General features: G+C 60.3%; 53 protein-coding genes (2 of these 53 cut by a window edge). 23 read left to right on the top strand and 30 right to left on the bottom strand.

What is annotated here, in order from left to right; all coding sequences use genetic code 11:
* Positions 1-948 carry the 5' portion of an argininosuccinate synthase gene (locus tag F8N66_RS22475; protein ID WP_007938916.1) on the bottom strand. 270 nt of this gene lie to the left of the window's left edge, so 948 of the gene's 1,218 nt are visible here — the first part of the coding sequence; the start codon lies at positions 946-948; the stop codon falls past the left edge of the window.
* A 129-nt stretch (positions 949-1,077) separates the two neighbouring features.
* Entirely contained in the window at positions 1,078-1,983 is a 906-nt protein-coding gene (locus tag F8N66_RS22470; RefSeq protein WP_150772262.1) for a flagellar protein MotY, read from the bottom strand.
* 159 nt (positions 1,984-2,142) lie between these two features.
* On the opposite strand from F8N66_RS22470, the gene pyrC reads away from it, so the two are divergent.
* On the top strand, positions 2,143-3,189 hold the full coding sequence (gene pyrC / locus F8N66_RS22465; protein WP_150772261.1) for a dihydroorotase: 1,047 nt from the start codon (positions 2,143-2,145) through the stop codon (positions 3,187-3,189).
* On the top strand, positions 3,186-3,863 hold the full coding sequence (rnt, locus tag F8N66_RS22460; RefSeq protein WP_150772260.1) for a ribonuclease T: 678 nt from the start codon (positions 3,186-3,188) through the stop codon (positions 3,861-3,863). The genes pyrC and rnt overlap by 4 nt, the downstream gene beginning before the upstream one ends.
* 70 nt (positions 3,864-3,933) lie before the next feature.
* Here rnt and F8N66_RS22455 read toward each other — a convergent pair whose 3' ends face one another.
* Positions 3,934-4,536 (bottom strand): peroxiredoxin, encoded by a 603-nt coding sequence (locus tag F8N66_RS22455; RefSeq protein WP_008057532.1) that lies wholly within the window; start codon positions 4,534-4,536, stop codon positions 3,934-3,936.
* Positions 4,537-4,841: 305 nt separating this feature from the next.
* Between F8N66_RS22455 and F8N66_RS22450 the strand changes: the two genes are divergently transcribed.
* Both F8N66_RS22450 and bfr read left to right on the top strand, forming a co-directional pair.
* Positions 4,842-5,060, top strand: a complete 219-nt coding sequence (locus F8N66_RS22450; RefSeq protein ID WP_090324905.1) for a bacterioferritin-associated ferredoxin — start codon at positions 4,842-4,844, stop codon at positions 5,058-5,060.
* Positions 5,061-5,258: 198 nt separating this feature from the next.
* On the top strand, positions 5,259-5,735 hold the full coding sequence (gene bfr, locus F8N66_RS22445) for a bacterioferritin (RefSeq protein WP_150772259.1): 477 nt from the start codon (positions 5,259-5,261) through the stop codon (positions 5,733-5,735).
* 181 nt (positions 5,736-5,916) lie between these two features.
* Here the strand turns inward: bfr and grxD are convergent, their stop codons facing one another.
* The 3 genes from grxD to F8N66_RS22430 form a co-directional block, all read right to left on the bottom strand.
* Positions 5,917-6,258 (bottom strand): Grx4 family monothiol glutaredoxin, encoded by a 342-nt coding sequence (gene grxD, locus F8N66_RS22440; RefSeq protein WP_034149018.1) that lies wholly within the window; start codon positions 6,256-6,258, stop codon positions 5,917-5,919.
* A gap of 97 nt (positions 6,259-6,355) precedes the next feature.
* A complete protein-coding gene (locus tag F8N66_RS22435) occupies positions 6,356-8,464 on the bottom strand; it encodes a molybdopterin oxidoreductase family protein (RefSeq protein WP_150772258.1) in 2,109 nt (702 codons plus the stop codon).
* 134 nt (positions 8,465-8,598) lie between these two features.
* Positions 8,599-8,889, bottom strand: coding sequence for a hypothetical protein (locus tag F8N66_RS22430; RefSeq protein WP_150772257.1), 291 nt, complete (start codon positions 8,887-8,889; stop codon positions 8,599-8,601).
* Between the two features lie 408 nt (positions 8,890-9,297).
* Here F8N66_RS22430 and argF point away from each other — a divergent pair, with 408 nt between their 5' ends.
* A complete protein-coding gene (gene argF / locus F8N66_RS22425; protein WP_150772256.1) occupies positions 9,298-10,218 on the top strand; it encodes an ornithine carbamoyltransferase in 921 nt (306 codons plus the stop codon).
* Positions 10,215-11,324 (top strand): ABC transporter ATP-binding protein, encoded by a 1,110-nt coding sequence (locus F8N66_RS22420; protein ID WP_150772255.1) that lies wholly within the window; start codon positions 10,215-10,217, stop codon positions 11,322-11,324. The genes argF and F8N66_RS22420 overlap by 4 nt, the downstream gene beginning before the upstream one ends.
* 134 nt (positions 11,325-11,458) lie before the next feature.
* Here F8N66_RS22420 and ybaK read toward each other — a convergent pair whose 3' ends face one another.
* A complete protein-coding gene (gene ybaK / locus F8N66_RS22410; RefSeq protein WP_150772254.1) occupies positions 11,459-11,929 on the bottom strand; it encodes a Cys-tRNA(Pro) deacylase in 471 nt (156 codons plus the stop codon).
* 279 nt (positions 11,930-12,208) lie between these two features.
* Here ybaK and glpK point away from each other — a divergent pair, with 279 nt between their 5' ends.
* The 3 genes from glpK (at position 12,209) to glpD (ending at position 16,425) form a co-directional block, all read left to right on the top strand.
* Positions 12,209-13,714, top strand: a complete 1,506-nt coding sequence (glpK, locus tag F8N66_RS22405; protein WP_150772253.1) for a glycerol kinase GlpK — start codon at positions 12,209-12,211, stop codon at positions 13,712-13,714.
* A 96-nt stretch (positions 13,715-13,810) separates the two neighbouring features.
* Positions 13,811-14,566: a DeoR/GlpR family transcriptional regulator gene (locus F8N66_RS22400; RefSeq protein ID WP_007971301.1), complete on the top strand. Its 756-nt coding sequence runs from the start codon at positions 13,811-13,813 to the stop codon at positions 14,564-14,566.
* 320 nt (positions 14,567-14,886) lie between these two features.
* On the top strand, positions 14,887-16,425 hold the full coding sequence (glpD, locus tag F8N66_RS22395; protein ID WP_150772252.1) for a glycerol-3-phosphate dehydrogenase: 1,539 nt from the start codon (positions 14,887-14,889) through the stop codon (positions 16,423-16,425).
* A gap of 173 nt (positions 16,426-16,598) precedes the next feature.
* On the opposite strand, the gene F8N66_RS22390 is transcribed toward glpD, so the two are convergent.
* The 3 genes from F8N66_RS22390 to F8N66_RS22380 all read right to left on the bottom strand — a co-directional run bounded on the left by F8N66_RS22390 (position 16,599) and on the right by F8N66_RS22380 (position 20,279).
* Entirely contained in the window at positions 16,599-17,705 is a 1,107-nt protein-coding gene (locus tag F8N66_RS22390; RefSeq protein WP_150772251.1) for an NADH:flavin oxidoreductase/NADH oxidase, read from the bottom strand.
* 255 nt (positions 17,706-17,960) lie between these two features.
* A complete protein-coding gene (gene recJ / locus F8N66_RS22385) occupies positions 17,961-19,670 on the bottom strand; it encodes a single-stranded-DNA-specific exonuclease RecJ (RefSeq protein ID WP_150772250.1) in 1,710 nt (569 codons plus the stop codon).
* Between the two features lie 66 nt (positions 19,671-19,736).
* Positions 19,737-20,279, bottom strand: coding sequence for a YaeQ family protein (locus F8N66_RS22380; RefSeq protein WP_007971297.1), 543 nt, complete (start codon positions 20,277-20,279; stop codon positions 19,737-19,739).
* 148 nt (positions 20,280-20,427) lie between these two features.
* Here F8N66_RS22380 and F8N66_RS22375 point away from each other — a divergent pair, with 148 nt between their 5' ends.
* Positions 20,428-21,627 carry a CaiB/BaiF CoA transferase family protein gene (locus F8N66_RS22375; RefSeq protein ID WP_150772249.1) on the top strand — a complete coding sequence of 400 codons (1,200 nt, stop codon included), beginning with the start codon at positions 20,428-20,430 and terminating at the stop codon, positions 21,625-21,627.
* Entirely contained in the window at positions 21,581-22,549 is a 969-nt protein-coding gene (locus F8N66_RS22370) for a TIGR02285 family protein (RefSeq protein WP_150772248.1), read from the top strand. The genes F8N66_RS22375 and F8N66_RS22370 overlap by 47 nt, the downstream gene beginning before the upstream one ends.
* 169 nt (positions 22,550-22,718) lie before the next feature.
* Here the strand turns inward: F8N66_RS22370 and F8N66_RS22365 are convergent, their stop codons facing one another.
* From F8N66_RS22365 to xerD, 5 genes are all read right to left on the bottom strand, one after another.
* Positions 22,719-23,006, bottom strand: a complete 288-nt coding sequence (locus F8N66_RS22365; RefSeq protein WP_150772247.1) for a DUF3509 domain-containing protein — start codon at positions 23,004-23,006, stop codon at positions 22,719-22,721.
* A gap of 299 nt (positions 23,007-23,305) precedes the next feature.
* On the bottom strand, positions 23,306-24,715 hold the full coding sequence (thrC, locus tag F8N66_RS22360) for a threonine synthase (protein WP_150772246.1): 1,410 nt from the start codon (positions 24,713-24,715) through the stop codon (positions 23,306-23,308).
* A gap of 66 nt (positions 24,716-24,781) precedes the next feature.
* A complete protein-coding gene (locus F8N66_RS22355; RefSeq protein ID WP_150772245.1) occupies positions 24,782-26,086 on the bottom strand; it encodes a homoserine dehydrogenase in 1,305 nt (434 codons plus the stop codon).
* A 132-nt stretch (positions 26,087-26,218) separates the two neighbouring features.
* Positions 26,219-26,950 carry a bifunctional protein-disulfide isomerase/oxidoreductase DsbC gene (gene dsbC, locus F8N66_RS22350; protein WP_150772244.1) on the bottom strand — a complete coding sequence of 244 codons (732 nt, stop codon included), beginning with the start codon at positions 26,948-26,950 and terminating at the stop codon, positions 26,219-26,221.
* 252 nt (positions 26,951-27,202) lie between these two features.
* Complete coding sequence (gene xerD, locus F8N66_RS22345) at positions 27,203-28,099, bottom strand: site-specific tyrosine recombinase XerD (RefSeq protein WP_150772243.1); 897 nt, start codon at positions 28,097-28,099, stop codon at positions 27,203-27,205.
* 109 nt (positions 28,100-28,208) lie between these two features.
* On the opposite strand from xerD, the gene F8N66_RS22340 reads away from it, so the two are divergent.
* Positions 28,209-30,017 (top strand): cation:proton antiporter, encoded by a 1,809-nt coding sequence (locus tag F8N66_RS22340; protein WP_150772242.1) that lies wholly within the window; start codon positions 28,209-28,211, stop codon positions 30,015-30,017.
* A gap of 155 nt (positions 30,018-30,172) precedes the next feature.
* On the opposite strand, the gene rplS is transcribed toward F8N66_RS22340, so the two are convergent.
* From rplS to ffh, 5 genes are all read right to left on the bottom strand, one after another.
* Positions 30,173-30,523, bottom strand: a complete 351-nt coding sequence (gene rplS / locus F8N66_RS22335) for a 50S ribosomal protein L19 (protein ID WP_003175895.1) — start codon at positions 30,521-30,523, stop codon at positions 30,173-30,175.
* Positions 30,524-30,568: 45 nt separating this feature from the next.
* Positions 30,569-31,321 carry a tRNA (guanosine(37)-N1)-methyltransferase TrmD gene (gene trmD, locus F8N66_RS22330; protein ID WP_150772241.1) on the bottom strand — a complete coding sequence of 251 codons (753 nt, stop codon included), beginning with the start codon at positions 31,319-31,321 and terminating at the stop codon, positions 30,569-30,571.
* A 2-nt stretch (positions 31,322-31,323) separates the two neighbouring features.
* On the bottom strand, positions 31,324-31,860 hold the full coding sequence (gene rimM / locus F8N66_RS22325) for a ribosome maturation factor RimM (RefSeq protein WP_007972729.1): 537 nt from the start codon (positions 31,858-31,860) through the stop codon (positions 31,324-31,326).
* Positions 31,861-31,865: 5 nt separating this feature from the next.
* The gene (gene rpsP / locus F8N66_RS22320) at positions 31,866-32,117 is read right to left on the bottom strand and encodes a 30S ribosomal protein S16 (RefSeq protein WP_003198088.1); all 252 of its coding nucleotides are present in this window, start codon (positions 32,115-32,117) and stop codon (positions 31,866-31,868) included.
* A 249-nt stretch (positions 32,118-32,366) separates the two neighbouring features.
* A complete protein-coding gene (gene ffh, locus F8N66_RS22315; RefSeq protein ID WP_046041990.1) occupies positions 32,367-33,743 on the bottom strand; it encodes a signal recognition particle protein in 1,377 nt (458 codons plus the stop codon).
* 210 nt (positions 33,744-33,953) lie between these two features.
* Between ffh and F8N66_RS22310 the strand changes: the two genes are divergently transcribed.
* From F8N66_RS22310 to rlmF, 5 genes are all read left to right on the top strand, one after another.
* Entirely contained in the window at positions 33,954-34,766 is an 813-nt protein-coding gene (locus tag F8N66_RS22310) for an inner membrane protein YpjD (protein WP_150772240.1), read from the top strand.
* 12 nt (positions 34,767-34,778) lie between these two features.
* On the top strand, positions 34,779-36,023 hold the full coding sequence (locus F8N66_RS22305; RefSeq protein WP_150772239.1) for an HlyC/CorC family transporter: 1,245 nt from the start codon (positions 34,779-34,781) through the stop codon (positions 36,021-36,023).
* Positions 36,024-36,263: 240 nt separating this feature from the next.
* On the top strand, positions 36,264-37,580 hold the full coding sequence (locus tag F8N66_RS22300) for an MFS transporter (RefSeq protein WP_150772238.1): 1,317 nt from the start codon (positions 36,264-36,266) through the stop codon (positions 37,578-37,580).
* A 213-nt stretch (positions 37,581-37,793) separates the two neighbouring features.
* Entirely contained in the window at positions 37,794-40,640 is a 2,847-nt protein-coding gene (locus tag F8N66_RS22295; protein ID WP_150772237.1) for a valine--tRNA ligase, read from the top strand.
* A gap of 245 nt (positions 40,641-40,885) precedes the next feature.
* On the top strand, positions 40,886-41,911 hold the full coding sequence (rlmF, locus tag F8N66_RS22290) for a 23S rRNA (adenine(1618)-N(6))-methyltransferase RlmF (protein WP_150772236.1): 1,026 nt from the start codon (positions 40,886-40,888) through the stop codon (positions 41,909-41,911).
* Positions 41,912-42,033: 122 nt separating this feature from the next.
* Here the strand turns inward: rlmF and F8N66_RS22285 are convergent, their stop codons facing one another.
* Positions 42,034-42,315: an HU family DNA-binding protein gene (locus tag F8N66_RS22285; RefSeq protein ID WP_003221909.1), complete on the bottom strand. Its 282-nt coding sequence runs from the start codon at positions 42,313-42,315 to the stop codon at positions 42,034-42,036.
* Positions 42,316-42,709: 394 nt separating this feature from the next.
* Here F8N66_RS22285 and yejK point away from each other — a divergent pair, with 394 nt between their 5' ends.
* Positions 42,710-43,714 (top strand): nucleoid-associated protein YejK, encoded by a 1,005-nt coding sequence (yejK, locus tag F8N66_RS22280; protein WP_150772235.1) that lies wholly within the window; start codon positions 42,710-42,712, stop codon positions 43,712-43,714.
* Entirely contained in the window at positions 43,714-44,064 is a 351-nt protein-coding gene (locus F8N66_RS22275; protein WP_150772234.1) for a glutaredoxin family protein, read from the top strand. The genes yejK and F8N66_RS22275 overlap by 1 nt, the downstream gene beginning before the upstream one ends.
* A gap of 110 nt (positions 44,065-44,174) precedes the next feature.
* Here F8N66_RS22275 and F8N66_RS22270 read toward each other — a convergent pair whose 3' ends face one another.
* The 4 genes from F8N66_RS22270 to F8N66_RS22255 all read right to left on the bottom strand — a co-directional run bounded on the left by F8N66_RS22270 (position 44,175) and on the right by F8N66_RS22255 (position 46,957).
* A complete protein-coding gene (locus F8N66_RS22270; RefSeq protein WP_150772233.1) occupies positions 44,175-45,110 on the bottom strand; it encodes a glutathione S-transferase family protein in 936 nt (311 codons plus the stop codon).
* An 88-nt stretch (positions 45,111-45,198) separates the two neighbouring features.
* Positions 45,199-45,510 (bottom strand): GIY-YIG nuclease family protein, encoded by a 312-nt coding sequence (locus tag F8N66_RS22265; RefSeq protein WP_150772232.1) that lies wholly within the window; start codon positions 45,508-45,510, stop codon positions 45,199-45,201.
* 40 nt (positions 45,511-45,550) lie between these two features.
* On the bottom strand, positions 45,551-46,021 hold the full coding sequence (locus tag F8N66_RS22260) for a nuclear transport factor 2 family protein (RefSeq protein WP_150772231.1): 471 nt from the start codon (positions 46,019-46,021) through the stop codon (positions 45,551-45,553).
* Positions 46,022-46,324: 303 nt separating this feature from the next.
* Positions 46,325-46,957, bottom strand: coding sequence for a response regulator transcription factor (locus F8N66_RS22255; protein WP_150772230.1), 633 nt, complete (start codon positions 46,955-46,957; stop codon positions 46,325-46,327).
* Positions 46,958-47,307: 350 nt separating this feature from the next.
* On the opposite strand from F8N66_RS22255, the gene F8N66_RS22250 reads away from it, so the two are divergent.
* From F8N66_RS22250 to F8N66_RS22235, 4 genes are all read left to right on the top strand, one after another.
* A complete protein-coding gene (locus F8N66_RS22250; RefSeq protein ID WP_224790513.1) occupies positions 47,308-48,060 on the top strand; it encodes a fimbria/pilus chaperone family protein in 753 nt (250 codons plus the stop codon).
* Between the two features lie 117 nt (positions 48,061-48,177).
* On the top strand, positions 48,178-50,643 hold the full coding sequence (locus F8N66_RS22245) for a fimbria/pilus outer membrane usher protein (RefSeq protein ID WP_150772229.1): 2,466 nt from the start codon (positions 48,178-48,180) through the stop codon (positions 50,641-50,643).
* Positions 50,644-50,653: 10 nt separating this feature from the next.
* A complete protein-coding gene (locus F8N66_RS22240; protein WP_150772228.1) occupies positions 50,654-51,796 on the top strand; it encodes a DUF1120 domain-containing protein in 1,143 nt (380 codons plus the stop codon).
* A gap of 83 nt (positions 51,797-51,879) precedes the next feature.
* On the top strand, positions 51,880-52,494 hold the full coding sequence (locus F8N66_RS22235; RefSeq protein ID WP_150772227.1) for a DUF1120 domain-containing protein: 615 nt from the start codon (positions 51,880-51,882) through the stop codon (positions 52,492-52,494).
* A gap of 121 nt (positions 52,495-52,615) precedes the next feature.
* Here F8N66_RS22235 and F8N66_RS22230 read toward each other — a convergent pair whose 3' ends face one another.
* The 5 genes from F8N66_RS22230 to F8N66_RS22210 all read right to left on the bottom strand — a co-directional run.
* Positions 52,616-53,917 carry a CynX/NimT family MFS transporter gene (locus F8N66_RS22230; protein WP_150772226.1) on the bottom strand — a complete coding sequence of 434 codons (1,302 nt, stop codon included), beginning with the start codon at positions 53,915-53,917 and terminating at the stop codon, positions 52,616-52,618.
* Positions 53,907-54,566 carry a FadR/GntR family transcriptional regulator gene (locus tag F8N66_RS22225; protein ID WP_150772225.1) on the bottom strand — a complete coding sequence of 220 codons (660 nt, stop codon included), beginning with the start codon at positions 54,564-54,566 and terminating at the stop codon, positions 53,907-53,909. The genes F8N66_RS22230 and F8N66_RS22225 overlap by 11 nt, the downstream gene beginning before the upstream one ends.
* Positions 54,567-54,810: 244 nt before the next feature.
* Positions 54,811-55,575, bottom strand: coding sequence for an amino acid ABC transporter ATP-binding protein (locus F8N66_RS22220; protein WP_150772224.1), 765 nt, complete (start codon positions 55,573-55,575; stop codon positions 54,811-54,813).
* A gap of 27 nt (positions 55,576-55,602) precedes the next feature.
* Complete coding sequence (locus tag F8N66_RS22215; protein ID WP_150772223.1) at positions 55,603-56,700, bottom strand: amino acid ABC transporter permease; 1,098 nt, start codon at positions 56,698-56,700, stop codon at positions 55,603-55,605.
* Between the two features lie 10 nt (positions 56,701-56,710).
* On the bottom strand, positions 56,711-56,732 hold the 3' end of the coding sequence (locus F8N66_RS22210; protein ID WP_150772222.1) for an amino acid ABC transporter permease. The gene runs 1,160 nt beyond the window's last position; only the last 22 of its 1,182 coding nucleotides appear in the window; its start codon lies beyond the right edge, outside the window; its stop codon occupies positions 56,711-56,713.

Raw genomic sequence — 56,732 nt, 5'->3', positions numbered from 1 at the left:
GTAGATCAGGCTGGCATACTTGGGCATCAGTTCGTCTTTGAGGTGAGCCACTTCGCGGTCCAGGGTGATCGATTCGATCGCACGGTGGGCGCGCAGCATGATGGTGCCACCTGGGGTCTCGTAGCAGCCACGGGACTTCATGCCCACGTAACGGTTCTCGACGATGTCCAGACGACCGATACCGTGTTCGCCACCGATACGGTTCAACGTCGCCAGCACGGTAGCCGGGGTCATTTCGACGCCATCCAGTGCCACGATGTCGCCGTTGCGGTAGGTCAGTTCCAGATACTGCGGCTTGTCGGGAGCGTTCTCCGGGGAGACGGTCCAGCGCCACATGTCTTCTTCGTGCTCGGTCCAGGTGTCTTCCAGCACGCCGCCTTCATAGGAGATGTGCAGCAGGTTGGCATCCATCGAGTACGGGGACTTTTTCTTGCCGTGACGCTCGATCGGGATCGCGTGCTTTTCAGCGTAATCCATCAGCTTTTCACGGGACAGCAGGTCCCATTCGCGCCACGGAGCGATCACTTTCACACCCGGTTTCAAGGCGTAGGCACCCAGTTCGAAACGAACCTGGTCGTTACCCTTGCCGGTGGCGCCGTGGGAAATGGCGTCAGCGCCTGTTTCGTTGGCGATTTCGATCAGGCGTTTGGCAATCAACGGACGAGCGATGGAAGTACCCAGCAGGTACTCGCCTTCGTAAACGGTGTTGGCGCGGAACATCGGAAAAACGAAATCGCGAACGAACTCTTCGCGCAAGTCGTCGATGTAGATCTCTTTTACGCCCATGGCCTGAGCCTTGGCGCGTGCAGGTTCGACCTCTTCGCCCTGACCCAGGTCAGCGGTGAAGGTCACGACTTCACAGTTATAAGTATCCTGCAGCCACTTGAGGATCACCGAAGTGTCCAGGCCGCCGGAATACGCCAGAACGACCTTGTTTACGTCCGCCATGCCATCACTCCACGGGGTTCTACGGAAAGCCGTGAAGTCTACCGCTCATACAGAATAATTTACAGTGGCGCGACAGCTTATGACGACGAAGCGACAGATTATGTCAAAGGCGCGACGATGACCGTCGAGTCAGGAAGTTGCCGATGTGCCCGGTTTCGTGGCCTGGGGCGCCACTTGCTCCGTCGGCGCGCCTCGCTCCAGGCGCACGGCGACCCGACGATTTTTCGAGCGGTTGGCGTTGTTGATATTGGGCGCCAACGGATAACTCTCGCCATGGAAGCGTACGGTGATCTGCGATTCCTGTATGCCGTTGGCCTTGAAGAACTCCATCACCGCCAAGGCCCGACGGCGTGACAGGTCACGGTTGGTCAGGCGATTGCCGCTGTTGTCGGAATGGCCGTCGAGTTCGATGCGATTGACCGTCGGATCGGCTTTCATGAACTCGAGCATCACCTGCAACCTGGCTTTGGCGGCCGCATCCAGATCGATGCCGCCGCCAGGGAAACCGATCTGGGACTGCTTCACCTGATCGAAATTCTGCGGCAACAGCTTCGCCACGCACCCCTGGTAGTCGGCAAACGCCTTATTGAACCTGACCGGCAACAGGCGCACTTCCGACACCCGGCCGTCGCCCGAAGAATGCCGGACCACGGGGCTGCGCCCATCCATCAGGCCGCTGATCAAACGCCCGGCCTGGGCCTGCGAACTGTTGAACAATACATTGCCGCTGCCGATTCTCACCGTACCCAGATTAATGTCGCCCCGCCCTGGCTGCCAAGGCGCAGCCGCCGCCAGCAAAGTCGCCGAGCCACCGCCCATCATGGCGTTGTAGGCGTTGAGCCGGAACGTCGCCTGCTCGCCGGCACGACGCACGAACTGCCCCGAGCCGAAATCGCTGATCGGCTGTGTCAGGCGGCACTCGAACTTGTCGCCCTCGACCGTCCACTCGATGCTCTCCAGACGCGTCTGGAAAGTGAGCGCCATCGCGGGAAGGCTGGCAAACACACTGAGCAAGGCTAAATAACGCTGGCGCACGGGAGGCTCCACTGGCTTCTACAACAAAAAGACCGACACACAGATGTTTACGGCATACCTGTTGGATATCGGAAGCTTCCCGCAAAACTTGATAGCGAGTGCCTGCAAGAGTCTTTTCCGGTAGCATTCCCCTCAGTTTGACCCGCCTGGAATCCCCTCATGTCCGACCGCCTGACCCTGCTGCGTCCCGACGACTGGCATATTCATCTTCGCGATGGTGCTGTGTTGACCAATACCGTCGCGGATGTCGCGCGCACCTTTGGTCGCGCCATCATCATGCCCAACCTGGTGCCGCCCGTGCGCAATGCGGCTGAAGCCGACGGCTACCGCCAGCGGATCCTCGCTGCGCGCCCGGCCGGCAGCCAGTTCCAACCGCTGATGGTCCTGTACCTGACCGACCGCACCCAGCCCGAGGAAATTCGCGAGGCCAAGGCCAGCGGTTTCGTTTACGCCGCCAAGCTGTACCCGGCTGGCGCGACCACCAACTCGGACTCGGGCGTCACCAGCATCGACAAGATCTTCCCCGCGCTCGAGGCCATGGCCGAAGTGGGAATGCCCTTGCTGATCCACGGTGAAGTCACCCGCGGCGATGTTGATGTGTTCGACCGCGAGAAAATCTTCATCGATGAGCACATGCGCCGTGTGGTCGAGCGTTTCCCGACCCTCAAAGTGGTGTTCGAACACATCACCACCGCTGACGCCGTGCAGTTCGTCAACTCGGCTTCGGCCAACGTGGGCGCGACCATCACCGCGCATCACCTGTTGTACAACCGCAACCACATGTTGGTGGGCGGGATTCGGCCGCACTTCTATTGCCTGCCGATCCTCAAGCGCAACACCCATCAGGAAGCGCTGCTCGATGCCGCCACCAGCGGCAGCGACAAGTTCTTCCTTGGCACCGATTCGGCACCCCACGCCCAGCATGCCAAGGAAGCCGCCTGCGGTTGCGCCGGCTGCTACACCGCTTTTGCGGCCATCGAGATGTATGCCGAGGCGTTCGAACAGCGCAACGCGCTGGACAAGCTTGAAGCCTTCGCCAGCCTCAACGGCCCGCGCTTCTATGGCCTGCCGGCGAACACCGATCGCATCACCCTGGTTCGCGAAGAATGGACCGCCCCAACCAGCCTGCCGTTCGGCGAGCTGACCGTTATCCCGCTGCGCGCCGGTGAAAAACTGCGCTGGCGCCTGCTGGAGGAACACGCGTGAGTGAAGACCATTTCGACGACGAACAGGAAGGTCAAGGCAGCGGAGGTGGTTCGCGCCATCCCATGGCCGCCAGGTTTCGTGGTTACCTGCCCGTTGTCGTCGACGTAGAAACCGGTGGCTTCAATTCGGCCACCGACGCCCTGCTGGAAATCGCCGCGACCACCATCGCCATGGATGAAAAGGGGTTTGTCTACCCGGACCACACCTACTTCTTCCGGGTCGAGCCTTTCGAAGGCGCGAACGTCGAGGCGGCAGCCCTGGAGTTCACCGGGATCAAGCTCGATCACCCGCTGCGCATGGCCGTGAGTGAAGAGACAGCCCTGAACGATATCTTCCGTGGCGTGCGCAAGGCGCTCAAGGCCAACGGTTGCAAACGGGCGATCCTGGTCGGGCACAACAGCAGCTTCGACCTGGGCTTCCTTAACGCCGCGGTCGCGCGCCTGGACATGAAACGCAACCCGTTTCACCCGTTCTCCAGTTTCGACACCGCGACCCTCGCCGGCCTGGCGTATGGTCAAACAGTGCTGGCCAAGGCCTGCCAGGCAGCCGATATCGACTTCGACGGTCGCGAGGCCCACTCGGCTCGCTACGACACCGAGAAGACCGCCGAGCTGTTCTGCGGCATCGTCAATCGCTGGAAACAAATGGGCGGCTGGGAAGACTTCGACGATTGATTCGTCGCTGCCATCGCGCACATAAAAAAACCGGCCTCGAGGGCCGGTTTTTTTATGCTTCGAACGCGCCTTACAGAGCAGCAGCGTGCTCGGTCAGGTAGGCAGCAACGCCTTCTGGCGAAGCGTTCATGCCTTTGTCGCCTTTTTTCCAGTTGGCAGGGCAAACTTCGCCGTGCTCTTCGTGGAATTGCAGAGCGTCGACCAGACGCAGCAGCTCTTCCATGTTACGACCCAGTGGCAGGTCGTTGATGATCTGCGAACGGACAACGCCTTTGTCGTCGATCAGGAATGCGCCACGGAAAGCAACGCCGTCAGCGGACTGAACGTCGTAGGCCTTCATGATTTCCTGCTTGATGTCGGCAGCCATGGTGTAACGAACTGCGCCGATACCGCCATCGTTTACCGGGGTGTTGCGCCAGGCGTTGTGGGTGAAATGCGAGTCGATCGAAACGGCAACCACTTCGACGTTGCGTGCCTTGAACTCAGACATGCGGTTGTCCAGAGCGATCAGCTCGGACGGGCAAACGAAGGTGAAGTCCAGTGGGTAGAAGAACACCAGGCCGTATTTGCCTTTGATGGCCGACGACAGGGTGAAGCTGTCTACGATTTCGCCATTGCCGAGTACGGCCGGTACGGTGAAGTCTGGGGCTTGTTTGCCTACGAGTACGCTCATTGGATATCTCCTGGTGTAGAAACGTGAAAAACGAGGTTTGCGCCAGCCTGCCACCCTCAGGCGACAGCCCTGTGACACAAACCCGTTCCGCAAAGACCGGCCATCATACACTGCGTTTTTCGCGTGTCCTTAACGGTTTTTCCTGAAGGGATGAAAAACGCGGGTCCTGATTTCGTTTCTCGCCCCCTCTGGAAAACACCGTTCGTCAGCCCTTCAAAAACCCTCCCGAAAGCACTTTGACAATCATTCTCGTTAACATTAAGATCCATCGCATTCGAGACATAAACCAGCGACGGTCTTCACTTATGTATGTTTGCCTCTGCACTGGCGTCACCGACGGCCAAATCCGCGATGCGATCTATGAAGGATGCTGCAGCTACAAGGAAGTCCGCCAGGCCACCGGCGTTGCCAGTCAATGTGGTAAATGTGCCTGCCTGGCCAAGGAAGTGGTCCGCGAGACCCTGACAAAATTGCAGACGGCCCAGGCCGCGATTCCTTTTCCCGCTGAATTTACAGCCGCTTAAATACCTCTTTTCAAAGAACCGGACTGATGTCCGGTTTTTTTATGTCTGAAAATCAATTGCTTAGGCGCTAGACGCGGAACACAAACATTCTTATTCCGATTAATTTTCACTTAAGTTTCAATAACTTAGGTTTGACACTATTAATTGTGCGGCTCAAACTCTGCCTTATAGACAGTTAATACAGGGCAGGACCCCATCATGAAAGGCGACGTTACAGTCATCCAGCATCTCAACAAGATCCTTGCCAATGAGCTGGTCGCGATCAATCAATACTTCCTGCATGCGCGCATGTATGAAGATTGGGGTCTGAACAAGCTCGGCAAACACGAGTACAAAGAATCCATCGACGAGATGAAGCACGCGGACAAACTGATCAAGCGGATTCTGTTCCTTGAAGGCCTGCCAAACGTCCAGGACCTGGGCAAGCTGCACATCGGCGAGCACACCAAGGAAATGATCGAGTGCGACCTGCGTATCGAGCGCACCGGCCATGCCGACCTGAAAGTAGCCATCGCGCATTGCGAAACCGTTGGCGACTTCGGTAGCCGTGAACTGCTTGAAGATATCCTTGAGTCGGAAGAAGAACATATCGACTGGCTGGAAACCCAACTTGGCCTGATCGACAAGATCGGTATCGAGAACTATCTGCAATCGCAGATGGGCGAAGACGAATAACTTCCAGGCAATAAAAAGCCCCGCTCTCTTTAAAGAGGCGGGGCTTTTTTATGCACCGGTTTTAGGGTCACCCTAAAACAAATGTGGGAGCGGGCTTACTCGCGAAAGCGGTAGATTAGTCAACATAATTGTTGAATGTCACCCCGCATTCGCGAGCAAGCCCGCTCCCACACACAGCAAATCAGGCTTCGGACTTGTTCGCGGCAGCGGCTTCGACAGCAGCCTTGATGGTGGTTTGCAACGAACCGTCTGCAGCCATCTCGGTCATGATGTCGCTACCGCCAACCAGCTCGCCACCGACCCACAGTTGCGGGAAGGTTGGCCAGTTGGCGTATTTTGGCAGGTTGGCGCGGATTTCCGGGTTCTGCAGGATGTCCACGTACGCAAACTTTTCGCCACACGCCATCACAGCCTGTGCGGCTTTCGCGGAGAAGCCACACTGCGGGGCATTCGGCGAACCTTTCATGTAAAGCAGAATGGTGTTGTTGGCAATCTGCTCTTTAATCGTTTCGATGATATCCATGGAGCACCTCGGCTGAACTTTCCGACTCATGGGTCGGCACGGTGGCGCATTGTAACGGAAAGCCGACGCCCATGCTCGGTCTCTCCGTCAGATACGATCAAGCCGCCGCCACGGTCACCGGCACGCCATTGAGCGCCGCATTCCCCGACAGCTCATCAAGCTGACACTCATCCGTCAGGTCATTGGCACTGGACCCCGGTTGGCTGCTGGCAATGGTCATCTGCACACCCGGTCGCGCATGTCCCCAACCGTGCGGCAGGCTGACCACACCTTTCATCATATCCAGGCTGCCCAGCACTTCAACTTCAATCACCCCGACCCGTGAGCTGACCCGAACGCGCTGCCCGTCGCTCAATCCTCTACTGGCCAGGTCCTCCGGGTGCATCAACAATTGGTGGCGCGGCTTGCCCTTCACCAGGCGGTGATAGTTATGCATCCATGAATTGTTACTGCGCACATGCCGTCGGCCAATCATCAACAGCTCATCGGCGGTTGGAGCCTGCAATGCCGCAAAGCGCGCCAGGTCGGCGAGGATCACGGCAGGCGCCGCCTGGACACGCTGATTGGCGGTTTTCAGGCGTGGCGCCAGATTGGGCTTGAGCGGCCCCAGGTCAACGCCATGGGGATGATCGAACAGCGTCGTCAACGACAGCTGATGCTCCGACGCATCGCCATACAACCCCATGCGCAAACCACGATCGATCATTTGAGCCGGGGCCATCGTGGGCTTCAGATCCTTGCCGGCTTTCGTGGCGAATGCCTTGGCCAGCCCGACGAAAATCTCCCAGTCATGCAGCGCGCCTCGCGGCTTGGCCAGGATCGCCCGGTTGAAGCGGCTGACGTTGCGCACCGCAAACATGTTGAACGTGGTGTCGTAGTGATCGTTTTCCAGCGCCGATGTCGACGGCAGGATCAGGTCGGCGTAACGCGTGGTCTCGTTGATATACAAGTCGACGCTGACCATGAACTCAAGCCCGTCGAGTGCCTGTTCCAGCTGACGGCCATTGGGCGTGGAGAGTACCGGGTTGCCTGCCACGGTGATCAGCGCGCGGACCTGCCCTTCCCCTTCGGTCAGCATCTCCTCGGCCAGCGCCGACACCGGCAACTCGCCAGCGTATTCCGGGCGTCCGGAAACCCGGCTTTGCCACAGATTGAAATGCCCGCCGGAGGTCGAAGCCACCAGGTCCACCGCCGGCTCGGTGCACAACGCACCGCCCACGCGGTCGAGGTTACCGGTAACCAGGTTGATCAGCTGCACCAGCCAGTGGCACAGCGTGCCGAACGCCTGAGTCGAGACGCCCATGCGACCGTAGCAAACGGCGCTCGGCGCTGCGGCGAAATCCCGCGCCAATTGGCGGATCTGTCCGGCAGGAATCGCACACAACGGGCTCATGGCTTCGGCCGTGAAGCTGGCAACGGCCGCACGCACTTCATCCAGGCCATCGACCGGCAAATGTGTGTCGCGTGCCAGGCCTTCAGCAAACAAGGTGTTGAGCAGGCCAAACAACAACGCCGCGTCGCCACCCGGGCGTACGAACAGATGCTGATCGGCGATGGCCGCCGTTTCGCTGCGACGCGGGTCGACCACCACGACTTTGCCGCCACGGGCCTGAATCGCTTTCAGGCGTTTTTCCACATCCGGCACGGTCATGATGCTGCCGTTGGAGGCGAGCGGGTTGCCGCCCAGGATCAGCATGAAGTCGGTATGATCGATGTCCGGGATCGGCAGCAACAAACCGTGGCCGTACATCAAATGACTGGTCAGGTGATGGGGCAGTTGATCGACCGATGTCGCGGAAAACCGGTTACGGGTTTTCAGCAGGCCGAGAAAATAATTGCTGTGGGTCATCAGCCCGTAGTTGTGCACGCTGGGATTGCCTTGATAGACCGCCACCGCGTTTTGCCCGTGACGCTCCTGAATCGCCGCCAGGCGCTCGGCGACAAGGTTGAAGGCATCTTCCCACTCGATGGGTTGCCATTCGCTGCCCACCCGCCGCATCGGCTGGTGCAGGCGATCCGGATCGTTCTGGATGTCTTGCAGGGCGACAGCCTTGGGGCAGATGTGCCCACGACTGAAGGTATCCAGCGGATCGCCCTTGATCGAGGTGATTTGCACGTTGCCGGCATCGACCTCGGTGGTTTCGATGGTCAGGCCGCAGATGGCTTCGCACAGGTGGCAGGCACGGTGATGGAGAGTCTTGGTCATGGCCAGTCTCTGTCTTGTTCTGGGCGGGCACTGTTGGCCGCGGAAACAAAACTATGGCGCCAGTCCCGCCACCGCGCCAGCGTCGTCAGTCTTGTGAATTGCTGGCCATCAGGCCAGCCGATGGCCCCGGATGATCAGCTCGATGGCAGCCCGGGCGGCGCCTGCAGCTGAATCTCCTCGACGGTTTCGATCTGCTCGTGGGCAAGGTGCACCCCGGTCAGTTCACCGATCAACCGCCAATGCTCGTCGAGCCCGGTGCTGATGGTGGCCATGCGGTCGATCATGCGGCGGCCGGCATCCCGGGTCACTGGATCGTGGCTGCGCAGCAGTTCGAAAGACATCGACGTCATGGAGGCGGTCAGGTGGGTCAGGGAGCGGGCCGTGAGGCCGAGCAATTCCATTAGCTGCTGTTCTTTCGATTCCATTGCGGAGGCTTCCTGCATCGCGGGTGATTTATTTATAACCCAGCACTTTGCATTAGCAAATGTTTCAGATGGAACGCGCCGTTTAACCAAGTCCGCCAGCGACTGGCCTGAAACCGACCATCAATACGCCACCACCGCCCCGTTTGATTGCCAAGCTGCGCGGGCGCGGTGTACAAATGCCTGGCTGCTGTCAGGAAACAGGCTTCAAAAGCGCGACTGCGGATATTCCGTAGCCCCTCTGAAATCCCCTAAAAACCGTAGCCCTATTGGTAAGACGCGACATTTAATTATAAGATCGCGCCTTCCCCTATTTCGTCGCCCCGTGCGGCTTACGCCGCAGGTCTCGCCCGTTGTTCCGTTAAACAAGGCTTTGAGCATCTGCGGTTTGTAGCAAAAAGGTAGTCAATGATGAGCGCAAGGCACTTTCTCTCCCTGATGGATTGCACGCCCGAAGAGCTGGTCAGCGTGATCCGTCGAGGCGTTGAGCTCAAGGACCTGCGTAACCGCGGCGTACTGTTCGAGCCCCTGAAAAACCGCGTGCTCGGGATGATTTTCGAGAAGTCCTCGACCCGCACGCGCATTTCGTTCGAAGCCGGCATGATCCAGCTGGGCGGCCAGGCCATTTTCCTGTCGCCGCGTGACACCCAGCTCGGCCGGGGCGAGCCGATCAGCGATGCCGCCATCGTCATGTCGAGCATGCTTGATGCGGTGATGATCCGTACCTTTTCCCACAGCACCCTGACCGAATTCGCCGCCAACTCGCGCGTCCCGCTGATCAACGGCCTGTCCGATGACCTGCACCCGTGCCAGCTGCTGGCCGACATGCAGACTTTCCTCGAACACCGCGGCTCCATCCAGGGCAAGACCGTGGCCTGGATCGGCGACGGCAACAACATGTGCAACAGCTATATAGAAGCGGCGATCCAGTTCGACTTCCAGTTGCGCGTTGCCTGCCCTGAAGGATACGAACCGAACCCTGAATTCATGGCCAAGGCCGGTGACCGCGTGACCATCGTCCGCGACCCGAAGGACGCCGTGCGCGGCGCCCATCTGGTGAGCACCGACGTCTGGACCTCCATGGGCCAGGAAGAAGAAACCGCCAAGCGCCTTGAGCTGTTCGCCCCGTACCAGGTCAACCGCGCCCTGCTCGACCTCGCCGCCCCGGACGTGCTGTTCATGCATTGCCTGCCGGCGCACCGTGGCGAAGAGATCAGCGTCGACCTGCTCGACGACCCGCGCTCGGTGGCCTGGGACCAGGCGGAAAACCGTCTTCACGCACAAAAGGCCCTGCTCGAGTTTCTGGTCGAGCCGGCGTACCACCACGCATGAGCCAGCCATTACTGCTGAACCTGCGCAACCTCGCCTGCGGCTATCAGGACCAGCGCGTGGTGCAGAACCTCAACCTGCATCTGAACGCGGGCGACATCGGTTGTCTGCTGGGCTCTTCGGGCTGCGGCAAGACCACCACCCTGCGCGCCATTGCCGGTTTCGAACCGGTGCACGAAGGTGATATCCAGCTGGCCGGAGAGACGATCTCCAGCGCCGGTTTCACCCTCGCGCCGGAGAAACGGCGCATCGGCATGGTGTTCCAGGACTACGCACTGTTTCCGCATTTGAGCGTGGCCGACAACATTGCCTTCGGCATTCGCAAGCATCCGCAAAAGGATCGCGTGGTCGAAGAGTTGCTGGAACTGGTCAACCTGAAAAACCTCGGCAAGCGCTATCCCCATGAGCTTTCCGGTGGCCAGCAGCAACGCGTGGCCCTGGCCCGGGCCCTGGCGCCGGAACCGCAACTGCTGTTGCTCGACGAACCCTTTTCCAACCTCGATGGCGAATTGCGCCGCAAGCTCAGCCACGAGGTGCGCGACATTCTCAAGGCCCGGGGTACCAGCGCGATCCTGGTGACCCACGACCAGGAAGAAGCCTTCGCCGTCAGCGATCACGTGGGGGTATTCAAGGAAGGTCGGCTGGAACAGTGGGACACGCCCTACAACCTGTACCACGAACCGCTGACCCCGTACGTGGCCAGTTTCATCGGCCAGGGTTACTTCATTCGCGGTCAGTTGAGCAGCCCGGAATCGGTGCAGACCGAACTGGGTGAGTTGCGCGGCAACCGGGCCTACACCTGGCCGGTCGGTGGTGCGGTGGATGTGCTGCTGCGTCCGGACGATATCGTCTATGCGCCCGACAGCGCATTGAAGGCGCGGATCGTTGGCAAGTCGTTCCAGGGCGCGTCGACGCTATATCGCCTGCAAATGCCGACCGGCGCGCAACTGGAATCGATCTTCCCGAGTCATGTCGATCATCAGGTCGGCGCAGTGGTTGGCATTCGGGTCGCGGCGGAACACCTGGTGCTGTTCCAGGCCTCCGGCAGCATGGCGGCGCAGATCCCCGCCGTGGAATCCGGCGTACGGCGCTTCAGCACCGCCCACTGAAACACACTGGTCACATGTGGGAGCGGGCTTGCTCGCGAAGGCATTCTGTCAGTCGATATCATTGTTGACTGACACTCCGCTTTCGCGAGCAAGCCCGCTCCCACATTGGTTTTGCTCCTACAGAGGTTCAGCGTTCAGGGACGGCCGATATCGGCGAACTTCGCCTGGGTATGTTCAGCCAGCACAGCGGGTGCCAACTCGACTTCAAGGCCGCGTCGCCCCGCACTGACAAATACGTTGGCAAAAGGCTGGGCGGAATTATCGATAAAGGTGCGCAAACGCTTTTTTTGCCCCAGCGGGCTGATCCCGCCCAACAGATAGCCTGTCGAACGCTGAGCCGCCGCCGGATCGGCCATTTCAACCTTTTTCACCCCGGCCGCGTGAGCCAGGGCCTTCAAGTCCAGGGTTCCGCCAACCGGTACCACGGCCACCAGCAACTCGCCTTTTTCACTGGCCGCCAGCAAGGTCTTGAACACCTGCGCCGGGTCCAGTCCGAGCTTCTCAGCCGCTTCCAATCCATAGGACGCCGCCTTCGGGTCATGCTCGTAGCTGTGTACTCGGTGTTCGGCGCGAACCTTTTTCAGCAAATCCAATGCGGGTGTCATGACAACTCCAGACCTGGCGGCAGTAGAAAAATACTGCGCCGGATTCTAGGGCATTGATCCGCAAAAGGCTCTCATGTTGCAGGCTGCTTAGGGTGGGATCTTTCACTTTCGACCTTTGACAGCCCCGTTTCCGGTCTATATTTTTCGTTTATGAATTTTAACGAACCCAACAGCTGACACTGACGGCAACCCCTCATTTCTTGATACCGTTGGCGCATGACTACGCCTACAGGATCACGCGCCAGCCCTCACCCCCTTATTACGTCCAAGGCAATCGACATGACCGACACTCAGAATAAGAACTACATCATTGCCCTCGACCAGGGTACGACCAGCTCGCGCGCAATCATCTTCGACCGTGACGCCAACGTGGTCTGCACCGCCCAGCGCGAATTCGCCCAGCATTACCCGCAGGCCGGCTGGGTCGAACATGACCCGATGGAAATCTTCGCCACCCAGAGCGCCGTGATGGTCGAGGCCCTGGCGCAAGCCGGCCTGCATCACGACCAGGTCGCGGCCATCGGCATCACCAACCAGCGTGAAACCACGGTGGTCTGGGACAAGAACACCGGCCGTCCGATCTACAACGCCATCGTCTGGCAATGCCGGCGCAGCACCGAGATCTGCCAGCAGCTCAAACGCGACGGCCACGAGCAGTACATCAGCGAGACCACCGGCCTGGTGACCGACCCTTACTTCTCCGGCACCAAGCTCAAGTGGATCCTCGACAACGTTGAAGGCAGCCGCGAACGCGCGCGCAACGGCGAGCTGCTGTTCGGCACCGTCGACAGCTGGCTGATCTGGAAATTTACCGGCGGCAAGGTGCACGTCACCGACTACACCAACGCCTCGCGCACGATGCTCTTCAACATCCACACCCTGGAGTGGGACGCGAAGATGCTGGAGCTGCTGGATATCCCGCGGGAAATGCTGCCGCAAGTGAAAGCCTCCTCGGAAATCTACGGCCGCACCAAAAGCGGCATTGCCATTGGCGGGATCGCCGGTGACCAACAAGCGGCGCTGTTCGGCCAGATGTGCGTGGAGGCCGGCCAGGCTAAAAACACCTACGGCACCGGCTGCTTCCTGCTGATGAACACCGGCAACAAAGCCGTCAAGTCCAATCACGGCATGCTCACCACCATTGCCTGCGGCCCTCGCGGCGAAGTGGCCTACGCGCTGGAAGGTGCGGTCTTCAACGGCGGCTCCACCGTGCAGTGGTTGCGCGACGAGCTGAAAATCATCAACGACGCCCACGACACCGAGTATTTTGCCAACAAGGTCAAGGACAGCAACGGCGTGTACCTGGTACCGGCCTTCACCGGCCTCGGCGCGCCGTACTGGGACCCGTATGCCCGTGGCGCGCTGTTCGGCCTGACCCGTGGCGTACGCGTGGACCACATCATCCGTGCTGCGCTGGAGTCGATTGCCTACCAGACTCGCGACGTGCTCGACGCCATGCAACAGGACGCCGGCGAACGCCTCAAGGCCCTGCGCGTGGATGGTGGCGCGGTAGCGAACAACTTTCTCATGCAGTTCCAGGCCGACATCCTCGGCACTCAGGTCGAGCGCCCGCAGATGCGCGAAACCACGGCACTGGGCGCGGCCTACCTGGCGGGCCTGGCCTGTGGGTTCTGGGGCAGCCTGGAAGAGTTGCGCGGCAAGGCGGTGATCGAGCGCAAATTCGAACCGACGCTGGACGAAGCGGCGAAGGAAAAACTCTACGCCGGCTGGAAAAAAGCCGTCAGCCGCACCCGCGATTGGGAGCCACAGGAAGGGGCTGAATAAGCCGGCACCCAAGGCTCGTATCTGTATGTAACTGGCAGGGAGCAGATTCCTCCGGCATCATGGGCAAATTTTGCACGGCAGCCCAAAGGACGCCCCATGAATCTGCCTCCCCGTCAGCAGCAAATCCTCGAACTGGTCCGCGAGCGCGGCTACGTCAGTATCGAGGAAATGGCCACGCTGTTCGTTGTTACCCCGCAGACCATCCGCCGCGATATCAATCAGCTGGCGGAAGCCAATTTGCTGCGTCGTTACCATGGCGGCGCGGCTTACGATTCCAGTGTCGAGAACACCGCCTACGCCATGCGCGCCGATCAGATGCGCGATGAAAAGCAGCGTATCGGCGAAGCCATTGCGGCGCAGATCCCGGATCACGCCTCGCTGTTCATCAACATCGGCACCACCACCGAATCCATCGCCCGTGCCCTGCTCAACCACAGTCACCTGAAGATCATCACCAACAACCTGCACGTGGCGTCGATGCTCAGCGCCAAGGACGATTTCGATGTGCTGCTGACGGGCGGCAACGTGCGGCGTGACGGTGGCGTGGTGGGTCAGGCCAGTGTCGATTTCATCAACCAGTTCAAGGTCGACTTCGCCCTGGTCGGCATCAGCGGCATCGATGAAGACGGCAGCCTGCTGGATTTCGATTATCAGGAAGTGCGGGTGTCCCAGGCGATCATCGCCAACGCCCGCCAAGTGATCCTCGCCGCCGACTCCAGCAAGTTCGGGCGCAACGCCATGATTCGCCTGGGGCCGATCAGCCTGGTCGATTGCCTGGTGACCGATCAGCAGCCATCGCCTGCGCTGGCGCAGTTGCTCAATCAGCATAAGGTCCGACTGGAAGTCGTTTAAGCACACCCTTCTGCGGCGCCTGTATTGGCGCTTTCGCGAGCAAGCCCGCTCCCACAGGAATTGAGGCGGTCACACATTTTGTGTACGCCATCGTTACTGTGGGAGCGGGCTTGCCCGCGAAGGCGTCAGCTCAGACAGCATCCCCCCAGCGCCCTACCGCGCATTAAATGTTCGAATATTTTCCTTTCACGCCTCTTCGATCAGTTTTTTCAATCGAAGTCAGCTGGCTGCGCGCGTCTTTATGGGCTAGTATTTTCGCAAATGAACATTAATGTTCGAATTCAAATACAGAAAATCAAAGAATTCCGAGGCCTTAGCCGATGCCCACCTCTTCCTTGCCTACGCCCCCTCTCGCCGAGGTCTACGACATTGCCGTCATCGGTGGCGGCATCAATGGCGTGGGGATCGCAGCAGATGCCGCCGGTCGCGGCCTCTCGGTGTTCCTTTGCGAAAAGGACGACCTGGCCAGCCACACCTCGTCGGCCAGCAGCAAGCTGATCCACGGCGGCCTGCGCTATCTCGAACATTACGAATTCCGCCTGGTGCGAGAAGCCCTGGCCGAACGCGAAGTGTTGCTCACCAAGGCACCGCACATCGTCAAGCAAATGCGCTTTGTGCTGCCGCATCGCCCGCACCTGCGCCCGGCCTGGATGATTCGCGCCGGTCTGTTTCTGTACGACAACCTCGGCAAGCGGGAACAACTCAAAGGTTCGAAAAGCCTGAGGTTCGGGCCCGACAGCGCCCTGAAAAGCGAAATCACCAAAGGCTTCGAATACTCCGACTGCTGGGTCGACGATGCGCGCCTGGTGGTCTTGAACGCCATGGCCGCCCGGGAAAAAGGCGCCCACGTCCACACCCAGACCCGCTGCGTCAGCGCGCGTCGCACCAAGGGCTTGTGGCACCTGCACCTGGAACGCGCCGATGGCAGCCTGCTTTCGATCCGCGCCAAGGCACTGGTGAACGCGGCGGGTCCGTGGGTCGCCAAGTTCATTCGCGACGATCTGAAAATGGAATCGCCGTACGGCATCCGCCTGATCCAGGGCAGCCACCTGATCGTGCCGAAATTGTACGAAGGCGAACACGCGCACATTCTGCAAAACGAAGATCAGCGCATCGTGTTCACCATTCCGTACCTGAACCACTTCACCCTGATCGGCACGACGGATCGCGAGTACACCGGCGACCCGGCGAAGGTGGCGATCACTGAAGGCGAAACCGATTACCTGCTGAACGTGGTCAACGCCCACTTCAAGAAACAGATCAGCCGCGACGACATCCTGCACAGCTACTCCGGTGTGCGTCCGTTGTGCAACGACGAATCGGACAACCCGTCGGCCGTCACCCGCGACTACACCCTGGCGCTGTCGGGCAGCAACGAAGAAGCACCGCTGCTGTCCGTGTTCGGTGGCAAGCTGACCACCTACCGCAAGCTGGCCGAATCGGCGCTGGCGCAGCTGGCGCCCTATTTCCAGCACATCCAGCCGAGCTGGACGGCCAATGAAACCCTGCCGGGTGGCGAGGACATGACCACCCCGCAAGCGTTGAGCTCGCTGATCCGCGACAAGTTCGACTGGGTTCCCACCGAGATTTCACGCCGCTGGGCCACCACCTACGGCAGCCGCACCTGGCGCATGCTCGAAGGCGTGCAAGACTTGAACGATCTGGGCGAACACATCGGCGGCGGGCTTTACACCCGCGAAGTCGATTACCTGTGCCGCGAAGAGTGGGCCACCACCGCCCACGACATCCTGTGGCGGCGCAGCAAGCTGGGCTTGTTCACCACCGCCGCGGAACAGGACAAGCTCCAGGATTACCTGAACAGTGTCGAGCAGAACCGCAGCAAGATCGAAGCGGCCTGATCAACGACCTGAAAAACGAAAGCCCCTAAATCTCACGATTCAGGGGCTTTTTCACGCAGATCGATACTGTAGGAGCTGCCGCAGGCTGGGATCTTTTGATCTTGCTATTAAACGATTAAAAGATCGCAGCCTCGTTGCACTCGGCAGCTCCTACTGGGGCACTATCACTGCGCTCAGTCACGCAGATCCGATTCATGAATGGGCTGGTCACGATGGGTCGCCCGCTGATACTGCGCCGGCCAGGTGGCTTTGCGTCCGCCCAGGTCGTCGTCCGCATGCAGCGGCCAATAGGGATCGCGCAACAGTTCGCGAGCCAGGAAAATGATGTCCGCCTGACAGGTGCGCAGAATGTGCTCGGCCTGCGCCGGTTCGGTAATCATGCCGACGGTGCCGGTAGCGATTTCCGCTTCCTTGCGCACCCGCTCGGCGAAGCGCGTCTGGTAGCCGGGCCCTGTCGGAATTTCCGCGTTGACCGCCGTACCGCCCGACGAGACATCAATCAGGTCCACGCCAAGGGCCTTGAGGCGTCGCGCCAGTTCGACGGTCTCGTCGGGGTTCCAGCCGTCCTCCACCCAGTCAGTGGCCGAGACCCGGACAAACAGCGGCAATTCTTCAGGCCACACTGCCCGCACCGCCTCGGTGACCTGCAACACCAGGCGAATGCGGTTTTCGAATGAGCCACCGTACAGATCCCGGCGCTGATTACTCAGGGGCGACAGAAACTGGTGCAGCAGATAACCGTGCGCAGCATGCACTTCCACGACTTTGAAGCCGGCGGACAGCGCGCGTTTGGCTGCTTCGACGAACGCCTGAATGATTTCGTCGATTTCGCGCTCGTCGAGCTGTTTGGGTTTGGTGTGTTCTGGATCGAAGGCAATCGGTGACGGCCCCACCGGAAGCCAGCCGCCGTCATCGACCTTGACGCTGCCATGCTTGCCGAGCCACGGCCGATACGTGCTGGCCTTCCGTCCGGCATGGGCCAGCTGGATGCCAGCCACGCCGCCCTGAGCGGTGATGAAACGGGTGATGCGTTGCAAGGGTTCGATCTGCTCATCGTTCCACAAACCAAGGTCCTGCGGGGTAATGCGCCCGTCGGCGGTGACCGCCGTGGCTTCGGTAAACACCAGCCCCGCCCCGCCGATGGCGCGGCTGCCGAGGTGGACCAGATGCCAGTCATTGGCCAGGCCATCGACGCTGGAATACTGGCACATCGGCGATACCGCGATGCGGTTGAGCAAGGTCAGTTGGCGAAGGGTATAGGGTTCAAGCAGCAGACTCATGGGGCACCTCTCGAATCAGTGGTCCGGCTCCAGGGTTCTGTTTGAAAGTCGACGAGTGACAGGAAAAAGTACGGCACCCGCCCCCGCGGGCAAAGAAATTCGACAAGACGTCACAAGGAAAATCAAGCAGTGCTTAGAGCCTAGTCGACATCGGGGGACAGTGGAGGGTTCAAGAAAAGATCGCAGCCTCCGGCAGCTCCTGCAGGTGAACGTCGATCCCTGTAGGAGCTGCCGAAGGCTGCGATCTTTTGATGTTCAGCGCGGTTCGATGTGGGCAATCATCAGCTGGACGGTCTCATTGCCGCGAAACTCGTTAACGTCCAGCTTGTAAGCCAGTTCCACCCATTTGATGGTCGGATTGGGCCAGATGTCACGATCGATGCCAAAGGCAATGCCATCGAGTTTCACCGAGCCACACTCGCTCTTGAGCACCACTTTGAGGTGCCGTTCGCCGACCACACGCTGTTCGACCAGTTGAAACACCCCGTGGAACAGCGGCTCCGGGAAGTGCTGGCCCCAGGGGCCGGCGTGGCGCAGCGCGCGGGCCAGTTCCAGGTGAAACTCCTCGACCGCCAGGGTGCCGTCCGACAGCAGGCGCCCGGTCAGGTCTTCTTCACGCAATTGCCGGCGCACTTCGGCATCGAAGGCTTCGGCAAACAGCGGGAAATTCGCTTCCGGCAAGGTCAGGCCGGCCGCCATGGCATGGCCACCGTACTTGGTGATCAGGTTCGGATGCTGGGCCGCCACCACGCTCAGGGCATCGCGAATATGAAAGCCCTGGACCGAACGGCCCGAGCCCTTGAGCAAACCGTCCCCGGCATCGGCAAAGGCGATGGTCGGACGGAAATACCGCTCTTTCATACGCGACGCCAGGATACCGATGACACCCTGGTGCCATTCGGGATCGAACAGGCACAAACCGAACGGCATCGACTCCACCGGCAGGTCCTTGAGCTGCGCCAGCGCCTCACGCTGCATGCCCTGCTCGATGGATTTGCGGTCCTGGTTCATGCCATCCAGTTGCGCGGCCATTTCCCGGGCCAGCCCCACGTCCTCGGTCAGCAGGCATTCGATGCCCAGGCTCATGTCATCCAGACGCCCCGCTGCATTCAGGCGCGGGCCGACAATGAACCCCAGGTCGGTCGAGGTGATGCGCGCGTGGTCGCGCTTGGCCACTTCGAGAATCGCCTTGATTCCCGGCCGGGCACGTCCGGCACGAATCCGCTCCAGGCCCTGATGCACCAGAATCCGGTTGTTGGCATCCAGCGGCACCACGTCGGCGACGCTGCCCAGGGCCACCAGGTCCAGCAGCTCGCCGATGTTCGGCTGCGGGCGGGTTTCGTACCAGCCCAGGCTGCGCAAACGCGCGCGCAAGGCCATCAGCACATAGAAAATCACCCCGACACCGGCCAGCGCCTTGCTCGGGAAGCCGCAACCCGGCTGGTTGGGGTTGACGATGGCATCGGCCAGCGGCAGTTCATCGCCGGGCAAGTGGTGATCGGTGACCAATACGTTGAGCCCGGCTTTTTTCGCCGCCGCCACGCCTTCGACGCTGGAAATGCCGTTGTCCACGGTGATCAGCAACTGGGGCTGGCGTTCGAGCGCCACTGCGACAATTTCCGGGGTCAGGCCGTAGCCGTAGTCGAACCGGTTGGGCACCAGGTAGTCGACATGCGCCGCGCCCAGCAGGCGCAAACCCAGGGTACCAACGGTGCTGGCCGTCGCACCGTCGGCGTCGAAATCGCCGACGATCAAAATCCGCTGGCGCTGCTCCAGCGCCGTCACCAGCAAATCCACCGCGGCTTCGATGCCCTTGAGCTGCTGGAACGGAATCAACCGCGCCAGGCTCTTGTCCAGCTCCGCTTCGGACTGCACGCCCCGCGCCGCGTACAGGCGGGTCAACAGGGGTGGAATATCACCGAGGAATGGCAGGGTATCGGGCAGCAGGCGAGGTTCGATGCGCATGGGGCGACAGGGGCTTCTCTTGAATACGTAGGATAAATCCGGATGACGCGGTCCAGCGGCGATTGATCAGCCGCGTTCGCCGGCCAGCCACTGCAACTGGACTTCGTGCTGACCACGGTCGTCGGTGACGAAAATCGTCCCTTCGCTGATCATCACGTCCCACTTGATTACGCGCGGCATGTCTTTGGCCAGGGTTTCCAGGACTTCCTGGGGCACCGCGGCGATGTTGACGTTTTTCAGGTTTTTCACCGCCGGCACCACTTTGCCTTCCCACACGCGCAAGCTGCCATAGGCCAGCAGGCTGGTGCGTTCGGTGCGGCGCGAACACCAGGTCAGGCGCTCGGCATCTGGCTGGCCGACTTCGATCCAGTGCAGGACACGGTCATCCAGGCTTTTTTCCCACAACGCGGGCTCATCCACTTCTGACAGACCACGGCCAAAGGACAGCTGCTCGTTGTACCAGAGGGCGTAGGCCAAAAGACGCACGGTCATGCGCTCTTCGGTTTCCGAAGGGTGACGGGCGATGGTCTGCTTGACGCTCTCGTAGACGCTGCGGTCGAGGTCGGTCAGGTTCAGTTCAAACTTGTAGGTCGTGGACGGCTGGGCCATGAACGGGCTTCTTGATACGGGGAAAGGCGGCAAGTCTAACCGATGCGACAGGCAATCATCGAATTGATGGCGATCTACCGTGAGCGCCTGACAGTCGGCTATGTTAAAAGTCTGTATTCACCAAGCCTATTGTCCTACAGGATCCCGTATGTCGTTCACCGCCAAACCGCTCGCAGGTCTGAAAGTCATTGAATTGGGCACCTTGATTGCCGGCCCGTTTGCCTCGCGCATCTGCGCCGAATTCGGTGCCGAGGTGATCAAGATCGAATCCCCGGACGGTGGCGATCCACTGCGCAAGTGGCGCAAGTTGTATGAGGGCACCTCGCTGTGGTGGTTTGTGCAGGCGCGCAATAAAAAGTCCCTGACCCTGAACCTGAAGCACCCGGACGGCCTGGCGATCCTGAAAAAACTGCTGAGCGAAGCGGACATCCTCATCGAGAACTTCCGCCCGGGCGTCCTGGAAAAACTCGGACTGGGCTGGGACGTCTTGCATGCCCTGAACCCGAAACTGGTGATGGTGCGGCTCTCGGGCTTCGGCCAGACCGGCCCGATGAAAGATCAACCGGGCTTTGGCGCTGTCGGTGAATCCATGGGCGGCCTGCGCTACATCACCGGTTTCGAAGACCGGCCACCGGTGCGCACCGGCGTTTCCATCGGCGACTCGATCGCTGCGCTCTGGGGTGTGATCGGCGCACTGATGGCGCTGCGTCACCGCGAGGTCAATGGCGGTCAGGGACAAGTGGTGGACGTGGCGCTGTATGAAGCGATCTTTGCCATGATGGAAAGCATGGTCCCTGAGTTCGACGTGTTCGGTTTCATCCGCGAACGCACTGGCAACATCATGCCCGGCATCACCCCCTCCTCGATTCACACCAGCGCCGATGGCAAACACGTGCAGATCGGCGCCAATGGCGATGCGATCTTCAAGCGTTTCATGCTGATCATTGGCCGCGAAGACCTGGCCAATGACCCGGTGCTTGCCAGCAATGACGGGCGTGACAGCCGTCGCGACGAGCTCTACGGGGTCATCGATCGCTGGGTCAATTCGCTGCCGCTCGACACGGTGCTGGAACAGCTGAATCAGGCCGATGTACCCGCCAGCCGGATCTTCAGCGCCGAAGACATGTTCAGTGATCCGCAGTACCTGGCCCGGGAAATGTTCCTGCAAGCCAAGCTGCCGGATGGCAAAGATTTCAAGATGCCGGGAATCGTGCCGAAACTCTCAGAGACACCCGGTGATTGTGAATGGGTCGGGCCGCAACTGGGCGAGCACAACGCACAGGTACTCCAGGAACTTGGCTATGACGCGTCGCAGATCACACAACTGCGCAAAGACGGAGCCATCTGAGCTGAAGCGCCGGATTGCGCGGTCCATCAAGCACTGCCTGCTGCACAGCGGGCGGGTGCTCTGCGCATTGCTGGGTCTGCTGCTGATCACCACGCTGGCGCCCACGGCGTTGGCGCAACCCAAGCAAACCCTGGTCTGGCTCAAGCGCGATTTACCACCGCTGTTCATTTTCGATGGGCCAAAAAAAGGCCAGGGGGTCATTGATCAGCTGTTGAGGACGCTGATCGCCGGCATGCCGCAGTACCAGCACAGCGTGATGAAGGTCAATCGCGCGCGCGGCTTGCAGATGCTCCATGAGTCATCCTTTACGTGCGATGCGGCGCTGAACTGGAGCAAGGAGCGCGAAACCTGGATCGCATTTTCCATTCCGGTCTTTCGCGCCATGAGCAACGGCCTGGCCGTACGACGTATCGATCGCGAGGTGCTGTCGCCTTTTATCAAGGACGGAGAAGTGGATCTCTCGGCCCTGTTGGCCCCCGGCAACGTCACGCTGGGAATTGTTGCCGAGCGCAACTATGGCGATTTCCTCGACACGCTGCTCAAACAGGCTCCGCCCAAGGCCCTGACGCTCCACTACGGCAACGACGCCTTGGGCAGCCTGCTGCAAATGCAACGCTTGGGACGCTTGCAGTTACTGCTGGGCTATCGCCCGGAAATCCGCTACCAGGCCCAGCAGCACGGCATCGCCGAGGACGAATTGCAGTTCTACCCGATTCGCGGCACCGGCAAGTACCTGTCCGGCTACATCGGCTGTACGGATACCCCCCAAGGCCGGCAGGCGATCATTGAGATCAACCAACTGCTGCGCGCCCTGCCCCGCGACCACCTGAGCGAGGCTTACGCCGCGTGGCTCGACCCCGAAAGCCGCAGCGAATACCTGCAAGCCGCCAAGGCGTTTTTCGAGCAGCAAGCCGGGCAATGACAAATTCCAGGCAAAAGAAACCCCGAGAAGTGGGGAGACGACTCGGGGTTAAACGTGGCCTGTGAAAAAGCCAGTAGCAGCAAGCTACAAGCACCGGAGCACAATGCTTGATCCTGCTGTTAAATGCTCTGACTGACGCAGGTGCAGGAAGGTTCCCACAAAAGGCAATTCAATTTCTGCTGGCCAGCAGCTTGTCTTGAGCGGCATTGCGCAACGCCGCGATCACACAGGGTTCCAGGCGGCCTTCCGCGATCAGCAGGTCGCGATGCAAACCATCTACCACATCGGTCAGCGAACGCTTGTCGGTCAACTGCGCCTGGTTGAACTCGCGATCCACCACGACCCTGCCGTTCATGTTCTTCAATGTCACCCGGCATTCGCCCTGAAGGCCTGACGGGGTCAATGTCACCTGGTACGGGCTCAGAGCCTCACCGAGCAAGAGACTGATACTTTCCATCTCGATCACCACTCAATAGTCCGAAAACGAAGTGCCTGGGGCATGTCTACAGTAAATGACCGCTGGCCCGAGAAGAAAGTTCTGAATGTTGCGTCTCTGGTTGAGAGAGCATGCATGGCAAAGATGACAGGGAAAAAACAGAGGGGTCGCGTTTGTCGGGAGGGAGAAGCGCGCCCCCAACCTGTAGGAGCGAGCATGCTCGCGAAGAACGCCAGGACAACGCCCTAATTCAGACTGGGCGCGTTATCGTTGACGTCCATCGCGAGCATGCTCGCTCCTACAGTGGAGACGTTCGCTAATTACAGCGGCTTGCCGCGATTGCCATGCTGGCTGACGAAGGCCTGAACGGCTTTCAGGTCGTTCGGCAACACGGTGCAACGCTCGTCTCGCTCGAACAGATCGGAAAGATGGACAGGCAGCTCAAGGGCTTTGCCTACACCGGCTTTTTCCACGGCATCCGGGAACTTGACCGGATGGGCCGTGCCGAGGATCACCATCGGAATATCCAGGCTGCGGCGACATTCGCGTGCGGCCTTGACGCCGATGGCGGTGTGCGGGTCCAGCACTTCGCCGGTCTGCTCGTAGACTTCGGCGATGGTTTCGCAGGTTTGCGCATCATCCACGGCCAGCGAGTCGAACAGTTTGCGTGCTTCGGTCCAGCGCTCCTGCTCGACGCTGAAGCCGCCGCCCTGCTTGAAACTGTCCATCAGCCCGGCAATCGCCGCGCCATTGCGACCGTGCAGGTCGAACAGCAGGCGTTCGAAGTTCGACGACACCATGATGTCCATGGACGGCGACAGGGTGGCGTGCAGGGTTTCCTTGACGTACTGATTGCCACTCATGAAGCGGTGCAGGATGTCATTGCGGTTGGTCGCGACGATCAACTGGTTGATCGGCAGGCCCATGTTGCGCGCCAGGTAACCGGCGAAGATATCGCCGAAGTTGCCGGTCGGCACCGAGAACGACACCGAACGCGCCGGGCCACCCAGCTGCAGGGCTGCGTGGAAGTAGTAAACGATCTGGGCCATGATCCGCGCCCAGTTGATCGAGTTCACCGCCACCAGGCGCGTGCCCTTGAGGAAACCCTGGTCGGCGAAGCTCGCCTTGACCATTTCCTGGCAGTCATCGAAGTTGCCTTCGATGGCGATGTTGTGGATGTTCTCACCGAAAATGGTGGTCATCTGCCGACGCTGCACTTCGGACACACGGTTGTGCGGGTGCAGGATGAAGATGTCGACGTTTTCGCAGTGCTTGCAGCCTTCGATGGCGGCCGAACCGGTGTCGCCCGAGGTGGCACCGACGATCACCACGCGCTCGCCGCGCTTTTCCAGCACGTAGTCGAGCAGGCGGCCGAGCAGTTGCAGGGCGAAGTCCTTGAACGCCAGGGTCGGGCCGTGGAACAGTTCCAGGATCCATTCGTTGCCGTTCAGCTGACGCAGCGGCGCCACGGCACTATGGGCGAACACGCCGTAGGTTTCTTCAAGGATCTTTTTGAAATCGGCGTCCGGAATGCTGCCGGTAACGAACGGGCGCATGACCCGGAAAGCCAGCTCGTGATACGGCAGGCCGGCCCAGGAAGCGATTTCTTCCTGGGTGAAACGTGGCAGGTTTTCCGGGACGTACAGACCGCCGTCGGTCGCGAGACCGGCCAGCAGGACGTCTTCGAAGTTCAGGGCCGGTGCCTGGCCGCGGGTGCTGATATAACGCATGACTGGCTCCAATAGACAGAGTTCGCAAACCCGGGCCAGCGCGCTGGCCCGGTGAACGATAACGGCTTAGTTCAGGTGCTCGACACGGATCCGTACGACCGGACCGACCACACCCGCCAGGGCTTCCAGGGCAGCGATCGCATCGTTGATGCTCTGCTCCAGCACGCGGTGGGTCAGCAGGATCATTGGCACCAGGCCGTCGTGTTCCTCGACTTCCTTCTGCATGATCGACTCGATGTTGATGCCACGCTCCGACAGGATGCTCGCCACCTGGGCCAGTACGCCCGGGTGATCCTTGGCCTGGATGCGCAGGTAGTAGGCGCTTTCGCAGGCTTCGATCGGCAGGATCGGGTGAGCCGACAACGAATCCGGCTGGAAGGCCAGGTGCGGCACGCGGTTTTCCGGGTCGGAGGTCATGGCGCGAACCACGTCCACCAGGTCGGCGATCACCGACGAAGCGGTCGGCTCCATGCCGGCACCGGCACCGTAGAACAGGGTCGAACCGGCGGCATCGCCATTGACCATCACGGCGTTCATCACGCCGTTGACGTTGGCGATCAGGCGATCGGCCGGAATCAGCGTCGGGTGAACGCGCAGCTCGATGCCGGACGCGGTGCTGCGCGCCACGCCCAGGTGCTTGATGCGATAGCCCAGCGCTTCGGCGTAGTTCACGTCAGCGGTGGTCAGCTTGGTGATGCCTTCGGTGTACGCCTTGTCGAACTGCAGCGGGATGCCGAACGCGATGGACGCCAGGATCGTCAGCTTGTGCGCCGCATCGATGCCTTCGACGTCGAAGGTTGGATCGGCTTCGGCATAACCCAGTGCCTGGGCTTCGGCCAGCACGTCTTCAAAGGTCCGGCCTTTCTCGCGCATTTCAGTGAGAATGAAGTTGCCGGTGCCGTTAATGATGCCGGCGACCCAGTTGATGCGGTTGGCGGACAGGCCTTCACGGATCGCCTTGATCACCGGGATGCCGCCGGCCACGGCCGCTTCGAACGCAACGATCACGCCCTTCTCGCGAGCCTTGGCGAAAATTTCATTGCCGTGAACAGCGATAAGCGCCTTGTTCGCGGTGACCACATGCTTGCCATTCTCGATGGCCTTGAGTACCAGCTCGCGGGCAACGGTGTAGCCGCCCATCAGCTCTATGACGATGTCGATCTCAGGGTTCGTGGCCACTTCGAAGACATCGTTGGTAATCGCAATACCGGTCGTTTGGAACTGAGGCTTTGGCGTGCGCATGGCAATTTGTGCCACTTCGATTCCACGCCCGGCACGACGAGCAATTTCCTCGGCGTTGCGCTGAAGTACGTTGAAGGTACCGCCACCGACGGTCCCTAACCCACAGATGCCTACTTTGACCGGTTTCACTGTGAACTCCCCATAAAACGGCCGACTCAAGGCCGGCCGTAAAAACAGCCGCATGCTCGCGGCTCTCTATTAATGGCCCGACGATGTCGCTGCCGGACCATGACCGTCAAGGCTTGCCCTGACGATGCGAATTTACTTCGCGCCCAGCGCCAGTTTGGCGACTTGTGGCGCAGGCTGGTAGCCCGGAATGACCTGACCGTCAGCCAAAACGATGGCCGGTGTACCGTTCACGCCAATCGACTGGCCGAGGGCAAACTGTTTGGACACCGGGTTATCGCACTGGGCGGCCTTGATTTCCTTGCCGTCGACCATCTTGTCCATGGCCGCTTTCTTGTCCTTGGAGCACCAGACGGCCTGCAGCTGCTCGTCACCTGGCGAACCCAGGCCCTGGCGCGGGAACGCCACATAACGCACTTCGATGCCGCGCTTGTTCAGCTCGGGCACTTCGGCATGCAGCTTGTGGCAGTACGGGCAGGTGGTGTCGGTGAAGACGGTGATGTGCGACTTGGTTTCACCGATGGCCGGGTACACCACGGTTTCAGCGACAGGAATATCGTTGACCAGTTTGGAAATACCCAGGCGTTCGGTCTTCTCGGTCAGATTGACCGGCTTGCCGTCCTTGAGCTGGAACATGTAGCCCTGGACCACGTACTGGCCGTCGGCGCTGGCGTACAGCACACGGCTGCCCTTGAGCTTGACTTCATAGAGGCCCGGCAGCGGGCTGGCGGTGATGGTTTCTACCGGCACTTCGAGCTGGAGGTTTTCCAGGCTCTTACGGATGGCTTTGTCGGCCGCGTCATCGGCGACGGCAAAGGTGCTGACCAACGCAATGGCGGCGGCGGCGAAAATCTGGGTCAGACGCATGAGAACTCCTGAAGGCGGACAAATGGGACGATCAGAACGCCAGTACCGAAACACCGGGTCATAACCGCCCATCGTGCAAACCGGCAAAGCCTACCACATAAGGCTCGCGGGGCCGAATGCCGGTGATACAAGGCACCGATGAGCGCTTGTTCTGTGGGAGCGGGCTTGCTCGCGAATGCAGTGTGTCAGTCGACACTCACTTTGACTGATACACCGCATTCGCGAGCAAGCCCGCCCCCTCCTGGGCCGAGGTCAGCCGCGCGGGTGGTGTTTGGCGTGCAGGTCCTGCAAGCGCGCACGGGCGACATGGGTGTAGATCTGGGTGGTCGACAAGTCGCTATGGCCAAGCAGCATTTGCACCACCCGAAGATCCGCACCGTGGTTGAGCAGGTGCGTGGCGAAGGCATGGCGCAAGGTGTGCGGCGACAGCGACTTGCCGATGCCCGCCACCTTGGCCTGATGCTTGATCCGGTGCCAGAACGTCTGGCGGGTCATCTGCTCGCCGCGCTGGCTGGGGAACAGTACATCGCTGGGACGCCCGCCGAGCAGCTCGCCACGCCCATCACGCAGGTAACGCTCGACCCAGACGATTGCCTCCTCGCCCATCGGCACCAGTCGTTCCTTGCTGCCCTTGCCCATCACCCGCAGCACGCCCTGGCGCAGGTTGACCTGCTCCAGCGTCAGACTGATCAACTCCGTCACGCGCAGGCCGCAGGCGTACAGGACCTCAAGCATGGCCCGGTCGCGCTGGCCAATCGCCTCGCTTAAATCGGGCGCCGCCAGCAAAGCCTCGACATCCGCTTCCGACAAGGATTTGGGCAACGGCCTGCCGAGCTGCGGCATGTCGACGCGAAGGGTTGGATCGACGGCGATCAGCTTTTCCCGCAACAAATAGCGATAGAAGCCTCGCACGCCAGAGAGAAATCGCGCGGTGGAACGCGGTTTGTAGTTTTGCTCGACCCGCCAGGCCAGGTGATCGAGGATCAACTCGCGACCCGCATTGACCAGCTCCAGGCCCTTTTCCTGCACCCAGCCGTTGAACAGTGCAAGGTCGCTGCGATAGGCATCGCGGGTGTTATCGGAAAGACCTTTTTCCAGCCACAGGGCATCGAGGAATTGGTCTATCAAAGGGTGATCGATGGCAGGCATGGGCACTCAAGAGACGCAGCCTTGTCACTGCGCAGTAAAAATCAAAATGGACGGTAGAAACGACCGCTAGTCTTTCATAGCCCGTTAATTCAAGGAACAGGGAACGGCCATGAGCGAAGAGCAGATTTTATTGGCGTTTGGCGGTATTGGCGCGGCGGCGCTCGGTTGCCAATGGCTGGCCTGGCGATTGAAGCTGCCGGCGATTCTGTTTCTGCTGTTAACCGGCATTCTGGTCGGCCCCGTTTTGCACTGGCTCGATCCGCAGGAAATGTTCGGCCCCTTGCTGATGCCGCTCGTGTCTCTGGCGGTAGCGCTGATCCTGTTCGAGGGCAGCTTGACGCTGCATCTGTCGGAATGGCGCGAGATCGGCAGCGTTGTGCGTCGCCTGGTGACACTCGGCGCCCTCGCGACCTGGGTAGTCATCGCCCTGGCCACTCACTGGCTGCTGGGGTTCGACTGGATGCTGGCGGCCCTGTTCGGCAGCTTGACGCTGGTGACCGGACCGACCGTCATTGTGCCCATGCTGCGCGTCGTACGCCCGAAAGCATCGATTGCCAGCATCCTGCGCTGGGAAGGCATTGTCATCGACCCGATCGGCGCATTGCTGGCGGTGGTGGTCTACAGCTTCATCATCGCCAATGCCGAGGGCGACGGCCTGACGCAAAGCCTGCTGACCTTTGGCGGGGTGATTCTGTGCGGCTGCCTGTTCGGCGTGGTCGGTGGCTGGGTATTGGGCTCGATCATCCGGCGGCATTGGTTGCCGGAGTACCTGCACAACCTGGCGTCCCTGGCCGCGGTACTGAGTATTTTCATTGCCGCCAATCAAGTCATGAATGAATCCGGCCTGCTGGCGGTGACGCTCATGGGCATGTGGCTGGCCAACATGAAGGGCGTGGACGTGCGACATATCCTGCACTTCAAGGAGAACCTCAGCGTCCTGCTGATTTCCGGGCTGTTCATATTGCTCGCCGCGCGGCTGGACCTGAATGCCTTGATCGCCCTCGGGGCGCCGGTGTTGATGCTGCTGCTGATCATTCAATTCATTGCCCGCCCCTTGAACGTGTTGCTCTGTACGGCGGGCTCCAGCCTGGGCTGGCGCGAGCGGACATTGCTGGCATGGATCGCCCCGCGCGGCATTGTCGCGGCTGCTGTGTCGGCCGTATTCGCCATCCGGCTGGACGAAGTCGGCCACCAAGGCGCCCTGCTCCTGGTGCCGCTGACGTTTGCGGTAATCATTGGCACCGTGGTGTTGCAAAGTGCCACCGCACGCCCACTGGCGCGCCTGCTGAAAGTGGCAGAGCCGGCACCGAGCGGCTTCCTGGTCGTTGGCGCCAACGGTCCCGCACGCACCTTGGGAAAAGCCCTGCAACAACTGGGCTGCCGTGTCCTGCTCACCGACTCCAGCTGGGAAAACATCCGTGCGGCCCGAATGGACGGCCTACCGACTTACTTCGGTAATCCAGCCTCACAACATGCCGATGCGCACTTGGACCTGGTGGGGCTTGGGCATTTGCTGGCACTGTCACCGTCAGGGGAAATGAATACCTTGGCCTTGATGCGTTTTCGTCACGATTTCGGCCATCAGCGGATGTTCGGCCTGGCCAGCGGCCTGGAAAGCCGCCGCTCCGACAAACACCGGACCAGCCTGGAACATCGCGCCAATCAACTCGGCAGCGAGGCACTGACCTACGGCAAACTGGCCAGTCAACTGAGCCAGGGCGCCGAGTTGTACAGCACGACGCTGAAGGAAGGTTTCTGCTGGGACGATTACCGGGCGCTGCACGGGGCTCGCGCGACGTTGTTGTTCATGCGCGATAACAGTGGCTGGGTGCATGTGGTGACGCCAGACAGCGCGTTCAAGCCTTCGGCGGGCTGGACGTTGCTGGCGTTGATCCAGCCTGAAGTCACCGGCGCCTGAAATATCGCTTCGCGAGCAGGCTCGCTCCCACAGGGAACTGTCTTCCACTGCGGGAGCGAGCCTGCTCGCGAAAGCCACGACGCGGAGTCTGGAACAAATCACAGGCAACAAAAAAGCAGCCCGTAGGCTGCTTTTTTCTGCATCGGAAGCTGGACTTAAGCCAGTTTTTCCTTGATGCGAGCTGCTTTACCAGACAGGTCACGCAGGTAGTACAGCTTGGCTTTACGTACGTCACCGCGACGTTTAACGGCCATGCTGTCGATTTGCGGGCTGTAGGTCTGGAAAGTACGTTCTACGCCAACACCGTTGGAGATTTTACGAACGGTGAATGCACTGTTTACGCCGCGGTTACGCTTGGCGATAACAACACCTTCGAACGCTTGCAGACGCGAACGGTCGCCTTCCTTCACTTTCACCTGAACGACAATGGTGTCGCCCGGGGCAAAGGTAGGGATCTCTTTGGTCATCTGCTCTGCTTCGAGTGCAAGGATGATTTTGTTAGTCATGCTGTGCTCCTAAGGTAAATCGTCGGATCTACCATCGATACGTTGTTAACTATCGTCCCGCTCGCGGATGTATTCCTCGAGCAGCTTCTTCTCTTCTCCAGAAAGCGAGCGGCTTTCCAGAAGATCGACGCGTCGTTCAAAGGTCCGACCAAGGGACTGCTTTAGACGCCAACGCCGGATGTGCGCGTGATTGCCACTTAGCAATACGTCGGGAACACGCTGATCCGCATACACCTCCGGTCGGGTGTAGTGCGGGCAATCCAGCAAACCATCCGTAAAGGAATCTTCCTCGGCGGAGTCCGCATGCCCTAAAGCTCCAGGCAGCAGTCGTGTAACCGCATCGATCAGGACCATCGCCGGCAGCTCGCCGCCAGACAGTACATAGTCGCCAATCGACCACTCTTCATCGACATGAGCCTCAATAAAGCGCTCGTCAATGCCTTCATAGCGGCCGGCAATCAGGATCAATGCATCCAGATTCGCCAACTCGCGCACCGCCGACTGAGTCAGTTGACGGCCTTGGGGCGACAGGTAAATCACCTTCGCGCCCTCCCCGGCGACAGCCTTGGCCTGAACCAGAGCATCTTCCAGGGGCTTGATCTTCATCACCATGCCCGGACCACCGCCAAATGGGCGATCATCCACAGTGTGATGTCGATCCGTCGTGTAGTCTCGCGGATTCCAACAGGTGAGCTGCAAGAGCCCCTGTTTCACCGCCCGACTGGTGATGCCGTACTCGCTGATGGCGGAGAACATCTCGGGAAACAAACTGATCACTTCTACGCGCAAGTTAGCCACGCTTAGAAGTCCGCGTCCCAATCCACCTTCATCTCGCCCGCGGCCAGGTCGACGGCCAACACGCATTGCTCCGTATAGGGCAACAGGCGTTCGCGATCATCCAGGCTGCCAGCGCAAGGCTTGACCACCATTACATCATTCGAGCCGGTCTCCAGCAGGTGATCGATCTTCCCGAACAGTTGCCCGAGGGTGTCGATGACCTTGAGACCTTCCAGCTGGTACCAGTAGTACTCGCCGTCGGTCAGTTCAGGAAACAGGTTGCGCGGCACGCAGATCTCATAACCGGCCAGAAGACGCGCTTCTTCACGATCATCGAGACCCTTGAGCTTTGCGACCAGGAACTTGTCGTTCCCGCGTCCGCTGACCAGCTCTACCTGCTTTACATTGCCGTCACGCTTGAGCGTCCAGGTTTTGTAATCCAGCAGGTTCTTAATCGGATCAGTAAAGGAATACACCTTCACTTCGCCGCGAACGCCGTGAACAGAATAAATCTTGCCGATAACGATCAAATCATCAGCAACAGCTGGCGTCGCGTTCATATTGCTCAGGCCGCAGCCTTAGCAGATTCCTTCAACAACTGAGCAACGCGCTCAGAAGGTTGTGCACCAACGCTCAGCCAGTAGGCTACGCGCTCTTGGTTCACGGACAGACGGACTTCTTGACCACGAGCAACCGGGTTGAAGAAACCAACCTGTTCCTTGTGCGAACCGTCGCGCGGGTTGCGGCTGTCGGTTACGGTCAAGTGGTAAAACGGGCGCTTTTTGGAGCCGCCAAGGGCAAGACGGATTGTTAGCATGTGAACATCGTTCCTGTAGTCGGTGCTGCAAATCTAAAGGCACAGCGGGCATGGGTGCCCGAAAGGCCGCATATTCTAAGGAATATCCGGACTTTTGCAAATGACTTTTTCCGGCGGCCTATCGGACGCCATGCAGATTTGCTATAGAGCCGTCGATGAAAACGGCCGGTCAGCTCCCGCCAAGTGCGGGTTTGCTGGAGATCCCACTTCCATGTGGGCTGCGCAAGAGCAAGCCCTTGCGCGAATTCTTTAGATTTTCGGCATGCCGCCGCCGGGCAACATTCCGCCCATGCCGCGCATCATCTTGGCCATTCCGCCCTTGGCGGAGAATTTCTTCATCATCTTCTGCATCTGCTTGTGCTGCTTGATCAAGCGACCGATGTCCTGCACCTGGGTGCCGGAACCCATGGCGATACGACGCTTGCGCGAACCGCTGATCATCTCAGGGTCACGACGCTCGGCCGGGGTCATGGAGTTGATGATGGCTTCCATCTGCTTGAACTGCTTCTCTGCCGCACCCTGGGCATTGCCCATCTGCGCCAGGTTCACACCGCCCATGTTGGGCAGTTTGTCCATGAGGCCGCCGAGACCGCCCATGTTCTTCATCTGTTGCAGCTGATCGCGGAAGTCTTCGAGATCGAAGCCCTTGCCCTTCTTCAGCTTCTTGGCCAGCTTGTCGGCCTTGTCCTTGTCGAGGGTCGCTTCAGCCTGTTCGATCAGGCTGAGCACGTCGCCCATGCCGAGGATGCGCGAAGCGATACGCTCGGGGTGGAACGGGTCGAGCGCTTCGCTCTTCTCGCCCATACCGATGAACTTGATCGGCTTGCCGGTAATGGCGCGCACCGACAGGGCTGCACCGCCACGGGCATCGCCGTCGACCTTGGTCAGGATCACACCGGTCAGCGGCAGCGCATCGCCGAAGGCCTTGGCCGTGTTGGCGGCGTCCTGGCCGGTCATGGCGTCGACCACGAACAGGGTTTCCACCGGGTTGATCGCGGCATGCAAGGCCTTGATCTCGCCCATCATCTCTTCATCGATGTGCAGGCGACCGGCGGTATCGACGATGACCACGTCGATGAATTTGAGTTTCGCTTCCTTAATAGCCGCTTGCGCAATCTCGACCGGCTTCTGGCTCAGGTCGGACGGGAAGAAGGTAACGCCCACTTCACCCGCGAGCATTTCCAGCTGCTTGATCGCCGCCGGACGGTAGACGTCCGCGGACACGACCATGACCGACTTCTTCTTGCGCTCCTTGAGGAAGCGCGCGAGCTTGCCGGCGGTGGTGGTTTTACCGGCGCCCTGCAAACCGGCCATCAGAATGACAGCAGGCGGAACGGCGCTCAGGTTCAGGTCTTCGTTGGCCGCACCCATCAGGCTTTCGAGTTCGGCCTGGACGATTTTCACGAAGGCCTGGCCTGGCGTCAGGCTGCGCGACACTTCGGTGCCGACGGCGCGTTCCTTGACCGAATTGACGAAGTCCTTCACCACCGGCAAGGCGACGTCGGCTTCGAGCAACGCCATGCGCACTTCGCGCAGGGTGTCTTTGATGTTGTCCTCGGTCAGCTTCGCCTTGCCGGTGACATGGCGCAGCGTCTGCGAGAGACGGTCGGTTAAGTTTTCAAACATTGCGCGATCCTTTCAGGCCCTGTGTAGACCGGGAAAATGGCGGCCCGGACCGGACTAAAGATGTGCTCGGCGAGCCTGCGGCGTGGGCAGGTCGCGGATTATAGCGAAGACTGCGCCTGGCGGACACCTCGCCGTCAGCTTGTCTGGTCTTTCGTGCCGCGTGGGTTCTATGCCAAACTCAGCGCCTTTCGGGCTTGCCTAACAGGACTTATGCTCCCCTTGTCACCCAGTTTGCTTACCAGCCTCGCCGCCGCCTGCTTATATGCCGCTGCGACCCTCTATCAGGGCACCCGCCTGGCCACCTGCGCCAAGGCCAACAAGCGCCTGCTGGTCACGCTCGGCGTCCTCGCCGTGCTGGCCCACGGCGCCAGCCTGCTCACTCACCTGCTGACCCCGATCGGCCTGGCGCTGGATTTTTTCAGCGCCTCGAGCCTGATCGCCGCCGCCGTCATCGCCCTGACCCTGCTGGCCTGTTCGCGGATCCCGGTGGAGAACCTGCTGGTGCTGCTGTTTCCGCTGGGCGCCATCACTGTGTTGCTGGCGCAGTTCGCACCGGCCGGCACGGTGCAGGTGATCGACGAGGAGCCGGGCATCCTCGCCCATATCCTGCTGTCGATCCTGGCCTACGGCATGTTCACCATTGCGGTGTTCCAGGCGTTGTTGCTGCTGGTCCAGGACCATCAGCTCAAGCACAAGCACCCGTCCGGGCTGATCAAGAATTTCCCGCCCCTGCAAACCATGGAAAGCCTGCTGTTCGGTTTCCTCTGGGCCGGCTGGACCCTGTTGTCGATGTCGCTGATCTCCGGCTGGCTGTTCGTCGACAACCTGTTCGCCCAGCACCTGGTGCACAAGACCTTGCTGGCCTGCCTGGCCTGGATCGTCTTCAGCGTATTGCTCTGGGGCCGCAACCGTCTTGGCTGGCGCGGACACAAAGCCATTCGCTGGACCCTCGCCGGTTTCTGCCTGCTGATGCTGGCGTATTTCGGCAGCAAGCTGGTCCGTGAATACATTCTGCACATCTGACGGGCGGCATTAATGGACGACTTGCCCTTAGGGCCGATGCTCGCTGTAGTGGCCCTGCTGATTCTGTGGTCGGGCCTGTTTTCCGCCGTCGAATCCGCACATCTGAATTTACTGGCCAAGCGCACGGCCTCGCGCTCAAGCGACAAGCCGCTGGCCCGGCTGAGCTTCCCGCTCGACAGCCTGATCTTCTGCAATACCCTGTGCCGCACGCTGGTGGTGGTCATCTGCACCTTGCTGGCGATTTTCACCTGGGCGCAAAACGGACCGTGGATAGCCTGTCTCGGTGCTGGCGCGATACTGCTGGTATTCGCCGACTATGTGCCCCGCGCCCTCGCCGCCCGCCACCCGGATGCGATCCTGGCCCTGGGCAACAACCTGCTGCCCGTACCACTGAAGATCATCTACCCGGCAGCCTGGCTGCTCAACGCCATCAGCCAGTTGCTGATGCGCCCGTTCGACCGTAAAGCCAAAGTGGTGCAACAAAGCGAAGACGAAGCCTCCAGGGACCGGCTCGACGATGGCGAGCCCGCCGTCTGCCGCCCGCATTCGCTGCCCGGCATCCATGCGCTGGACAACATCACGGTCAACGACATCCTGGTGCCGCGCAGTGAAGTCGACGGGATCAACCTCGACGACCCGATCGAGGACATCATCGAGCAATTGCGCAACAACCAGCGCACGCGCCTGCCGGTGTTCCACAGTGATATCAACCAGGTCGAAGCCGTGCTCAATACCCGGCAGATCGCCCATTTGCTCCCCGATGGCAGCCTGACGCTGGAAGCGCTGCTGGCGGCCAGTCGCGAGCCCTACTTCGTACCGGAAAGCACCCCGCTGCAACTTCAGCTGCTGAACTTCCACAAGCAACAGCGACGCCTGGGCATGGTGGTCGACGAGTACGGCGAAGTGCTCGGCATCGTGACCCTGGAAGACATTCTTGAAGAAATCGTCGGCGAGTTCGAAAGCCAGCAAAGCCTGGACAACCCGCACATCCATCCGCAGGCCGATGGCCGCCTGGTGATCGATGGCGCCGCGTCGATCCGCGAACTGAACAAGAGCCTCGGCTGGCATCTGCCCAGCGACGGCCCGAAGACCCTCAACGGCCTGGTGACCGAAGCACTGGAGACCATTCCCGAGAGTGCGGTGTGCCTGAAGATCGGCCGATATCGGCTGGAAATCCTCGAGACCGAAGACAATCGCGTCACCCGCGTATTGGTCTGGCACACCAGTTCGGCTCCAGCGATCGTACCCGCTCAATAAATAGCCAAAGGATCGCAGCCTGCGGCAGCTCCTACATTTGAAATGCATTCATCGTGCAGGCGCTGCCGAAGGCTGTGATGTTTTTGTCCTTGTTGATTCGTTAGCCTCCTTCCTATAATCGATCCGCTTACCCAAGCACCTGTCTCCGTGCTACCCGCACTCCGCTGCAAACCCACATCCCTGGGTGTTCGACCATAATAATTCGCTCCACTGGAGCACATGACTGTCAGGGATAACCGCATGACAACCAGCACGACTTACAGCGATTCCACGCCTGCACAACCGACGAACTCCGCGACCCGCGTGGCTACGGCGAGCTTTATCGGTACCGCCATCGAGTTCTACGATTTCTACGTCTATGCCACCGCCGCGGCGCTGGTGATCGGCCCGGTGTTCTTTCCACAGACTTCCGGCACGGCGCAGATGCTCTCGGCCTTTCTCACGTTCGGCATCGCGTTCCTTGCCCGCCCCCTGGGTTCGGCCCTGTTCGGTCACTTCGGCGACCGCATCGGCCGCAAATCGACCCTGGTGGCCTCCCTTCTGCTGATGGGCGTGTGCACCACGCTGATCGGCGTGCTCCCGGGTTACGACAGCATCGGCGCCTGGGCACCGATATTGCTCTGTGTGCTGCGCTTCGGCCAAGGCCTGGGATTGGGCGGTGAATGGGGCGGCGCAGCGTTGCTGGCCACGGAAAATGCACCCGAAGGCAAACGAGCCTGGTTCGGCATGTTTCCGCAGCTCGGCCCATCCATCGGCTTTCTCGCGGCCAACGGGCTGTTCCTGACGCTGGCCATGACCTTGAACGATGAACAGTTCCGCTCATGGGGCTGGCGCATTCCTTTCCTGCTCAGCGCCGCACTCGTCATGGTCGGCCTGTACGTTCGCCTCAAGCTCCACGAAACACCGGTGTTCGCCAACGCCGTGGCCCGCGAAGAGCGCGTGAAGATCCCGCTGGTCGAGCTCTTCAGCCAGTATTGGTTGCCGGTGCTGCTCGGTGCCGGTGCGATGGTCGTGTGCTACGCGCTGTTCTACATTTCCACGGTGTTTTCGCTCAGCTATGGCGTGGCGACCCTGGGTTACACCCGCGAAACCTTCCTCGCCCTGCTGTGCTTCGCCGTGCTGTTCATGGCCGCCGCGACCCCGCTGTCGGCCTGGGCCAGCGACCGTTACGGACGCAAACCGGTACTGATCATCGGTGGCGTACTGGCGATTCTGTCCGGTTTCCTGATGGAGCCGCTGCTGACCCAGGGCTCGACCTGGGGCGTGGCGCTGTTCCTGTGCATCGAGCTGTTCCTGATGGGCGTGACTTTCGCACCGATGGGTGCCCTGCTGCCGGAGCTGTTCCCGACCCACGTGCGTTATACCGGCGCATCGGCGGCCTACAACCTCGGCGGGATCGTCGGCGCTTCGGCGGCACCGTTCTTTGCCCAGAAACTGGTGGCGATGGGCGGCTTGAGCTATGTCGGCGGGTATGTGTCCGGGGCAGCGGTGCTGAGCTTGATTGCCGTGCTGTGCCTGAAGGAAACGCGGCATAACGATTTGAATCGGGTTGCCTGATAGATTGCTTTCGCGAGCAGGCTCGCTCCCACAGTGATCGCGCACCTCTGTGGGAGCAAAACTGCTCGCGAAGGCGCCGGCACAGGCAAAGCACATCCCCGACCGGTCGCGAATTTTCCCCCATCCGTTAGCCCCTCGCTCTACGCGTAACAACTTATCCCCGCTATACTCATCGGCTTTTCCTGAATAAATGCCAATAGGGTCCCGCCGCGCATGGATAAGACCTACCAGCCGCACGCCATTGAAACTTCCTGGTACAACACCTGGGAGACAGAGAATTATTTCGCCCCGCAAGGCGCGGGCGAGTCCTACACCATCATGATCCCGCCGCCGAACGTCACCGGCAGCCTGCACATGGGTCATGGCTTCAACAACGCGATCATGGACGCCCTGATCCGTTTCCGCCGCATGCAGGGTCGCAACACCCTGTGGCAACCGGGCACCGACCACGCCGGTATCGCCACGCAGATGCTGGTGGAGCGTCAACTCGAAGCCCAGGGCCAGAATCGCCATGATCTGGGCCGCGACAAATTCCTCGAGAAAGTCTGGGAGTGGAAAGATCAGTCCGGTGGCAACATCAGCCGGCAGATCCGCCGCCTCGGCTCGTCCGTGGACTGGAGCCGCGAGCGCTTCACCATGGACGACGGCCTCTCGGAAGCGGTCAAGGAAGCTTTCGTGCGCCTGCACGAGGACGGCCTGATCTACCGCGGCAAGCGCCTGGTCAACTGGGACACCAAGCTGCACACGGCGATTTCCGACCTCGAAGTGGAAAACCACGACGAGAAAGGTTTCCTGTGGAACCTGAAATACCCGCTGGCCGACGGCGCCAAGACCGCTGAAGGCAACGATTACCTGATCGTCGCGACGACGCGTCCGGAAACCATGCTCGGCGACTCCGCCGTGGCCGTTAACCCGAACGACGAGCGCTACCAGGCCCTGATCGGCAAATTCGTCGAGCTGCCACTGGTTGGCCGCCGCATCCCGATCATCGCCGACGATTACTGCGACCCTGAATTCGGCACCGGTTGCGTGAAAATCACCCCGGCCCACGATTTCAACGACTACGAAGTCGGCAAGCGCCACAACCTGCCGTTGCTGAACATCTTCGACAAGAACGCCAACGTGCTGCCTGCCGCCCAGGTGTTCAACCTCGACGGCACGCTGAACGAGAGCATCGACGGCGCGATCCCGGCTGAATACGCCGGCCTCGACCGTTTCGAAGCGCGCAAGCAGATCGTGGCGGCGTTCGATGCCGCCGGCCTGCTGGTCAGCGTCAACGATCACGCGCTGAAAGTGCCGAAGGGCGACCGTTCCGGCACCATCATCGAGCCGTGGCTGACCGACCAGTGGTACGTGTCCACCAAGCCGCTGGCCGAGCCTGCGATCGCCGCGGTTGAAGACGGCCGCATCCAGTTCGTGCCGAAACAATACGAAAACATGTACTTCTCGTGGATGCGCGACATCCAGGACTGGTGCATCAGCCGTCAGCTGTGGTGGGGCCACCGGATTCCGGCCTGGTACGACGAGTCGGGCAAAGTCTACGTCGGTCGCGACGAAGCCGAAGTGCGGGCCAAGCACAACCTGGGCCCGGACGTTGCGCTGCAACAGGACAACGACGTACTCGACACCTGGTTCAGTTCGGGACTGTGGACGTTCTCCACCCTGGGCTGGCCGGAGAAGACCGAATTCCTGAAGAAATTCCACTCCACCGACGTGCTGGTCACCGGCTTCGACATCATTTTCTTCTGGGTCGCCCGGATGATCATGCTGACCATGCACCTGATCAAGAACGAGGATGGCACGCCGCAGGTCCCGTTCAAGACCGTGTATGTGCACGGCCTGGTGCGCGATGGCCAGGGCCAGAAGATGTCCAAGTCCAAGGGCAACGTCCTTGACCCGCTGGACATCATCGACGGGATCGAACTCGAAACCCTGGTGCAGAAGCGCACCTCGGGCCTGATGCAGCCGAAACTGGCGAAGAAGATCGAGAAGGCGACCCGCGACGAGTTCGCCGAGGGTATCGCCAGCTACGGCACCGACGCCCTGCGTTTCACCTTCTGCTCGCTGGCGTCCACCGGTCGCGACATCAAGTTCGACATGGGCCGCGTCGAAGGCTATCGCAACTTCTGCAACAAGATCTGGAACGCCGCGCGCTACGTGCTGGACAAGGGCGAAGATTGCGGCCAGAACGGCGAAGCCTACGAGCTATCGCTGGCCGACCGCTGGATCATTTCGCAGCTGCAACGCACCGAAGCCGAAGTGACCCGCCAGCTCGACCAGTTCCGCTTCGACCTGGCCGCACAAGCCTTGTACGAGTTCATCTGGAACCAGTATTGCGACTGGTACCTGGAACTCTCCAAGCCTGTGCTCTGGGACGAAAACGCGCCGGTCGAACGCCAGCGCGGCACCCGTCGCACCCTGGTGCGCGTGCTGGAAGTGGCCCTGCGCCTGGCGCATCCGTTCATGCCGTTCATCACCGAAGAAATCTGGCAACGCATCGCGCCGCTGGCCGGAATCGAAGGCAAGACGATCATGCTGCAACCTTGGCCAGTGGCCAACGAAGCGCGCATTGACCAGGCCGCCGAAGACGACATCGAATGGCTCAAGGGCCTGATGCTCGGCACGCGTAATATCCGTGGCGAAATGAACATCGGCCCGGGCAAGCCGCTGCCGCTGTTCCTGAAGAACGTCAGTGCCGAAGACCAGCGCCGCCTGAGCGAGAACGAAGCGCTGCTCAAGAAGCTGGCGCGCCTGGAATCGATCACCGTACTGGCTGCCGGCGAAGAAGCACCGCTGTCCGCCACCGCACTGGTCGGCGAGATGGAAGTGCTGGTGCCGATGGCCGGCCTGATCGACAAAGGTGCCGAGCTGGCGCGTCTGGACAAGGAAATCCAGCGCCTGCAAGGCGAAGTGCAACGCGTGGGCGGCAAGCTGTCCAACGCCGGCTTCGTCGACAAGGCACCCGCTGAGGTCATCGACAAGGAACGCGCCAAACTGGCCGAAGCCGAACAGGCTCTGGGCAAGCTGGCGGAGCAACACGCACGGATTGCCAGCCTGTAACGGCAAATCGCGATGAACCAGGGAGGCCCGCAACGGCCTCCCTTTTTTGTGCCCGCCACACTCTCGCAAACACCAAAAATCAAATGTGAGAGCGGGCTTGCTCGCGAAAGCGCCGTGTCAGTCAACGTCGATGTTGAATGTTAAACCGCTTTCGCGAACAAGCCCGCTCCCACATTTGATCTGAGTGGCCAATAGATGTGGGACAATGCCCGCCACTTTCAGCCATACCCGAATCGACCACGCCCATGAACACCCCTCGTACACCCAAACCTGCGCGTAAAAAGCCTGAATCCGCGACCCCGGCCAAAGCCGTGGAGCCACGCGAAAAGGCCAGCCTGCATCCGCGCAATCGCCATCAGGGTCGCTACGACTTCCCGGCGCTGATCAAAAGCACGCCGGAACTGGCGAAGTTCGTGATCATCAATCCGTACGGCAAGGAAAGCATCGACTTCGCCAGCCCGGACGCGGTACGGGTGTTCAACCGGGCGCTGCTCAAGTCGTTCTACGGCATCGCCCATTGGGACATTCCAGCGGATTACCTGTGCCCACCGGTTCCGGGTCGGGCCGATTACGTGCATTTTCTCGCCGACCTGCTGGCCGACGGCAATGACGGCGTGATCCCCCGTGGCGCGGCCGTGAAGGTGCTGGACATCGGCATGGGCGCCAACTGCGTGTACCCACTGATCGGCCACAGCGACTACCGCTGGCAGTTCCTCGGCTCGGAAGTCGATGCCACCGCCATCGCCGCGGCCAAGGCCATCATCCAGTCCAATGGTTTGAACAAGGCTATCCAGGTTCGCCAGCAGAGCAACCGTAAACAGATCTTGCTGGGCCTGCTGGAGAACGCCGAACGTTTTGACCTGACGATGTGCAATCCACCGTTCCACGCGTCCCTGGAGGAAGCCACCCGCGGCAGCAGCCGTAAATGGCGCGCGTTGGGCAAGGCCGATCCGAAACGCAAACTGCCGGTGCTGAATTTCGGCGGTCAGGCGGCGGAGTTGTGGTGCGAAGGCGGGGAGGCGCGATTCGTCACGCAATTGATCAGCGAGAGTGCCCAGGTGGCTCAGCAGGTGTTGTGGTTCAGCACCCTGGTGTCCAAAGCGTCGAATCTGCCTGCGATCCAGACCGCGCTGAAGAAGGCCGGCGCGCTGGAAAGCCAGGTGGTGGAAATGTCCCAGGGCCAGAAGCAGAGCCGTTTCGTGGCCTGGACGTTCCAGACGCCAGCGCAGCAGCAGGTTTGGCGCGAGCGTTGGGCGCGCAAAACCGACTAACCGACCCAGATCCCTCGTGGGAGCAAGCCCGCTCCCACATGGGTTCTGCGTTGCGTGCTGAATCGCAGGCACAAAAAAACCGTGCCCGGATCGCTCCGGCGCACGGTTTTTTTCACTGCGTCTTACTTGTTCACAGCGTCGGTCAGGCCCTTGGCCACAACCAGCTTGATCACTTTCTTTGCAGGGATTTCGATGGCAGCGCCAGTCGAAGGGTTACGGCCGGTACGGGCAGGACGCTCAGTCACTTTCAGTTTGCCGATGCCTGGCAAAGTGATTTCGCCGCCGTTTTCCAGCTGATCGGCAACGATTTGGCCCAGTTGGTCCAGAGCGTTACGCGCGGTGGTTTTTGGCGCGTCGATAGCTTCAGCGATGTCGGCGATCAGTTGGTCTTTAGTAAGAGCCATGTAGTGTTCCTTCCCTATCAAATTCATATGGATTGCAGAGTGCAGTGTCAGCCATCGAGCCCGATCTTCTGGATCTGGCACCCTCGGCGATAACCGCGACGAGTCGGGTTATAGATGCCGAAATCAGGGTTTGGTTCGACCTGACAAATGCTGACTGCACGCTTAACGCAGTGACTTCGCGCAAGACCGGGCAAAACTAGCACAGAGACGGGGAAATATCCGCCTCTAGCTACCCATTTGGTCAGCTTTATTGCTCTAAATCGGCAAAAAAATGCATAAGGGCTGCCGGTTACCGTGCAATTGCCCTTCGTACCGCTCCAAAACCAATGGTTGCGGTACACTGGGCGCTTTTTCGGGGAGCCCGCCCTGCTCTCTACAACCAGCCGAGAAGCCCATGCCGATCCGCCATTGCATCGTCCACCTGATCGACAAAAAACCCGACGGCACACCCGCAGTTCTCCACGCCCGCGACTCTGAACTGACCGAGTCCGCCGCCATCGAGAACATGCTCGCCGACCTCAACGAAAGCTATAACGCCAAACAGGGCAAAGCCTGGGGTTTGTTTCATCCGGAGTCCGGTGCCTTTCCGTTCAGCGGCTGGCTGAAGGAATACCTGGACGGCGGCCAGGACTTCACCGCCTTCAGCCGTGTAGCGGTGGAACACCTGCAAAAGCTGATGGAAGAATCCAACCTGTCGGTCGGCGGCCACGTCCTGTTCGCCCATTACCAGCAAGGAATGACCGACTACCTGGCGATCGCCCTGCTGCACCACAGCGAAGGCGTCGCGGTGACCGAGCAACTGGACGTCACCCCGTCCCGGCACCTGGACCTGGGCCAGCTGCATCTGGCGGCGCGGATCAACGTCTCGGAATGGCAGAACAACAAGCAATCCAAGCAGTACATTTCGTTCATCAAAGGCAAGAACGGCAAAAAGGTATCGGAGTATTTCCGCGACTTCATCGGCTGCCAGGAAGGCGTCGATGGCCCGGGCGAAACCCGCACCCTGCTCAAGGCCTTCAGTGACTTCGTTGAAAGCGAAGACCTGCCGGAAGAGTCGGCCCGAGAGAAAACCAAGACCCTGGTGGATTACGCCAGCAGCCAGGCCAAGCTCGGCGAACCCATGGGCCTGGAAGAACTGTCGGAACTGATCGACGAGGAACGGCCAAAGGCCTTTTACGACCACATCCGCAACAAGGACTACGGCCTGTCGCCGGAGATCCCGGCCGATAAACGTACCCTCAACCAGTTCCGCCGCTTCACCGGTCGCGCCGAAGGGTTGTCGATCAGTTTCGAGGCGCACTTGCTGGGCTCGAAAATCGAGTACGACGAAGAAGCCGGCACCCTGATCATCAAGGGCCTGCCGACCTCGCTCACCGACCAGCTCAAGCGCCGCAACTGATGGTTGGCAACGTCCTGAAGAAAGTCCTGCTGATCCTGCTGGTGGTCGTGGTCTATCAGGACTGGGGCAAGATCGAGCGGGTGTTCAAGCCTTCGCAAGTGGTGTCCGAGCAGACGCAGGCCACGGCCAAGGTCGTGCTCTACACCACGCAGTGGTGTGGCTACTGCAAACTGACCCGGCGCTTTCTCGATCAAAAAGGCATTCCGTACAGGGAGTTCGATATCGAGAAGGACGCCGAGGCTCGCAAGGCCTATGAAGCGCTGGGCGGCGGCGGGATTCCGTTCATCGATGTGAACGGAACGCTGATTCGCGGGCATGACCCGGATGCGATTCTGGCGGCACTGAAGTAACAAAACCTGTAGGAGCGAGCTCGCTCGCGAAAAACCCAAGGGCGCGCTGGGCATCTGGTTTTACGCGTTATCGTTCACGACCATCGCGAGCAAGCTCGCTCCTACAGAGATCAGAGGGCTTCGATGCGGAATCCGAACCGTGGAAAGTGCACATGCACGACACCCCCTCGTGGGTCCTCGCGGCGCAGGATCAGCTCTTCGCTACCGGCAAACAACAACTCCCCCGCCACCGGATCAACGCCGTAGTCGGTCGCTGCAATCACCACGTGCTGGCCCGCCTTGAAACCATTCGGCTCATCAAATACCTCATCCGGCAACGCCGCTGGCGTGGCACTACGCGCAACCTCAAGCGCCTCTTCCGAGCTCATCTCGCTCGGTGCGCCATGTCCGAACCCCAGCACCCGCGCCAACCAGGCCGATACCGCCGGATAGTTATCCACCAGCGGCGCCGTCACCGGTGTCGCCTTGAGGAACCACAGCGGATGCGCCATGGCGAAGTCGGCAATCGACGGTTCGCCAAACAGGAAGTCACCTTGCTCACGCTGCAGTTGTTGCTCCAGGCGCGCCATGATCGTTGGCCATTGATGCCGCGCTTGCTCTGCGGTCAACCTGGTCGCGCTGCCTCCGCTGAACAGCCCTGCGCGATCAGCCAGAAATGCCTTGATGGCCTCCTGCGGCAGACTGGCGAAACGCACGGCGATCGATTCCGGCTGGAACACCAGGCTGACCGCATGCTGGAACACCACCGAATCAGCCCATGCGGCGAAGGCCGCGGTGATCATTTCCTGGCCATCGGGGAAAAACGCCGGCAGGGCTTTTTCCTGTTCCAGACGGCGGGCGATAAGCGCGGTATCGCAATAGATGTCCGCGCCAACCTGCAATACCGGGGTCTTGCGGTAGCCACCCGTCAACGCCGTGAGATCGGGTTTGGGCATCACTGGCGAAATCTTCACAGAGCGCCAGGACAAACCTTTGAATCCCAACAGCAGTCGGGCCTTTTCGGCGAAGAGGGACGTCGGGTAATGATGAAGAATCAACTCGGACATGCTCGGCTCCGCCGCACGCTGAAGGAGTCTGCAGCTTAGCGCGCAATCGATTGGCAGAATACGGATCTGCCTGATGGGAACCGATCAGTCAGATTGATAAGCCGGCGGCCGCACTGGCCACCAGGCATTCCTTGGCGCTTTTCCTGAGTTTCTTGATCAGCCGCTCCTGACGCAGCGCTTCGCTTTTATCGCGGCAAGCTTCGGTGTAGACCAGCGCCATCGCCGGGCTGGAGAGGAAGAAGCGTGCGCCTTTGCCGCTCTGGTGCTTGGCGAATCGCCGCACGGGATCGTCGCTGATCCCGCAGTAGAGCGAACCATTGGCCGCGCGCACGAGGTAGACGAACCAGGGTTTGCTCACCGCAGGTTCGGCGTCGACAGGGTTTTTACTGTGGGTGGTCACGTCACGATCAAGGCTTGAAAGGAAACAAGCCGCGATCTTATCAGCGAGCAGCCTGAAATGCCTTCAGGCCCTTCAAGGCCTGCGCGCGAACAGCGTTTTTCACTATCGGCGTCCAGCCCAGCAGCAAGCCCTTGATACCCAGCGCCTGACGCGACCAGGTCCATAGATCGAAGGTGTCGTGGTGCTCGCAGATCTTGCCATCGCGAAAAACGAAACGCGCCTGGATGTCGTTGACCACAATGTTGCCGGTCTGGTTAAACAGGTAGGTCGCGACCCAATGGGCGCCACCGCTGCGTTCGTCGCTGCGCACATTGTCGAACGTCAGGGAGAAATCCTTGGCCCGGGTGGTGAGCAGGCGCCACATGTCGCCGGCATCGCGACCGCGAAGTTCGCCAAAGGCCGGGTCGCTGAACACCACGTCATCGGTATAGCAGGCACTCATCGCCTCGGCATCCAGCCGCTGGAAGGCCTGGTAAAACCGGGTGATCAAGGCGTTGTGGGCATCACTCATGGGCAGGCTCCGTGAATATCATCAATAGGCCAGCACGATAATCCGCGAAGACAGGAATGACTATCGCCATTCACCATAAAAATGGTGCCACAGCGCTTTTGGCGGGACTTGAGCAGTAGGGCGTTGAACTTCAGGCAGCATTGTTAATGTCGCACTAGACCCGAGATGCACACGAGTGCCGCGCAGGAAAAATTCGCCACTAGACAATTGAGACAAGCAAGTAATTTGGAAAGCATCTACCTTGGTGATCCACCCGACAACAACAAGTTACGTTTACTTGACTGCCATACCAGTGGACACCTACTAATGCACCATGCCACTTTCACGGGCATAAGCAAAAAGATCTACATCAGTAGTAATACCCAGCCGCTGCATCGCCATTTTCTTTTGTTTACTGATCGTCGAAACGCTGCGTTTAAAGTGACCGGCAATTTGGCTGACAGTCATACCGCTGGCGAGCATTCTGACAACCTCGTGCTCTTTGGGCGACAGTGAACAGGCACTTGACTGAGCCCGTGCGTCTTCCTGCAGCAATAATGTACGCAAGGACTCACTGACAAATCGTCGTCCTTCGCCAACTGATTTGATCGCCTGGGGCAACTCCATCGCCGAGGCGCCCTTGGCGACAATCGCCATCACACCTTGAGCGAACGCCATTCTCAGCGCCGTGATATTGGCAAACATGGTAACCAGAATGATCGGCAACTTCGGATAGCGTCGTCTTACCCCGCCCAGCATTTTCAGACCATCAACCTGTAAATTGCCCGGCATGGAAAAATCCGTGATCAGCAGATCACAGGGTGTGGTGCAAAGCAGTTTCAACAGACTGTCGGGCCCATCGGCTTCACCCACTACCACACAGGTTTTGTTCACATCTACGAGCATCCGCAAGCCGATACGGACGACAGGATGATCATCGGCGATGATTACGCGCATTGTCGGACTTATCCTGTTGGGTGGCTGGAGTGCGAAAAAAATAGCGCTGAGCCATGAAGACCACAATGACCCTGTTCGACCTTGAAAACGCTCAACTCAATATATTCGGGACAATGTAACTTCTCCTATAAAACAACGAGAACTGCCCTACACACCAAAGCAATATGCACTACACCACATAACCATTCGAAAGATTACAAAAGAACATTTCTGGCTTACGACTTCATTTCGCACGCTTAAACCCTGACTTTCGTAATAGTTGCATTCCAGCGAAATAAATCCCTCGATAAATTGCGTCCCCTTCACACAGAGAAACTTCCAACAATTGTTCCTCAAGGAAGAGCCGATACATGGAAAAGCGTTTATACCTCCTGACCGCCATGAACAATCCAGTGGAGACAACCCATCGATTGCGGTGGCTGAGTTTCTGCCTGGGCACGCTGGCCTTTGTGCTCTGCGGTCGCGCCCTGGCCGATGGCATGGTGCCGGACACCTCAGTGGTCATCATCAACGAGCGCGACGGCGAAGCCTCCGTTTCCGTGACCAACACCGATGCCAATATGGCCTTGATGCACGTCACCATTGAAAACATTCCGGAAGATGAAGAATCCCTGGTGTTCGTGACTCCGCCGTTGACGCGCGTCGAAGCCTCGAAAACCCAACTGGTGCGTTTCATCCTGCAAACGGAAAAACCCCTGCTGACCCAACGTTTGAAGCGAGTGATCTTCGAAGGTATTCCCCAAGGTAAACCCGCCGCCGAAGCCGGGCATGCCCGTGTCGGGGTGACGGTTCGCCAGAACCTGCCGGTGATCCTTCACCCCACGGGGCTGGCGCCCAATCGCACCCCCTGGACCGACCTGCATTGGTCGCTCGGAAACGGTCATCTGACCGTGCGCAACGACACGCCTTACGTGGTCCGGCTGGGACAGGAGCTGCACTTGTTGCCTTCTGCGGTCAACGCGATGTTGCCGAAAACCTATGTGTTGCCCGGTGAACACATCAGCGTCGAGGTGCCCGCAGGGGCTGCGACCCACGTGCGTTTCCAGCCGGCCACTGTCTACGGGTTTGCGGTGCCGCACTACGAGGCACCGATCAAATCCTGAGCCCGGCACTGACAGCGCCAAAGAGCATTTCAAGGCGACGGCCAACGAGCCGTAGCCACAGACCTGTCAGGGCCACGGCGAAACAAGCAATACGCCGGCATAACCCAAGTGAACCCAATGAACACAGTATTGATTTACCGTGACGGCAACACCGTGCCCATTACTCAAGCCTGCCCCCACTTACAGCTGATACGGCGGGCGCCGATGGCGTTGCTGCTGACCAACACTCTGATGGTGCTCGACGTCGAGGCTAACGTGTCGTCGCCGACGTCGTTCGATAGAAACACGTTGATGCAGCGAGGCATTGATCCGGCGCTGGCGACGTTGCTGATGCAAACCCCGCGCTTCACTGCGGGAAAACACCCGGTGACACTCAGCGTGAATGGCCAACGCCAGGGACGCGTGGACGCCACCTTCAATGACGATGGCGTGTTGTGCTTCGACCGCACCTTGCTCGATGCGGCCAACCTGAACGTGCCCGACCGTATGCTGGACGGTGGCCGCTGTCACGACTTCCTCGACGCCTCGCCGCAGACCATCATCGACGCGGATCCCGCGAACCTTGCCGTATCCCTGATCGTGCCCACAGACGCGATACGTGCGATTGCACGGGATGTTTCCGGCTTTCAAACCGGCGGCGTTGCCGCCTTGCTCAATTACGACGTCAGCGGTTTGCGCAGCCGTTCAGGCGACAGTACGAGTCGTTATATCTCGGCCAATACTGAACTTGGCTTCAATGCAGGTGACTGGATTGTGCGCAGTCGTCAAGTGCAGACCTGGCAAGACGAAGTGTCCCGCACAACACACATCGCGGCCTACGCCCAACGCACCTTCGCCAGTCACGAAGCGGTGCTGCAAGCCGGTCAGATCAATCTCTACAACCCGGTGCTGGCCGGCGCGCAAATTACCGGGCTGCAGGTGCTGAATGAACAAGCGCTGCAGGTCGAAGGCCAAAGCGCGGTCATCGATGGCATTGCCAACAGCCAGGCTCAGGTCGAGGTGAGGCAAAACGGCTCTCTGATTCATTCCACCGTGGTGCCCGCCGGGCCGTTTTCGCTCACCGGCGTACGCCGTCTCAACAGCCGTTCCGACGTGGAAGTCACCATCAAGGAAGCCGATGGCAGCGAGCGCCGCTTTACCGTACCCGCCACCATGCTCGGCATTGGCTTGCCCGCTCCCGGTTTTTCGCTGGCGGCCGGACACGTGCGCAGTAATGGCAATGAACAGGCGGGCAATCCCTGGGTGGCGAGCGGCGGATGGAGTGGGGCGATTCACCCGCAGGTCCTGCTCAGCGCAGGCCTGACCGGTGCCGCCGACTATCGCGCGGCAGGTATCGGCGTGGGTCTATTACCCTGGCCCGACACCACGGTAGAAGCCACGCTGACCGCTGTGGACGCCAGTGGAAGGCAAGCCAGTCAGGGACTTCAGGCTGGCTTGAATGTCTCGCACCGCTTGAGTGACCGGTGGTCACTGAGTGCGGGCAGCTCCTATCGGACCCGGGGTTACCAGGAACTTGAGGAGGCGGTGTTTGACAACACGTCCAACGTCACTCAATCCCGCTACCGCGACCAACAAAGCGCTGCCCTGTCCTGGTCTCATCCGTGGCTCGGCGCGTTCGGCAGTGGTTTCAGCCGTTCCAGCTCGTTCGATGGCCAAAGCAGCAGCCGCGCGCTGGCCTCATGGGGCACCAGCATGGGTGGGGTGTCGATCTCCGCGACAGCCGAGTGGCAAGTCAGCGGGGCAGACCGCAACGATGACAGCGTTTTCCTGAACATCAGCATGCCCTTGGGTCAGACCCGTCGGGCGCGCACCTGGGTACGCAGTTCCGGCGGCGAGTACCGCAGTGGCGTGGGTATGAGGGAACAGATCAACGATCAATTGGCGTACGGGATCGGTGTCGAACATGACACCCGTGACCGCCAAGTGCAGTCGACGGCCGGCGTTTCGCTGTTACCGCGCTACAGCCAACTGGACCTGAACTACACCCGCACCGACGCCGAGCGCTCCAGCTATCAGGCCAGCGCTCGCGGCGCAGCCGTGTTGCACGGCGGTGGCTTGACGCTGTCGCCTTATCCGGTGCGCGACACCTTTGCCCTGCTGTCGGTGGGCGGCATGGACGCCATCAAAGTCTCGACGCCCAGCGGTCCGGTCTGGACGGACGGGCAAGGCCAGGCGGTGATTGCGCAAGTGGCGGCTTACGGTCGCAGTCCAGTGCAGGTCGATACCAAGACCCTGCCGCGCAACGCCGACATCAGCAACGGACTGGCCGTGGTTTCCGCCGGACGCGGTGCCGTCGACAAAGTGGAATTCGGCGTCAGCCTGACCCGTCGAGCGCTGCTCAAGGTCACTACCGCTAACGGTGCACCCTTGCCACGCGGCGCGACGGTGAATACCGAAGAGGGTGAGTTCGTCACCCTGGTGCAGGACGACGGCCTGGTGTTTCTGCCCAACGTCCTCGACCGCCGTGCGCTGTGGATCAGCGCACCGGGGCTGGAGCGCTGCGAATTGCGTTTGGAACTGCCGGAAGAGGCCGACACCAACGCCTACTACGAAACCGCCCCCGCCAAGTGCCGAACTCACTGAGGATCAATGCATGAACCTGTCCCGTTATCTGCTACTGATTCTGGCGCCCCTGACATTCAGTGGATTCACATCGCCCGCCTGGTCGCTGCCCGAGGATTGCCGGCTCAACCTGAGCCAGCCCGTGCTCGACTACGGCTTGATGAACCGGGCGATCCGGCCCGATCTCGCACCGGAACGCAACCTCGGCGAGCGTCACACCAACCTGAGCCTGAGCTGCCCACAGCCGATGGACATGAGCCTTTTTTACCGGGCCATGGCCGCGACGGCCGAGCGCTTTCACTTTGCCGAGCGTGGTAGCTATCGAATGCGTATTCACGGTGCCGTGCTCGATGGCCAATCGGTGGATATCGGCCTGATTGCCGGTGTCGGTCAATCGCCCGTCGAAACGGGTTCCAGCCTGATCTGGAGACCCGCGCACGGGGTGGTTCCCGTGGAGGCCGGCGTGCCGCTGCAAGGGCGCCATTTTTCGGCGCAACTTGAGCTGACCGCCTGGGTTCAGGACCAAGGGATGCCGCTGCGTGACACCGTGACCTGGGACGCGTCCGGGATGTTCGACGCCGTGGCTTCCGGCCACACCAAAGAGGCTGTCTTGCGCGCCCGATTCGCACCGGCCGCCTGTAAGCCGGTGCTGTCCAACGGCGGCGTGGTCAACTTTGGCACGCTGACGAAAAACGGCCTCAACCCTGACAAGGGCACCCCCCTGCCATCCCGGTCCCTGGTGCTGAGCATCAGCTGCGATGCGCCCGCTTCGTTCGCCCTGGTCATGCACGACAACCGCGCAGGCACCGCGACGATCAACAGCGAGACTTACTACGGCCTCGGTAGCGACGCCCGCAACAACAAAATCGGCCTGTACTCGCTGAGCATCGACCCGACCGAAGCCCGGGCCGACAGCTTCACTCGTCTCTATCGAACCGACTCCAGCACCGCCGGTGCGGCATGGAGCACGGCCAACAGCAACCCGATCGCCATTGCCCAGAAAAGCTATCTGGGTTTCACCGACACCGCCGGCAGTCATGGAGGTCCGGTTCTGATCCAGAACCTCACCACCACCGTGACCATCAATGCGGTCATCGCCCCCACCCAACGCCTGGACTTGAGCAGTGCCATCCATCTGGATGGCGCGGGGACGATCGAGATTCATTACCTGTAACACCCAACCCGATCCTGTCCAGCCCCGGGTGCAATGAAGCCCCCTGGGCCAGCCAGGACCATAACCAAAACGTGAGTAAAAACATGAAAAAATACTTTGCAGCACTCTCCGCCACCACGCTGATCGGCATTACGCCCTATGCGTTGGCGGCTTCAACCGCTGACCTGACCGTCACGGGCATCATCAGGCCATCAGCCTGCACACCAAGCTTCCCCGGTGGCAGTAATGTCAACTTTGGCGAAATTCGGAAATCGAATCTCAATCAAACAACTTTGACGACGCTGACTCCGCAAACAAAGCAACTGAATGTCACGTGTGAGGCACCGACAAGATTTGCGATGCATGTCATCGACAATCGGCCCGGCACAACGTCCTTCACACATTTCGGTATGGGATTGACCCCTGCGAATGAGAGGCTGGGCCACTTTGTACCGTGGCTTCACAACGTTGTGGCGGACGGCGAAAGCGCGAGATCGATTCTGTCGGTGAATCAGGGAGACACCTGGCAACCCGCACCGCATATAGCTCCAAATCAGTATCTGTCGGTCAGCTCTCTATCTGATACCACCCCCATTGCTGCGGAGAGCGTCTCGATGGATGTGCAGATCAGGGCGTGGATCGCCCGTGCAGACGGTCTGACATTGAACGAAGAGGTTGCTCTCGACGGTTCAATGACGTTTGAAATGAAATACCTCTAAGGCCCTGACGCTGACACCGGCCAGCATTGCCCGAGACCCTGCCTCGGACAAAACTGAGTTCGGTGCCAGCTCGCCTGCCAACTCTACGCGCCACTTCCGGTCTGGACTGTGTACTTGCAGTTCAGACCTTCTCGCTGACCACCTGCACGTACAGCGAACGCCCGGCGCCAAGCCCGGCGACGATCGCACCGAGGCCGATCACCCCGAAAATCCAGCCCACGGCCGTCCAGCCGCCGGTCCAGTCATGCACGATTCCGACCGCGAACGGCCCCATGGAGGCCAGGGTGTAGCCGAAGCCCTGGGCCATGCTCGACAGGTTCGCCGCCACGTGGGAGTCCCGCGAGCGCAGCACGATCAAGGTCAACGCCAGGCTGAAGGTAGCGCCCTGGCCCAGGCCGAGCAGAATCGCCCAGCCCCACAGGCCTTCGATCGGTGCGTAAAGGCAACCGAACAAGCCGCCGAGGGTCATCAGCATCACGATAACGATCGCCGGACGCTGATCCTTGCCGCGTGTGGCCAGCCACGGCGCGGCCAGGGAACTGGCCAGTTGCACGATCACCGAACCCGAAAGCACCAGGCCTGCCTGGGTCGGCGTCAGTCCGCGACCGATGAGGATTGACGGCAACCAGCCAAACACGATGTACGCCAGGGACGATTGCAGCCCCATGTACAAGGTCACTTGCCAGGCCAGCGGGTCGCGCAACAAACCGCGAACTTTGTAGGCGACATTGTGTGCGCCGTGCTTCTGGCCGACCTGTGGCAACCAGAACAGCGCCGCGACCAGCGCCGGAATCACCCAGAAACCAAGGCCCAGCGTCCAGCGTTTGTCGAAGTGTTCGCTCAACGGCACGGTTGCGCCCGCCGCCATCGCCGCGCCCAGGCACAGCGCCATGGTGTAGACGCCAGTCATGGTGCCCGCCTGTTTGGCGAAGTCACGCTTGACGATGCCCGGCAACAACACGCCGATCACACCGATGCTGGCGCCGGCCAGCACACTGCCGGCGAACAGGCCGATTTCGCCGAAGGAACTGCGCAAAATAATCCCGCCCGCCAGGGTCAGCAGTATGCCCAGCACTACCCGCTCGGCGCCGAATCGTCTGGCCAGAACCGGCGCCAATGGCGCAAACAAACCCAGGCACAGCACCGGCAACGTTGTCAGCAGACCGGCCTGGGAGGCGGATAAGCCGAGGCTTTTCGACACATCACTGAGCATCGGCGCCATGCTCGACAGCGCCGGACGCAAGTTGAGCGCCACCAGGATCAAACCCAGCAACAGCAGCCATGGCCGCCGCAGGACGGGGTGACTTTGCTGCACCTGCTCGTCATCGGCTTCGGCATCGATCAGCAGCTCTTCGAGCTCCGCCTTGCGCTTGGTCTGGGTGACCTGAGTGTTGGACATGGTGTTCTCGGTTTCAAGGTTCATTGATCAACTGCCTCGACAGGGCTTTGGCCCGCTCCGGGTCGCGTTGCTCGACGGCATCGAGCAGCTCGATGTGCAGGTCGAAGACTTCCTGGCGGCGCGGGGTGATGTTCAGGCAATGACGCAGCTGTGCGCCGACGACACTGGAGAAGTAGCGATACAGCTCGCTGAGGGTCGGGTTGTGGGCGGCATCCACGAGGCGACGATGGAACACCAGATCACAGGCGATGTAGGTGTCGAGATCACCATGGTAGTGGCTGCCACTGACACCCAGTGCCTCGCGCAACGCCGCCAGGTCTTCATCGGTTCGGCGCAATGCGGCCAGGCCGACCGCCTCCACTTCCAGGATGTGCCGGGTCTCGCGGGCCTGTTCCAGGGAGCAGCGTGACAACACTTTCAGAGTGTCCAGCGGATCGACCACCGCCCGCAGGTAACTGCCGTCACCCTGGCGGATCTCGATCAAGCCGGAAAACGCCAGCACCCGCATGGCTTCGCGCACGGTGTTGCGGCTGATGCCCAGCTCGGCGGACAACTCGGGCTCGGTGGGCAAGCGCTGGCCGACCACCCAGACGCCCTGATTGATGCGCTGGCGCAATTGATCCAGGGCCTGATCGACCAGGGATCGTTTCACTAATGGAGAAATGTCTGACATGAAATTCGCCTTTTCATCCAATCATAGGATGAATTTTCTGACATGTTAGTCAGCATTGGCTTAGAGAGCAACCGTGTCGCTCGTGCAGGAGCTGACGAGTGCAACGAGGCTGCGATCTTTCGATTGTTTAAAAGCAAGATCAAAAGATCGCAGCCTTCGGCAGCTCCTACAGGGGGCAACGGTAAATCGAGGGCAAAAATAAACCCGGAACGAGGTCCGGGTTTATTTCACTGCCAAGCGTCGATCAATGCAGGATCTGGCTCAAGAACAGCTTGGTGCGATCGTTCTGCGGGTGATCGAAGAAGTCATTCGGTGCCGCCTGCTCGACGATTTCGCCCTTGTCCATGAAGATCACGCGGTTGGCCACGGTCCGGGCAAAGCCCATTTCGTGGGTCACGCAGAGCATGGTCATGCCGTCTTCGGCCAGGCCGATCATGGTGTCGAGCACCTCCTTCACCATCTCCGGGTCGAGCGCCGAGGTCGGTTCGTCGAACAGCATGATTTTCGGTTTCATGCACAGCGCACGGGCAATCGCCACACGCTGTTGCTGGCCGCCGGACAGTTGCCCCGGGTACTTGTGCGCCTGCTCCGGAATGCGTACGCGCTCCAGGTAGTGCATGGCGATTTCCTCGGCCTTGCGCTTGGGCATCTTGCGTACCCACATCGGCGCCAGGGTGCAGTTCTGCAGGATGGTCAGGTGCGGGAACAGGTTGAAGTGCTGGAACACCATGCCCACTTCACGGCGGATCGCTTCGATCTGCTTGAGGTCGTTGGTCAGCTCCACGCCGTCGACCACGATGCGACCCTGCTGGTGTTCTTCCAGTCGGTTGAGGCAGCGGATGGTGGTGGATTTGCCGGAACCCGACGGACCGCACAGGACGATACGCTCGCCCTGCTTGACGTTCAGGTTGATGTCTTTCAGCACGTGGAACTGGCCATACCACTTGTTCACGCCCTGCATCTGAATAATGCCTTCAGGGCTCACAGGCTGTTTGATTGCTTCGCTCATCGGAAAACTTCCTAAATAGGTAGCGACTTAGCGCTTGTGGCCTGTGTCCAGCTTGCGTTCCAAATGCATGGAGTAGCGGGACATACCAAAACAGAAAATCCAGAACACCAGGGCGGCGAACACATAGCCTTCGGTGGCCATGCCCAGCCATTTCGGGTCGGCGGCAGCTTGCTTGACGCTGTTGAGCAGGTCGAACAGGCCGATGATGATCACCAGGCTGGTGTCCTTGAACAGGGCGATGAAGGTGTTGACGATGCCGGGGATCACCAGCTTCAGGGCCTGCGGCAAAATCACCAGGCCCATGCTGCGCCAGTAACCCAGACCCATGGCCGCAGCGGCTTCGTACTGACCCTTGGGAATCGCTTGCAGACCGCCGCGCACCACTTCGGCCACGTAGGCCGACTGGAACAGGATCACGCCGATCAGCGCCCGCAGCAGCTTGTCGAAGTTCATGCCTTCGGGCAGGAACAGCGGCAGCATCACCGAGGACATGAACAGCACCGTAATCAACGGCACGCCGCGCCAGAATTCGATGAAGGTCACGCAGACCACACGAATCGCCGGCATGTTCGAACGACGGCCCAGCGCCAGGACAATCCCCAGCGGCAAGGCGCCGGCAATGCCGACGGTGGCGATCACCAGGGTCAGCATCAGGCCGCCCCATTGGCTGGTCGCCACCTGGGTCAGGCCGAACACGCCGCCATGCAACAGGCACCAGGCAATGATCGGGTACAGCACCAGGAAACTCAGGCCATACACCGCTTTACGGTGAAAGCGCGAGATGAACAACGGTGCCACGCCAATGACCGCCAGCCACACGGTCAGGTCCACGCGCCAGCGCAATTCCGGCGGGTAATAACCGTACATGAACTGGCCGAAACGCTGCTGGATGAACACCCAGCAGGCGCCTTCCTTGGTGCAGTCGGCGCGAGTGGTGCCGACCCAGTTGGCGTCGAGGATCGCCCATTGGATGATCGGTGGAACCACCAGGTAAATGAGGTAGAACGCGAACAGGGTCAGCAGGGTGTTGAGCCAGCTGGAGAACATGTTCGCGCGCATCCACGCCACCACGCCGATGCTACTGCTCGGTGGGGGCATGTCGGGTTTGAAAGTATGAGTACTCATGCGCTTTTCCTTACCGCTCGATCAGCGCAATG

The organism is Pseudomonas fluorescens (genome assembly GCF_902498195.1).
Classification (GTDB): domain Bacteria; phylum Pseudomonadota; class Gammaproteobacteria; order Pseudomonadales; family Pseudomonadaceae; genus Aquipseudomonas; species Aquipseudomonas fluorescens_BU.
This window is presented reverse-complemented; position numbering and strand designations above follow the sequence as displayed.

What these genes read in the sequence shown, in the direction of transcription:
- pyrC (WP_150772261.1), top strand. Translation starts at nt 2,143, where the DNA reads ATGTCCGACCGCCTGACCCTGCTGCGTCCCGACGACTGGCATATTCAT.
- F8N66_RS22455 (WP_008057532.1), bottom strand. Translation starts at nt 4,536, where the DNA reads ATGAGCGTACTCGTAGGCAAACAAGCCCCAGACTTCACCGTACCGGCC.
- F8N66_RS22450 (WP_090324905.1), top strand. Translation starts at nt 4,842, where the DNA reads ATGTATGTTTGCCTCTGCACTGGCGTCACCGACGGCCAAATCCGCGAT.
- bfr (WP_150772259.1), top strand. Translation starts at nt 5,259, where the DNA reads ATGAAAGGCGACGTTACAGTCATCCAGCATCTCAACAAGATCCTTGCC.
- grxD (WP_034149018.1), bottom strand. Translation starts at nt 6,258, where the DNA reads ATGGATATCATCGAAACGATTAAAGAGCAGATTGCCAACAACACCATT.
- F8N66_RS22435 (WP_150772258.1), bottom strand. Translation starts at nt 8,464, where the DNA reads ATGACCAAGACTCTCCATCACCGTGCCTGCCACCTGTGCGAAGCCATC.
- F8N66_RS22430 (WP_150772257.1), bottom strand. Translation starts at nt 8,889, where the DNA reads ATGGAATCGAAAGAACAGCAGCTAATGGAATTGCTCGGCCTCACGGCC.
- argF (WP_150772256.1), top strand. Translation starts at nt 9,298, where the DNA reads ATGAGCGCAAGGCACTTTCTCTCCCTGATGGATTGCACGCCCGAAGAG.
- F8N66_RS22420 (WP_150772255.1), top strand. Translation starts at nt 10,215, where the DNA reads ATGAGCCAGCCATTACTGCTGAACCTGCGCAACCTCGCCTGCGGCTAT.
- ybaK (WP_150772254.1), bottom strand. Translation starts at nt 11,929, where the DNA reads ATGACACCCGCATTGGATTTGCTGAAAAAGGTTCGCGCCGAACACCGA.
- glpK (WP_150772253.1), top strand. Translation starts at nt 12,209, where the DNA reads ATGACCGACACTCAGAATAAGAACTACATCATTGCCCTCGACCAGGGT.
- F8N66_RS22400 (WP_007971301.1), top strand. Translation starts at nt 13,811, where the DNA reads ATGAATCTGCCTCCCCGTCAGCAGCAAATCCTCGAACTGGTCCGCGAG.
- glpD (WP_150772252.1), top strand. Translation starts at nt 14,887, where the DNA reads ATGCCCACCTCTTCCTTGCCTACGCCCCCTCTCGCCGAGGTCTACGAC.
- F8N66_RS22390 (WP_150772251.1), bottom strand. Translation starts at nt 17,705, where the DNA reads ATGAGTCTGCTGCTTGAACCCTATACCCTTCGCCAACTGACCTTGCTC.
- recJ (WP_150772250.1), bottom strand. Translation starts at nt 19,670, where the DNA reads ATGCGCATCGAACCTCGCCTGCTGCCCGATACCCTGCCATTCCTCGGT.
- F8N66_RS22380 (WP_007971297.1), bottom strand. Translation starts at nt 20,279, where the DNA reads ATGGCCCAGCCGTCCACGACCTACAAGTTTGAACTGAACCTGACCGAC.
- F8N66_RS22375 (WP_150772249.1), top strand. Translation starts at nt 20,428, where the DNA reads ATGTCGTTCACCGCCAAACCGCTCGCAGGTCTGAAAGTCATTGAATTG.
- F8N66_RS22370 (WP_150772248.1), top strand. Translation starts at nt 21,581, where the DNA reads ATGACGCGTCGCAGATCACACAACTGCGCAAAGACGGAGCCATCTGAG.
- F8N66_RS22365 (WP_150772247.1), bottom strand. Translation starts at nt 23,006, where the DNA reads ATGGAAAGTATCAGTCTCTTGCTCGGTGAGGCTCTGAGCCCGTACCAG.
- thrC (WP_150772246.1), bottom strand. Translation starts at nt 24,715, where the DNA reads ATGCGTTATATCAGCACCCGCGGCCAGGCACCGGCCCTGAACTTCGAA.
- dsbC (WP_150772244.1), bottom strand. Translation starts at nt 26,950, where the DNA reads ATGCGTCTGACCCAGATTTTCGCCGCCGCCGCCATTGCGTTGGTCAGC.
- xerD (WP_150772243.1), bottom strand. Translation starts at nt 28,099, where the DNA reads ATGCCTGCCATCGATCACCCTTTGATAGACCAATTCCTCGATGCCCTG.
- F8N66_RS22340 (WP_150772242.1), top strand. Translation starts at nt 28,209, where the DNA reads ATGAGCGAAGAGCAGATTTTATTGGCGTTTGGCGGTATTGGCGCGGCG.
- rplS (WP_003175895.1), bottom strand. Translation starts at nt 30,523, where the DNA reads ATGACTAACAAAATCATCCTTGCACTCGAAGCAGAGCAGATGACCAAA.
- rimM (WP_007972729.1), bottom strand. Translation starts at nt 31,860, where the DNA reads ATGAACGCGACGCCAGCTGTTGCTGATGATTTGATCGTTATCGGCAAG.
- rpsP (WP_003198088.1), bottom strand. Translation starts at nt 32,117, where the DNA reads ATGCTAACAATCCGTCTTGCCCTTGGCGGCTCCAAAAAGCGCCCGTTT.
- ffh (WP_046041990.1), bottom strand. Translation starts at nt 33,743, where the DNA reads ATGTTTGAAAACTTAACCGACCGTCTCTCGCAGACGCTGCGCCATGTC.
- F8N66_RS22310 (WP_150772240.1), top strand. Translation starts at nt 33,954, where the DNA reads ATGCTCCCCTTGTCACCCAGTTTGCTTACCAGCCTCGCCGCCGCCTGC.
- F8N66_RS22305 (WP_150772239.1), top strand. Translation starts at nt 34,779, where the DNA reads ATGGACGACTTGCCCTTAGGGCCGATGCTCGCTGTAGTGGCCCTGCTG.
- F8N66_RS22300 (WP_150772238.1), top strand. Translation starts at nt 36,264, where the DNA reads ATGACAACCAGCACGACTTACAGCGATTCCACGCCTGCACAACCGACG.
- F8N66_RS22295 (WP_150772237.1), top strand. Translation starts at nt 37,794, where the DNA reads ATGGATAAGACCTACCAGCCGCACGCCATTGAAACTTCCTGGTACAAC.
- rlmF (WP_150772236.1), top strand. Translation starts at nt 40,886, where the DNA reads ATGAACACCCCTCGTACACCCAAACCTGCGCGTAAAAAGCCTGAATCC.
- F8N66_RS22285 (WP_003221909.1), bottom strand. Translation starts at nt 42,315, where the DNA reads ATGGCTCTTACTAAAGACCAACTGATCGCCGACATCGCTGAAGCTATC.
- yejK (WP_150772235.1), top strand. Translation starts at nt 42,710, where the DNA reads ATGCCGATCCGCCATTGCATCGTCCACCTGATCGACAAAAAACCCGAC.
- F8N66_RS22275 (WP_150772234.1), top strand. Translation starts at nt 43,714, where the DNA reads ATGGTTGGCAACGTCCTGAAGAAAGTCCTGCTGATCCTGCTGGTGGTC.
- F8N66_RS22270 (WP_150772233.1), bottom strand. Translation starts at nt 45,110, where the DNA reads ATGTCCGAGTTGATTCTTCATCATTACCCGACGTCCCTCTTCGCCGAA.
- F8N66_RS22260 (WP_150772231.1), bottom strand. Translation starts at nt 46,021, where the DNA reads ATGAGTGATGCCCACAACGCCTTGATCACCCGGTTTTACCAGGCCTTC.
- F8N66_RS22255 (WP_150772230.1), bottom strand. Translation starts at nt 46,957, where the DNA reads ATGCGCGTAATCATCGCCGATGATCATCCTGTCGTCCGTATCGGCTTG.
- F8N66_RS22250 (WP_224790513.1), top strand. Translation starts at nt 47,308, where the DNA reads ATGGAAAAGCGTTTATACCTCCTGACCGCCATGAACAATCCAGTGGAG.
- F8N66_RS22245 (WP_150772229.1), top strand. Translation starts at nt 48,178, where the DNA reads ATGAACACAGTATTGATTTACCGTGACGGCAACACCGTGCCCATTACT.
- F8N66_RS22240 (WP_150772228.1), top strand. Translation starts at nt 50,654, where the DNA reads ATGAACCTGTCCCGTTATCTGCTACTGATTCTGGCGCCCCTGACATTC.
- F8N66_RS22235 (WP_150772227.1), top strand. Translation starts at nt 51,880, where the DNA reads ATGAAAAAATACTTTGCAGCACTCTCCGCCACCACGCTGATCGGCATT.
- F8N66_RS22230 (WP_150772226.1), bottom strand. Translation starts at nt 53,917, where the DNA reads ATGAACCTTGAAACCGAGAACACCATGTCCAACACTCAGGTCACCCAG.
- F8N66_RS22225 (WP_150772225.1), bottom strand. Translation starts at nt 54,566, where the DNA reads ATGTCAGACATTTCTCCATTAGTGAAACGATCCCTGGTCGATCAGGCC.
- F8N66_RS22220 (WP_150772224.1), bottom strand. Translation starts at nt 55,575, where the DNA reads ATGAGCGAAGCAATCAAACAGCCTGTGAGCCCTGAAGGCATTATTCAG.
- F8N66_RS22215 (WP_150772223.1), bottom strand. Translation starts at nt 56,700, where the DNA reads ATGAGTACTCATACTTTCAAACCCGACATGCCCCCACCGAGCAGTAGC.